Source organism: Indolivaga alginatilytica (assembly GCF_003201355.1).
GTDB classification, from domain to species: Bacteria; Bacteroidota; Bacteroidia; order Bacteroidales; family Dysgonomonadaceae; genus Dysgonomonas_A; species Dysgonomonas_A alginatilytica.
The window spans coordinates 115,343-173,013 of sequence record NZ_QICL01000006.1; the positions used below are offsets into that span (position 1 = coordinate 115,343).

Consider the following 57,671-nt stretch of genomic DNA (forward strand, 5'->3'; position numbering starts at 1 on the left):
TCAGTTTATTGGATTGTCCCGATTAGAAAGCCTTCACTTTTATGATGTGATGAAGAATCCGCAGATAGAACATTCGAAAGAAATATATTTGAAGCATCTATATAAAATAACTCCATCTTTATAAACAAGATTTGCTCTATTAAATAGATGAAAAGATTGTAGATCAGAAAGAGTAAGAAAAGGAGTCGAATGACTCTTTTTTTATTTATATCTTTGCACCCGATTTAATGTCAACGACCTATTTTATTTACACTACTTAATATAGCATTTCTGAATGAAAAATATTGCTGATTTTGAAATCATGGCACCCGTTGGGTCATACGACTCGCTGGCTGCGGCAATACAAGGAGGAGCCGACTCTATTTATTTCGGTATCGAAGGTTTAAATATGCGAGCCAAATCATCCAACAATTTTACACTGGATGATTTGAAAAATATTGTGCAGATATGTCAGGAGAATAATATGAAAAGTTATCTCACCGTCAATACTATTATCTATGATAATGATATCAGTCTGATGCATAAGATTGTGGATGCAGCCAAAACAGCCAATCTGTCGGCGGTTATAGCATCGGATGTATCGGTAATGATGTATGCACGCAGCATCGGAGTTGAGGTTCACCTTTCGACTCAGCTTAATATAACGAATTCGGAAGCATTAAAATTTTACGGTCAATTTGCCGATGTAGTAGTATTGGCACGAGAGTTGACTCTTGATCAGGTTGCCGATATTTATAAAGATATAGTAGAACAAGAAATAAAAGGGCCGAGCGGCGAACTTATCCGAATCGAAATGTTCAGCCACGGAGCTTTATGTATGGCTGTTTCGGGAAAATGCTATCTGAGTCTGCACGAAAAAGATTTATCCGCCAACAGAGGAGCTTGTAATCAGATGTGTCGCCGAGGCTATATCGTTAAAGATAAGGAAAGCGATATGGAATTCGAGATAGACAACGAATATATCATGTCGCCTAAAGATTTGAAAACAATCCATTTCATGAATAAAATGATGGATGCAGGTGTAAGAGTATTCAAAATAGAAGGTCGTGCACGTGGTGCGGAATATGTACGCACAGTTGTCGAATGTTACAAAGAAGCCGTGAAAGCCCATTGTGAAGGTACATTCTCGGAAGAGAAAATCGCCGACTGGGATACACGTTTGGCAACCGTATTCAATCGTGGATTCTGGGACGGTTATTATCTGGGGCAACGTCTGGGCGAATGGTCGATGAACTACGGATCGGAGGCAACTAAAAGAAAAATATATATAGGTAAAGGACTTAAATATTTCTCTAATATCGGGGTTGCTGAATTCCTGATGGAAACTCAATCACTCAGAGTAGGAGACGAAATTCTTATTACAGGTCCTACAACAGGAGCTGTGACTCAAACAGTAGAAGAAATACGTGTAGATTTAGATTCTGTAGAAGAAACCGTAAAGGGAGAAAAATTCTCAATCAAGCTGACAGAGAAAATTCGTCCTTCAGACAAGCTTTTCAAATTAGTTAAAGTTACACCGAAGAAAAAGTTTGTTGAGAAAGAATAGTATCCATTGAACTATTTGATAATTGTTAAAGACAAGCGGGGAAAAGACTTTCCTCGCTTTTTTATTTTTGTCCTATCTCACTATACACAGAAACAATTAGTAAATCAAAAATATCAATTAGAAAAAAAAGAATTTTTAGAAACTAAAACTGCTGATCCTTTGTTTAATATATAGAAAAAGGGCTTAGAGTAGTCAAAGTTAAAGAGGGTAAAAAACTGAGACAAAAAAGAGCGAACGTTATGTACTTAATTTTCTTGACAAAAGAGGTAAGTAGCTCAGAAAATCAGAACAATAAGCTAAAGAGATTAGTTCGCCTCTCGCAGCAAAAAAAAGTGTTCTTTATATAACGGGATTTTTAAATCAAAAGTGAACTCACCTTTTTCTGAATAGTTTATGTTTTCTAGTGTTAGTGTTTTATAAGTGGGAGAGGGAGTGAATTTGCGTTCACCCCCTCTTTTCTTTTTTGTCAGATCAAGCTTATTTCTTTACAGAACAGTTTGTTTAGCCAATAAAAATTCTGCTTTTAATAAAGCAATAGTTTCTTTGACACTTATTATTTTTTTAGCCAAATGGGCATTCACTCCGGCAAAAGCATACCCTTTATCCATATTTCCTTTGGCTGCATTATACAGTGCTAAAATGATGCAATAGGGACTTTTAGAGTAATCGCAGGTTCTTATACAATGATACGGGCAGCTTTTCGGAACTTCCGATCCGCTTTCCACTTTCCTTATAAATACTCCGTCGATTGCTCTTCCGGGCATTCCTACAGGGCTATTAATTATTTTAATATCTTCCACTTTCGAATCTATAAATACATTCTTAAAGGTAAGTGAAGCATCGCATTCGTCGGTGGTCACAAATATAGTACCCATTTGTACTCCTGATGCTCCCATTTCGATAAAACGATACATATCTTGTCCCGAATGAATTCCTCCGGCAGCGATAACAGGGATGTTTTTATGCTCTTTGTATGACATTGCAACTTCTACAACCTCAGGAACAATCTGTTCTAACGAATAGTTTGCATCCTCAAGTTGACTGGTTTTGAATCCTAAATGCCCTCCGGCTTTAGGTCCTTCCACTACAATAGCATCCGGTAAATAGTTGTAGTTAGCAAACCATTTATCGCAAATTATTTTAGCTGCACGTGACGATGATACGATAGGCACCAGTTTTGTGATGCTGTCAGACTTAAGGTAAGATGGTAAATCAAGAGGAAGACCTGCTCCCGCAAAAATAACATCTGCTTTTTCAGCTATAGATGTACGCACCATGTCGGCAAAGTTAGTAAGTGCTACCATTATATTGATACCCACTACTCCTTTTGTTTTTTCTTTCGCCTTTCTGATTTCTTCTTTCAATCCCCAAATGCAATCGCTCAAATAATTTGATGCCGGTTGACGGTACATCAAACCCAGACCGGCACATGATATTACGCCGATACCTCCTTCGTTAGCAACTGCTGATGCTAATCCCGATAGAGATACACCAACGCCCATACCTCCCTGAATAACTGGAAGTTTAATTTCTAAGTTTCCTATATAAAATGATTTCATATATAATGTAAAAACAGACAAATCTAGATGCCCAGAATTTGTCTGTATTGGTTAATCTGAAGCTTCTTTAATCTTTTAAATAGCCGTTAAGGCGAAGCAAATTATACTTTTGGAATAGCTTCTTTCACCACCATTGGGCGACCTAAATGATCTTTTCCATTAAGAGTCTGAATAGCGTTTTTAGCGTCAGCTTCGTTTTCCATTTCAACAAACCCAAATCCTTTTGATCTATTTGAAGTTCTATCGATAATTAATTTAGCAGAAACAACTGGACCGAAATCGGCCATTAATGCTTGTAAATCTGATTCCTTAACTTCGTAGCTAAGATTTCCAACATAAATGTTCATAACAATATTTTTTAATTAAGTGATTTTAAAAACAAGAAGTAGAATAAGGTCTAATTTCAACAATAGGAGACTTAATGGGTTACATTAAGAAAAGTAATGAAGATAAAGAACAAAATAAACTTTTTTTGTTTCTAGTACGAAAGAACGGAATAATTATCTGGATGCATACTATATAGTAGTAGGTTATTTTCTCAAATGAACCTATTTTACATTTTTTATATCTACATAAACATAAATTAACTATAAAGGTGTTTGCAATTTCCTTTTAATTGTTTAATCAACCATTATCAAGACAAGTTAAAAACTTGAGCGCTTTTATTGCTTTAGCAGGTATAATTACAATTGACAATTTAGGTTTTAAAATATCAGATTAGATATATAGTATTACTTATCTATTTCCTTTTACTTTCATTGATCGAATTAACTTATCACTGTTTATTTCAAGTAAGAGATTTTGTTTTAACTTATCGTTTTTCTTCTTCTTTATATCATAAACGATTTCTTTCTCAACTGTTAACTCTACAAAGACAATTCCTTTATTATCTTGCTTAGCTGACAAAGATTCTGGTAGCAGGTTATAAGTTATTTTCTTAATCTTTTTATCAGAATATTCTTTTGCAATTGAAGACACAACCTCAGTACTACTCATTTCACCTGTAAGATAAAAGGTTTTGGGAGCAAATTCTTTGAGTAAATTTTTAGGTTTGTTTTCCGACAGTTTCTTGAAAAAGTCTACCAAATCTATTTTAAGGCTTTCCAACGATGTCCCACTTAATACCACGATCTGAGAGAGATAGTCATATTTTTCTTTTGCTTCATCTTTATGAGCACCTGTTATATTGCCCAGATCGATATTTTCAAGATAAGCTTTGTAAGCATCTGCTGTATTATCTTTGAGAGTGGTACTCCAACTCAGAGAATCCATAATTATACGGATTTGATCTATATGCGGTGTTTTAGGATTTTCGCTCAGATAAGCATAGAATGCATTTATATCCGATGATTTACGAAGCTTTTCCCAAGTCTGAACTTCTGCCTCTCTAGCTGTCCTGATTCGTTTCTCAGCTTCTTCCACAAAATTTCCTTCGGGATATCTTACCAGATATTTAGAATATGATAAGGGTGTATTCTCTTCAACACACTGCATCCAAAACATCTCTTGCCTTTCGTCCGATTCACGAGTGTGGGCAATATTTAAGGCACCTATAATACCTATAACTACCAGAATCGCAGATCCCAAAATGATAAAGAGAATCCCTTTCGATATCTTCGAACGGGCTTTAACCGGTTCTGCCGATGCTGAAACAACTTCTTCAAGAGGCTCATCCTCGACTTGAGATACAGGCTCTGTCGATTCATCATTTTCTACTTGAAGTTCATCCTTCGGCGAATTATCAATATCATCTTCGTCTAAAAAATCTGTGGCATACTGATGATCCATATGATCTTTACACTCTTCGCAAATATTCTCGTTCTCTGTTATGGGTTTGCCGCAAAATGGGCATTGTTTACTATCTGACATATATTATCCGGTTACGGTATTCGTTTTTAATTAAATGAAAGTATGTAAAATATACTTTGAATTATAGCAGGCTGTTGTTGTTCTTACCAAAATTACAAATCGGTCTGAGACCTTACTTTCTATCCTCGTACAGAATATATTTCTTTCTCCTTTGTTTATACTCATTCAAACCCTTCTGCCATGTTTTACGGATAGCTTCTTCTGACTGACCTGCTATAATTTGCCTTTGCAGGCTGTTTGTTCCCGATAACAGATTCATAAAATCGGGAGACGTGAAAAATTTCGCTCCTAACCCCGATTTCTTATAAAAGTCGAGCAGATATGAAAGGCTTAACCCCTTATCAAACTCAATCTTTCTAAGATCGTATCCATAGCAAAGCTTATCTTTCTGCAAGGGGTTCTTTTCAAATCCCGGTAAAGAAACAGGTGTAAAGGTAAATGTCCCGAATTTAGGGTTGGGATACCCGATTACCTGAAACGGAAAATAAGTTCCTCTGCCAACACTTATCCCTGTAGCTTCGAAAAAACAAAGAGAAGCATACAACCTGATCGCCTGATCGTTTGGCAAGTTGGGTGATGGTTTGATAGGTAATGAATAAGGATCGCCATGTTTCCAGCCTTCTATGGTAATAATCTTCAAATCACATGTAAGCTTTCCCTTTAGCCATCCCTCGCCATTTATCATTTGAGCTAATTCTCCTACTGTCAATCCATGCAATACAGGTATCGGATGCATTCCTACAAATGATTTATAAGGCAATTCCAAAACAGGACCATCAATATAATCATGAGGGTTAGGACGATCGAGTATTATACATTCCTTCTTATTCTCGGCACAACCTTCCATTACATAATGCATTGTACTTATATAGGTGTAAAATCGGGCTCCCACATCCTGAATGTCAAAAATTACAACATCAACGCCTTTGAGCATTTCGGCGGATGGTTTCTTATTCTTACCGTATAATGACATCAAAGGTATTCCCGATTTTATATCTTTACCATCGGCAACCTGCTCTCCGGCATCTGCATTTCCTCTGAAACCATGCTCGGGTGCAAAGATTTTGACTACATTCACATTCTCAGATAAAAGTGCGTCAAGCAGATGTGTACCATCTGTCAAACAGCTCGTATGATTAACAACCAGTGCAACACTCTTGTTCTTCACCAGTGGGAGAAGTTTATCCGGTTGATCGGCGCCTACTTTTATTTTATTCGTTCCTGAACTAAAAGTGCAGAATAGAGCAGAAAATAATATCAATAAAAATCCTCTTTTCATAAAATTGGTTATTTCCAAAATGTCAGACTTCTTTTTATTTAACTATAAGGACAAATCTCAATTATAATTAAATAATATTTCATTAAATACTTATAGTTACTTATTTTTGTAAAGATAAGTGTTATTGTCGTCTAAATAAAGCCTTTGATAAATGAATCCTATCGATATAATCAAAAAATACTACGAGGAGAGCTCATCTCTATACAATATATTGGTGAATCATAGTTCGGATGTAACAAAAAAAGCACTTGATATTGCCAAGAAACATCCCGAACTGAATATTGATATGCAGTTTGTCCGTGAAGCAGGAATGTTACATGATATCGGCATTTTTAGGACGAATGCTCCATCTATAGATTGTATTGGCGAATATCCTTATATAGCTCACGGATACTTAGGAAGTGAATTGTTACAAAAAGAAGGATACCCTAAACATGCTTTAGTCTGCGAAAGACACACAGGTGCAGGGCTAACCATTGACGAAATAATTGAACAAAAGCTACCGTTACCGCATCGCGAAATGATGCCTGTAAGTATCGAAGAACAATTGATATGTTTCTCCGATTGCTTTTTCTCGAAAACACATTTGGGAGAAGAACGACCAATAGAAACAATCAAAATCAAATTGGGCAGATTTGGAAACAGATCGGTTAAACAATTTACAGAATGGTGCGAACTCTTCTTGTAAGATTTTGTACCGAAATAAAGTTTTCAAAAATACTTCGCCTATAGGTTATCACAATGAGGCTTTGTCAAAAGTCTGAATAGAACGCAAATTACACTGAAAATAACTGAAAATACAAAATTCTAGATTAAATTCTAAGTCGCTAAGGAACAGGGGATTTTGCGATGTAGGGGCGAACCTATGTGTTCGCCCGATATGATGGCAGACACTTAGGTCTGCCCCTACAACCAAGACTGGGCTGAGGTGAGGTACTAAATCTGTATTATCAGTGTATTCTGTGTGCTGATTTTTTTTTCATAGAATTATAAATTGTGTGAAAATTCAGAAACATCCCACATAAAAGACTTTTTAGCACAAATTAAAAGCACAAATAGTTAATCATAAGAGAACTAAGCTGTGAAAATGTTACTATCTATACGTCATGGGCATGATGTTAAATAGATAGGTTTGGACAATTTGCACCCTTAATTCAGACGGAATACACACATGCCACACCTTAAAGAACACTAATTTTGGTTTGAAACATTAAAAATGTTAACCTTTTAAAGACCATAGAGTTAGAAGCTCTTAGTGATTAACCTTTTTTTAATTTAAAGCTTATGATAAACAAGCGAGTTTACTATTCCCCATTATTCAGACGAATATTGATAGGGGGTACAATGCTCTTCCTTACTACAGGAATTGCTTTTGCGGAGAAAAACATAGTGGTGGAAAACACTACAGTCAATCAAACCGACCAACAGAGACAAGTATCCGGAACTGTAGTAGATCAAACCGGCGAAGCTGTAATTGGAGCTACGATCGTAGTAAAAGGTACTACAGTCGGCACTGTTACCGATTTAGATGGAAAATTTACTATAAATGTTCCTTCCAATGCAGTTATATTAATTAACTATGTGGGATATTTAAGTCAGGAAATCAGAGTTGGAAATCAGACTACCCTTAACATAACCTTGAAAGAGGATACACGAACTCTTGATGAAGTGGTGGTAGTAGGGTATGGTGTACAGAAAAAAGTAAACCTGACAGGTTCTGTTTCTAATATCAAAATGAGCGAATTAGTAGAAAGCCGCCCCATTGCCAACGTATCTCAAGGGCTTGCCGGTATGGCTGCCGGTGTACAAGTAACATCGAATCTTAACCGTCCCGGAGAAAACAATGCCTCTATTATGATTCGCGGACAGGGTACTTTAAACAATTCGGCTCCATTGGTAATCGTCGATGGTGTAGAAAGTAACATCAACAGTGTAAATCCTCAGGATATTGAAGACATATCGGTACTGAAAGATGCAGCTTCTGCGGCAATATACGGATCGAGAGCTGCTAATGGAGTTATACTTATCACAACCCGCAAAGGTGTAGCCGGTAGTGTAAAAGTTGATTACAATGCTTATGTTTCTTGGGAAACCATCAGTAACAAGTTTGATTTGGTAAATAACTATGCCGATTATATGGAGTTGATCAACGAAGGTTTGGCAAACTCCAAGCTGGCTACTAAATTCTCTAAGGACAAGATTAATGAATGGAGAACGGGCACTGATGGTCTAAAATATCCGAATACCGATTTGATGGATGCTTTGTTTAAAACAAATGTCGGAACAAATCATAATTTATCGGTAAGCGGAGGCTCTGAAAAAGTGAAATTTTATACTTCATTCGGCTATCTGGATTCTCCGGGTATTATGGAAAATGTAGCTTACAAACGTTACAACCTGAGAACTAATCTCGAAGCTAATGTAAAACCATGGTTAACAGTAGGTACTAATTTGAGCGGCTATCTGGGACAAACAGAGTCGGGGTCGGGTATTGCCGATAGTGATGACGATTCAAGTATTTTTACTTTCTCGGCGGCAACCACTCCGGGAATGGTATTCAGAGCACCCGATGGAAGATACGGCTCGATGAACAATACGGAAGATGACGCTCAATCGGCAAATAATAACCCATTATACCGTTTAAACTATAGAAAAGGTACTAATGAGAACCGTCACCTTAAATCCCGTTTTTATGGGACATTAAAACCGATCGAAGGATTAAGCGTTACAGGGTCGTTTAACTACATCTTTACTGATAAGCTAAAAGATCAGCAACCTATATTTATTCCCCAATGGAACTTCTTAACAGAAACAATGAGTTCTGATGGTGTTGGAAAAACCTCAATAATGAATAGTGACTACAAGTGGAATAACTATTTAATGGATGCCGTTGCGACATATACAAACAATGTATCTAAATTGAATTATTCAATAATGGGAGGAGCCAGTCAGGAGTTATTCAGATACAAATGGTTTCAGACTACTAAACAAGATTTGCTGGATCCCGACTTAGGAGCAATAAACGGTGCTACCGGTGCTGCCAGTGCTAGTGGAAATACAGTTGAATGGACTATGCGCTCTTTCTTTGGACGTATTAATCTGAACTGGGATGAAAAGTATTTATTTGAGTTCAATATGCGTGGCGACGGATCATCGCGTTTTACCAAAGATAACCGTTGGGGATATTTCCCTTCTGCATCAGCAGCATGGAGAATCGATCAGGAACCATTTATGGTAGAACTGGTTTCAAAAGGTATCAGTAACCTGAAAATCAGAGCTTCTTATGGTGAGCTGGGAAATAATGCACTAAGCAGCTCCGATGCCGATATCAAAGGCAACTATTTAGCTCAATCATTATACGGAGCCAGCAATTATATTACCAATAATCTGTTAGCTATGGGAGTAGCCCAAACGGCAATATCGAATGCTAATCTTACTTGGGAAAGAACCAAAGCTACAGGTGTAGGATTGGATTTCGGGCTATTGAACAATAAATTGACCGGTACATTAGAGTATTTTCATAAGAAAACAGAAGATATATTAATTGACTTACCTATTCCTTTAGTAAATGGTAATGCTACGGCTCCACGTCAGAATGCAGCAACGGTAGTGAATAAAGGCTTTGAGATTTCCCTAGGATGGCAGGATAAAATACAAGAGGTTTCTTATTTTGCAAATACTAACTTCACCTTCCTGAACAATAAAGTCACCAAATATAAAGGGGATGTAATGACGTTAAGCGGAGCAAATATGCTCAAAGAAGGATATGCTATCAATACACAATATGGATATGTTGTAGACAGATTGGTGCAAAATCAGGCGGATATGGATTATGTACAAAAATTTGTAGATAACTCTACTGCGACTAATCCGTTTGTTTCGGCAAAAAGACCTGAATTAGGAGACTTTATGTACAAAGATTTGAACGGCGACGGGGTAATCAATGACGAAGACCGCACAGTAATAGGACATGGGCCTACTCCTACATTTACTTTTGGTATAAACTTAGGGGCTGCATACAAAGGTTTTGATTGCTCGGTACTTATACAGGGTGCGACAGGAATGGAACAATACCTGTTAGATAATTATTATCGTCCGCAAATACGTACCGGATATCAAATAAACAAGCAAATTGCTGATGGCAGATGGTATGAAGGAAGAACAGGAAATGCATCATTTCCCCGTCTGCTGGAATACAGCGATACACGCAACACTATTGTAAGTGACTTCTGGGTACAGGATAAGTCCTACGTTAAAATAAAGAATATACAATTGGGCTATGCGTTACCTAAATCTTTGGTATCACGTTTATCTATCGACAGGATACGAGTTTATGGTAGTTTAGAAAACTTCTTCACATTTACCGGCTATGACGGATTAGATCCTGAGGTGAGCGGTTTTGCTTATCCGACTTCTAAACAAGCAGCAATAGGTATCAATGTAACATTCTAATCTCTTAAACAAAAACGAATATGAATAAGTATAAAATATTTATAACAGCATGTATTGCACTTGTAGCATTCAGCGGATGTTACGATTTAGACAGATTTCCCTATGATCAGGTAAGCGAAGGCACATTCTGGAAAAATGAGACTCAGGTCAATCAGGGTATGATGGGTGTATACGCAGCATTACGGGTAGACGATGCCTTCGGGTTGAAATTTGCCATCGATAATATTTCCGACATGGGTGTGGGGTATGATCCTCAGGGGTATGGGCCGGTTTTATTAGGAACTTATACAGGTCGAACCGATTTAATCAAAAAATCGTGGAAGTCTTTATATGACGGAGTTATGCGCTCCAATCTGGCTATACGGAAAATAGCCGATGCCACAGAACTTACACCTGAGGCTAAGAGTAAATATGTAGCAGAAGCTAAGTTTTTACGTGCAGTATTTTATTTCCAGTTATACAATCTTTATGGAGGAGTTCCTTTATACGATGAAACCATTAATCAATCAACAGATTACAATACTTTGTTAAAAGCCCGCAATACGGACAAAGAAACTGTTGATTTTATAATAAAAGATCTAACTGATATAATAAATGGAGGATCGCTGCCTGTAAAATGGGAGACAGCAAATACAGGGCGAGCCACATTAGGGGCGGCTTATGCACTACGGGGAAAGGTATATTTATATACCAAAGAGTATCAAAAAGCATCTCAGGACTTTGAGGAAGTAATAACTGATTCTAAAGGAAAAGGTTATGGTTACAAACTGTATAATAATTATGCCGATCTGTTTAAACCCGAAGGAGATGAATCCTCTGAAATGATCTTTGCCATACAAAACGCAGGTGGAGTCGGCACAGATTATGGTATGCCAATGACATTCTATATGGGAACACGTAGTTCGTTCGGTAGCTGTTGGAACAATGTTATGCCTTCGGTAAAGCTGGTTAACGAATATGAGTTGAAAGACGGAAAGAAATTTGACTGGGAGGATTATATACCGGGATTTACAGATGTTACCAATGTCGGACAGATAATCAGAGATGAGACATTTGTAAGCACATTAAAATCGGATGGAAAAGCAGTGGATACTTACCCTAAAAATAAAGATATCTTGTTGTCGATGTATGAAAACAGAGATCCTCGTATGGCATCTACCGTTCTTTTACCATACACCATGTATAATGGTTGGGTAAGCAATAAAGCCAGAACATGCGAATTTGTGGTAGCCCGTAATGTGGCACCTAACGAGTCGAATGGTTTTGTGAGGATCAACGGTGCATATACCGAAAGCTATGTATTCAGGAAATTTGTTGCCGAAGGCAATATGAACGGAGGCATTAACAACAGGGCACATACGCCTATTAACTTCCCTCTGATTCGTCTGGCAGATGTTTATTTGATGTATGCAGAATGTCAAAATGAATTGGACAAACAAGGAATTGCCGTAGAATATATAAATAAAGTACGTCAACGCCCGTCGGTTAATATGCCTGCTGTTAACAGTGGACCTGCATGGCTAAAGGCTTCAACCAAGGAAGAGGTATTTGACAGAATTCAACACGAAAGAGCAATAGAACTGGCTGCCGAAGGGCACCGTTGGGACGATCTTCGTCGTTGGAAATTAGCCAAAACTCTTATCCCTGGAAACGTTTATGGCTTTACAGGTAAAAGATTACTGACCAAAGTATTTATAGACAGGGACATGTTATGGCCTATCCCCGGAGAGGAAATGGATATAAATCCTAATTTAGTTAATAACCCCGGATGGCAATAAAAAAATAGAATTTACAAAATATCCGGATACTTGAAAAACACATTCATACTTATTTAATAAATTATATGGGCTGAAATAATGCCCATATAATTTATTAATTTAAGGTCGAAAACCTTTTTATTGCTTTGGCAAACATAAAAAAAACAGATAATTATAGTGATAAAATATCGCATTAAATATCCGGAGCTACTTAATTAATATTGTAACAATTATGAAGGGAAAAAATATTAATATCGTTTTAGGAGGATTAAGTTTTCTCTCTTTAGTAGGTTGTAAGTCAGAGAAGATCAGTACAGAACCTACTTTTCCCAATGTTATCTATATATTTCCCGATCAGATGCGTAATCACGCAATGGAATTCTGGAATCAGGAAGGATACAATGATAAAGTAAATTTTACAGGAGACCCTGTATACACTCCAAACCTAAATAAATTTGCAAACGAATCACTGGTACTGTCATCGGCAATCAGCAATTGTCCTGTCAGTAGTCCTCATCGTGGAATGTTCCTTACAGGAATGTACCCTGAGAATAGTGGAGTAACACTCAATTGCAATTCAAACCGACCAATCAGCAATCTCAAAACAGAGACCAACAACATAAGCGATGTTTTCAGCATGGCAGGATACGACTGTGCATACATCGGCAAGCTTCATGTAGACTATCCCACCGCGAATGATCCTGCCAATCCGGGACATTATGTAGAAGACAAACAACCCGTGTGGGATGCTTATACTCCACCCGAAAGACGACACGGGTTTAATTATTGGTATTCCTACGGAACTTTTGATGTGCACAAGCACCCTCATTACTGGGATACTCAGGGAAAAAGACACGATATAAACAAGTGGTCGCCCATACATGAGGCAGATATGGCTATCGCCTACCTGCAAAACAAAGACGGGGTACGCGACGCTAAGAAGCCTTTCTTCATGGTAATAAGTATGAATCCTCCACACAGTCCCTACGGATCGTTAGAGGATTGTATGGAAGAGGATTATAATCTGTATAAAGATAAATCGACAGATCAATTACTCATTCGTCCGAATGCTGATTTATCAATGGAGAAAACCCGATCGGCACCTTACTATTTTGCATCAGTAACAGGTGTAGATAGAGAATTTGGTCGGATACTGCAAGCTCTCAAAGATCAGGGATTAGATAAGAACACGATCGTTGTATTTACTTCCGATCATGGAGAAACAATGTGCAGCCAAGGACTTGAAGATCCTAAAAACTCGCCTTACAACGAAGCTGTAAACGTTCCTTTTATTGTTCGCTATCCGGAGAAGATAAAACATCGTGTTGATAACCTGCTGTTATCTTCGCCCGATATTATGCCAACCCTATTGGGTTTATGCGGACTCGAAAAGCAAATACCATCAACCGTAGAAGGTCTGAACCATGCCAATATATTCTACGAAAAAGAACAGAATAATTACAGACCCAAAGGTGCATTATACATCAAGAATGCAGACAGAGACAAAAACGAAGAAGGCAAAGTGATTTCATACTTCCCCTCATCACGAGGAATTATTACCGATCGGTACACTTTGACATTTACAATCGATAAAAAGACAAAGGCTCTAAAGGAAACTCTTCTGTTCGATAATATAAATGATCCGTATCAGTTGAAAAATTTACCAATAAAAAGCCATAAAGAAATTGTAGATCAATTGACCTTGGAGATGGTTCGGCTCTTAAAACAAGCCAACGATCCTTGGTACAGAGAGCAAATTTTGAGAGAATTAATACCCTATGAAAATCTGATACTATGAAAAACAAAAAACACATCCTTATTATTCTTTTACTGTTTCTTACAGTAAATACATTTGCTTATACTGAAAAAAATCTGCTCGTGAAAAAAGCAGATATGGAAAGTCTTAAAAGTATGCTGATCATGAACCAGAAATGGGTGCCATATCCTAAGTATAACGATCGCAAAGGCTGGGATAATTTATTGGGAGACTCAAAAGCCGATCTGATTAAAGATGGAGAGAAATACCTCAATTACGAATGGCAAGTGGTAAAAGCCACCGATTATCTGGAATTTGAAAGATCGGGTAATCGTAATATAATGGAGAGTCCGTATAACAACAATAATAAAGCAACGGTAGCTCTGCTAATGGCCGAATTAGCAGAAGGAAAAGGACGCTTTATAGATCAACTGATTAATGGTGTTTACCAATCGTGTGAAATGACATCGTGGGCACTATCGGCTCACCTTACGGCTCAGCACTCCAAAAGAATTTTACCCGATTACACCGAGCAGATTATAGATTTGGGGTCGGGCAATTTGAGTGCAGTATTGGCGTGGACATATTATTATTTCAATAACGAGTTCGATAAAGTAGACCCTGCCATATCGAAACGTCTGTACCGCGAACTAAAAGATCGCACGTTAGACCCATATATGAATGAAGACCGTTTCTGGTGGATGGCATTCAACCTTAAACCGGGGGGGATGGTCAACAACTGGAATCCTTGGTGTAATTTTAATGTACTGCAAACCTGTATGCTTCTCGAAAACGACAAGGACAAACTGGCAAAAGCTGTGTACAGAACCATGCAATCGGTAGATAAGTTTATCAACTATACACACTCCGATGGAGGATGCGAGGAAGGTCCTTCGTATTGGGGACATGCAGCAGGTAAAATGTATGATTACTTGCAATTACTAAGCAATATTACAGATGGTCAGGTTTCAATATTCAATGAACCTATTATCAGAAATATGGGCGAATACATTTCGAGATCATATGTCGGTGACGGATGGGTGGTAAATTTTGCGGATGCTTCAGCCAAAGGTGGAGGTGACCAACAGTTGATATACAGATACGGTAAAGCGGTAAACAGCACCGAAATGATGCAATTCGCAGCTTATCTTGAAAAACAAAAACCTTCTAAGTTTAAAGCTGATATAGATATTTTTCGTGCATTTCAAACCTTACTATACAGACACGAATTGAGCAGCCAAAAGCCGGTACATATTACACCTGATTATACATGGTATCCCGAAACCGAATTCTGTTATATAAAAGATAAAGCGGGTTTGTTTTTGGCTACCAAAGGTGGATATAATAATGAAAGCCACAATCATAACGATATAGGTACATTCTCTCTTTATATCAACAATATGCCTGTTATAATAGATGCAGGTGTAGGTACATATACCCGACAAACATTCAGCAGCGAAAGGTATTCTATCTGGACAATGCAAAGCAACTATCATAACCTGCCTATTATTAACGGAGTACCTCAGGCGTTCGGCTCTCAATACAAGGCAAAAAACATTGCCTTTAATCCAAAGAGCAGTACTTTTTCGGTAGATATATCTAAGGCATATCCCGAAACTGCACAAGTGAAACAATGGATTCGTTCTTACAAACTGAAAAACGGGACTCTAGTTATTGACGATATTTTCGATTTATCTGAAGCAACTCAAAACAATCAGATCAATTTCCTTACATGGGGAGATATCAACATAGATATTTTGGGTGAAGTAACTATAAGCACCAACGGACAAAAGGCTGTTTTGGAATATGACAAAAATAATTTTACTCCCGCTATAGAAACTATCACTTTAGATGATTCCCGACTGTCGAATGTATGGGGAGAGAAAATCTATAGAGTATCTCTTAACGCCAAGAATGCCGTAAAGAAGGGAAAATACTCCTTTGTGATTAAGAAAAAATAAAGCCATTGTAGGGCAGATCTATGTGTCTGCCCTCTGCGGGTGAACTCATAGATTCGCCCTACAGTCAAACAATAAAAAGGTCTCCGACCTCAAACCCTACAAAACCATAGCTTATGAGATATTTATTAACGTGTAGTTTGTTAAGCCTTAGTCTATTTACGATGGCTCAGAAAGACTCGCGTATACCTCCTGCAAAAGATTTAATAATCTATCAATTACCTAAGAACTCTATTTATCATAAAGGGTGGATCGACTTTAACAAGAATGGCAAAATGGATGTATATGAAGATCCGTCTGCCACAATAGATGCCCGAATAGAAGACTTGCTCAGCCAAATGAATGTGGATGAAAAAACCTGTCAGATGGTTACCCTATACGGTTACAAAAGGGTTTTAGCCGATGACCTGCCCACTCCCGAATGGAAAAATAAGCTTTGGAAAGATGGTATGGGAGCTATTGACGAACATCTCAACGGGTTTCAGCAATGGGGGTTGCCTCCTTCCGACAATCCATTCGTGTGGCCTGCGTCGCGTCACGCATGGGCATTGAATGAGGTTCAGCGGTTCTTTATTGAAGAAACACGCTTGGGTATTCCTACTGATTTTACGAACGAAGGTATCAGAGGTGTTGAAAGTTATATGGCTACCAACTTCCCTACTCAGTTGGGACTGGGACATACATGGAACAGAGATTTGATTAACAAAGTCGGATATATAACAGGACGCGAAGGTCGCTTATTGGGTTATACTAATATCTATGCACCTATTCTGGATGTAGGACGCGATCAGCGATGGGGGCGTTACGAGGAAGTGTATGGCGAAAGCCCTTACTTGGTTGCCGAACTAGGTGTTGCCATGACTAAAGGTCTGCAAAAAGATTATCAGGTAGCTTCTACTGCCAAGCATTATATTGCATACAGCAACAACAAAGGCGGACGCGAAGGCATGGCTCGTGTAGACCCACAAATGTCACCTCGAGAAGTTGAAAACATACATGTATATCCTTGGAAACGTGTTATAAAAGAAGCAGGATTATTAGGGGCAATGAGTGCCTATAACGATTACGACGGATTCCCCATACAAAGCAGCTATTATTGGCTCACAACCGTTCTGCGCAAAGAGATGGGATTTAAAGGATATGTAGTTTCGGATAGCGATGCGGTTGAATATCTCCACTCCAAGCATGGTACATCTGCCGACATGAAAGAATCGGTACGTCAATCGGTAGAAGCAGGATTGAATGTACGTTGTACTTTCCGCTCACCAGACTCTTATGTATTACCTCTCAGAGAATTGATTCACGAAGGAGGTATCAGTATGGAAACTATTGATGACCGTGTACGTGATATACTTCGGGTAAAATTCTTAGTAGGATTATTTGATGCTCCTTATCAGATAGATTTAAAAGCTGCTGATAAAGAAGTGAACAGCCTCGAAAATCAACAAATTGCTTTACAAGCATCACGCGAATCTTTGGTCTTACTAAAGAATGAGAATAATACCCTACCCTTGTCGAAAGACAAAGTAAAAACAATCAGTATTTGCGGACCCAATGCCAACGATGCATCGTATGCGTTAACTCACTACGGACCTTTAGCCGTTGAAGTGTCGTCCGTATTGGATGGTATTACTGCTAAGGTGGGCAAAAACACGGAGATTCTCTATACTTTAGGTTGTGATCTGGTAGATGCAAACTGGCCTGAATCGGAGATATTGCCAAGTCCACTAACTACTGACGAACAAGCTGAGATAGACAAAGCTGTTGCTAATGCCCTGAAAAGCGATGTCGCGATAGTGGTATTAGGAGGCAATAACAGAACTTGTGGCGAGAATAAATCACGTTCGAGCCTCGACTTACCGGGACGACAACTCAATCTTTTACAAGCAGTTCAAGCTACGGGTAAGCCTGTTGTTTTGATTATGATAAACGGTCGCCCCAATTCTATCAACTGGGCAGATAAATATGTGCCTGCTATTTTAGAGGCTTGGTATCCGGGATCACAAGGTGGAAAGGCTATTGCCGATGTACTTTTCGGAGATTATAATCCGGGTGGAAAACTGACTGTTACATTCCCTAAAACTGTGGGGCAAATACCTTTCAATTTTCCCGTAAAACCAGCTTCGCAAGTAGATGGTGGCAGAAGCGTAGGAATGCAAGGTAATATGAGCCGGGTTAACGGAGCTTTATACCCATTCGGATATGGATTGAGCTATACTACTTTTAAATATTCAGACCTCATGATATCGCCTTCTGTAATCACGCCCAAGCAAGAGGTTACTGTACGCTGTAAAATAACAAATACGGGTGATAGGGATGGTGATGAGGTTGTACAATTATATACCCGTGATATAATCAGTTCGGTAACCACATACGAAAAGAATCTTCGTGGATTCGAGCGTGTACATCTTAAGGCAGGAGAAACCAAAGAAGTTTCCTTCACATTATATCCGAGAGATTTTGAACTTCTCAACTTGGATAATAATTGGGTGATAGAACCGGGAGATTTCCGCATTATGATCGGAGCTTCATCCGAGGATATTCGCCTGAAAGATATACTTACAGTAGCGCCTTATGGAGAACAAACGGTTCTAAAGAAAATTGCAGGTGTAAACGAATCTGTATCTATGGTACTGGATAATAACAACAATACCGAATGGGACGGTGTAAATGGTGATTATCTGACTTTTGTAATGGAAGAAAATACACAGCCCGATAGAATAGGTATCTACTGGAAAGCCATAGAACATCCTGCTGCTTTCGAGATTCAATTATCGAGCGGTGGCGGTCAGTTTCTCACAGTGTTTAAAGGAGATATTAAAGAGACAGAAAAATTATCAACTTATTCTTTCCCTAAAACAATCGCCAGCGATGTCCGTATTGTGATAACTTCGGGCAAAGCATCTATTTCGGAAGTGAAGTTGGAGAACGTAAAACGCTGATCGTATTTCTTTTCAATAAAAAAGTGAAGCTTGATAGCCTCACTTTTTTATTGAATTATGATTTGGATTGAATTCTCAGACTTATCTGTAACTCCAGATGAATTAAAAAGTAATACGTGGAGACATAAACAAAGCTCCGCTAGCTTTCTTTATTTTCGGTTTTGTCATTCCAATATAATCATTTGTAAAATCACGCATAAAAACAACTCGAACCTCACTGGTTCTTGTCGAATAAGTTAACGCACTTCCTCCATAAGGATCGTAAACATATTCTGTATTATTATAGAAAAATTTGAGAATCATTCTTTCAGTAGCTTCATTACCTTCAAATTTGAATGTCCCTTCTACTTTTTCTGATAGTTTCTGAATATTCGGATAATAAATTAAAGTTCCCTCATATTGTGAAGCATAAATAAGCTTGAAACCTCCACCTATAGGAGCCAATTTACTCTTAATTTCTTCTGTAACTTTATCAATAGCTGGTTGATCTTCGGGAGTTCCGTTCTCAGCCTCAACAGATGCTCCTTGACTTGTAATCATAAGAGAGACTGTTTTAATGATCACATCTACTTTTAGTGTTGCCGACCGGTTTTCACTATCAATCACCGTAATAGAGGTACTTCCTTCTTTAATGCCTTGAATATTAATTCTAAAATCTTTTTTGCCTGTGATTAAATCTTCATACTCATCAATTTTTGCTGTTGCAATTTCTTCATTGTTCGACTTAACGGTATATGTACCCTTAGCATTACGAGTTTCAACCGAGATTTTGTCAACACTAGTTACACTTACCGAACTTACCTTTTCGGAGCCGTAGAGAAATTTGATATCGGTATCTTCATCATCGTCACTACATGATACAAAGCCAATAAGGCATAGAGTAGTAATAAAAAAATAGAACAATTTTTTTTTCATAATTAATAATGTTAGTTATTAAGGTCTGAGACCTATTTATGACTTTGGTTAATAAATTAATAATTATTAGAGTTTATATTCAATAAAAGAATATTCTATTGAAACAAAGAGATTTAAACACAGAGAACACAAAGTTTAGGCACAAAATTTATTTATAATACCTTATTGTTGTGATCTTTATGGAAAACAACTTTGTGTTCTCTGTGTTTAAAATAAATCATTATAAATTAAGCATATAGTAATCTGTTGAATATAAACTCTATTATAACAGACTGTAATATTTAAATAATGCTGCATAAGTTCACTTAAAATAGAATACAAATATAATTATCAAGATTGTGGCGGGTGTATTTCTATTCAATTATCATCCTCTTTTTTGCGGTATTCATTAGGAGACATATTGAACTGAAGTTTAAAACATCTGCTAAAATAACGGGCTGAACTGAAACCAAATTCGTCTGCAACATCATTAATCTGCAAATTGGTATTATTCCTCAACATGAAAGCTGCCCGTTTCAATTTGTAATTGAGTATAAACTCATTGGGTCCAATTCCTGTAAGAATCTTGAATTTGGCAAATAAAGAACTACGCCCCATAGCCATTTCACGAGCCAAAGTATTAATATCAAATTCGGGATTATTTAGATTATCGTCTATTACTTTTTCTATTTTTTTCAAAAAATTCTGATCCAGTGTATTATTAGCTAAAAGTTGAATGTCGGTAGAATCCTGCTTTCTGAATGTTTCTTGAAGACGTAGCCGGTTCTGAATTAAATTATTACAGCGTGTCAAAAGTATTTTCGCATTAAATGGCTTCATTATATAATCGTCCGCCCCTTTTTGCAAGCCCTCAAGATTCTGTTCATCCGAAGTTTTAGCTGTCAGTAAAACTACAGGAATATGGCTTGTGTTGATATTATTCTTGATACGCATGCATAGTTCCGTCCCGTCCATTTCGGGCATCATAATATCGCTCAATATAATATCGGGCATGCTATCTCTATCCATTACTATTCGTAAAGCTTCTTTCCCATTATAAGCAATCAGCACCTTATAAAAGGGGGAAAAAATAGACTCTAATAATTCGGATAATTCTTCGTTATCTTCTACTATCAGAATCGTATAAAGTTTAGCCATCGGAGCATCTTCAACTTCTGAATTATCCTCCGACTCGTTTCCAATAAAATCTATCGCAGGTAATGTATCCTCTTTTACAGCCTCATAACCATCCCGTATTATCTTAACATTGCTATCTTTCTCGAAATGCTCAACACCTTTTTTCAAAGTTACAATGAATATACTTCCATAATCGGGTTTGCTTTCAACCGACATCGTACCATGATGAAACTCTACAATTTCTTTACAGATAGCCAAGCCCATTCCCGTAGTGAGGTAGGGGTCTTCCGCTTTTATGTTATTACTTGCCTGATAGAATTGGTCGAATATATTTTTTATATCGGCTTTGTCAATGCCTACACCATTATCGATAACCTTCACAGTTATTTTATCGGCACTTTCAAGTACAATCAACTCTATAGTACCTTTTGCCGGTGTATAGCTAAAGGCATTCGACAAAAGATTATAAAATACCTTTTGCAATTGTTCGGGATCAAACCAACAAAATAGAGTTTCCGACGAAGATTCGAAATTATATTTAATCTCTTTAGACTGTGCTTTTTCCTTAAATGATGAAAAAATATCATTCAGAATAGGTATAAGATCGGCATGATAGATATGCAGTTGAGTTCTCACATCTTCCATTTTTTGAAAATCGAGAATTTCATTTACCAGATTTCTCATCCGGTACGAATTCTTATATATTTTCTGAATCCTGTCCGACACCGATTTAGACAATGTATTACCTTGCATCAGTAGTTCGATCTGGGTAATTATAAGCGTTAACGGTGTGCGAAATTCATGACTTATTTTTGTGAAGAACGAAAGCTTCGCCTTATTCAATGTTGTTATATATTGTTTTTCTTTTCTCTCATATTGCAGTGAGGCTTCAAGCCTTATCTGTCTTTGCCTAAAATAAATGAATGCATACAACAAGGAGGCAAAAAGTAACATGTATACTATCCATGCAAAGGATGTTGCATAGAAAGGGGCATGCACAATAATCTCCAATTGAATTTCATCCGATAGATTGTCGGTATTATAAGTATTGTGACTCCTCACTCTTAGGGTATACTCTCCGGGTGTTAAATGAGTGTATACAAGAGACGCTTTGTTGGTAGTAATCCAATGATTATCCAGACCTTCTAATTTATACTCATATAAACGAGGATTATAAGCAGTCGCATAATCATTACCGGCAAAAGTAATCATCAGATTATTCTGGTTGTGCTTCAGCGAGATTTTAGAAGTATAAGCAAATATATCATCTAAGATATAGGAGCCATCGTCGGGTAAAACCTCTTTATTATTCACCATTAAATTCGAGAAATAGAGATTATAAGGAGGATCGGGTGAGTATAAATCCTCTTCAAAGAAAGATATAAGCCCTTCGGTAGTACTGACAAATATCTCTCCGTTCTCACACACCAGTATTGCATTACCTCTGTTAAATGACGATATAGGTAATAATCGGCTGATACTAATTGATTTAATCAATCTTTTGTTAGTGTTTAAAATCGAAAGACCTTTATCGCCGATTACAATTAAATGCCCAAGATGAGATTCTGCAACATTATAGCAATAATTACTCAGCAACTGTCCCTTTTCGGAAGTATAGGAAGTGAAAGCCCCGTTCTTTATATCGAGCTTCAATAAGCCAAGCCCTAAAGTTGTGACGTATATATCTCCACTTTTAGATTCGAATAGGGTTAGTGATCTTGCTGTCGAAAATTTTTCTTCAAAATAATACTCCTTGATTTCTTCTTTAGGATCATTCAAATTCAAACGGGCTATATAATTCCTGAATGTGGATATCCATAGATATCCTTTGGAGTCGATAATAAAGCTTATTCCCGAATACTTATCAAATAACCCGGCAGGATACAGAGGAATTATGTTCCCTGTTTTACCATCCATTTTAAATAATCCGTGAGTATCCTGAAAATAAAGATCTCCTTTATAAAAAACAGTCTGTAAAAGAATAGAGTGAAACAAACCGTCCTTGCTTGGTTCATTCAGGAAGTTTCTGAATTTTCCGTCTGAAATATCATAACTGCTTATACCTCCCGTGTGAGTACCCATGTACAATTTATTGGCGAGAGAATCATAGCAAATGCTTTTCAGGTTGTTATGATTGGGTCCGTTGCCTCCGTTATCGGCAGTGTAATATTTGAAACGGTTTCTCTTTCGATCAAGCATATTCAAGCCGCCGCCTTCGGTACATATCCAAACATTATGATCTTTATCCTCAACCATATTACCAACAAACGGATAGTTGAGCGAATTGTCGCGAAGTGGATCTACTCCGTAATATGTAAACACATCTTTTTTAGGATTGAAGAAATTAACTCCTCCATAATACGATCCGATCCAAAAAGAGCCTTGTCGGTCGATAAATAAAGAAAAGATAGAAGAATGAGCAAGGCTACCGGATGTATAGTTATTTATGTAAAGACTAAACCTGCCTGTTTTCCGTTCATATTTATTTAAACCTCCGAAAGTACCGATCCATATATTACCATCGGAATCTTCAACAAATGTCCTTACCTGATTACTGCTAATACCATTCTCAGCTTTTGGATTATGCGTAAAAGCTGTTACTGTACCTTGGGAATCTATTTTATACATACCTTCCATACGTGTCCCTATCCATAGTTCATTGTGAGAACTTTCGAATATCTGCCAGATTTCCTTATCAGGAATTACACATACAGGTGTATTATCAGGTAACAGTTTGTATAAGCCGGATAAGGTTCCTATCCAAAATTGCTGCTGGTGGTCTTTGAATATTTTAGTTATTTTATTACTTATGATAGGAGCGAGTTTGAAACTAAAGCTGTTTGTAAGTTCGTCCCATGTATATATGGTGTCTTTTGATGCGATGTATATGGTTCCGTCAATAGAGGAAAGCGCAGATACTTCTAATCCTTCGAATGTCGAGAACTTGTGTTGCTTGAGGTCATATTTCATCAGCCCCTTATCGTTGGTCATAAAAAAGATATTGCCTTCTTTATTCTCTGTGATATTGGTTATTTTTTCCCCTTCAATTGTTAATCGGGGCAAAGCATTGGCTCCCTTATAACTTACTACTTCCGAGCCATTATAGATACTTAGTCCCTCCATTGTACCAAACCAAATCCGTCCCAATTTATCCTGATGTATACTCAATACCGATAATTGAGACAAACCGTCTTTAACTCCTATATGCTTGAAATATATAGGACAAGCCAACGCACAGTAAAATATAAATAATAGGGAGAATATTACTTTTTTCATGATATGGAACAACGAAATAAAAAGCCTAGACACACAGGTTACAATTCAAAGATAAGAATTACTTAATTGTAATAAAAAAATGAAATAGATTATTTTTTTTCCTATATTGTTTTCCGGAACATATCAAGTTCTTTTTAATGCATGTTTACAAAAATTCATTGCCATATCAGGAAGTTAATATCGGTTATGTTGCCTCTGTTTTTATGCAACCTGCTGACCTTTGCTCAAAATTCCGATGGTTATCCCGAATTGCAATTATATCAAAGAACTTTAGACGCAGAGAATGCAGACAGCGCATACCATAAAGCGTTTACAGTTTATCAAAAAGAAGGAACGAAAAAAACAATTACGACCAATAAGCTGCTGGACAAAAGATACCATGAAATAATAAACTTACCTCAAAACAACGACAATCAATTATTAATCAAAATAAACCGCTTGCAGGAATTATCAATGAATGCCAATGGCGAAGGAGAAATAAATCTTGAACTTGAAGCTCTTACCCGGTCTTTCTCGCTTGCATTCTGGTCTGTTCCATGCAATTATGGTAAAGCTTTCACTATCGCCATAGCATTGGAAAAGAGGCTGTCTACAGTAGAGGAAAGCCATTATCCGGATAAACGAACGTCCTATTTTATGTTAGGAGAGGCATACTATCTTTTCAGGGATTTTGATAAAAGTATAAGCCTACTGCAAAAAGCGATTACAGAAAAGCCTCCGCGATCATTTACCGACTGTGCCAGTTTAAATGCCCGTAAAATTATTGGAATCTGTTATGCGAATAAAGGCAAGATGGATATATCGGACTATTATTTTAAATCTATTCTCAAAAGTAAAGATATAGTATTGAACCGTCCCGTACAGAATGCTGTCGCCCTGTCTAATCTGGGTTGTAATGCAATGTTGAAGGGAGAATACGACAAAGCCATATCTTTGGATTTGGCAGTATTGCCCTTTTTGAAACAGGGAGACGATTATGGGCATATTGCAGGGATGTATGCTTGTCAGTGTCAGTCGTATTTCAGTAAAAATAATTTTGCTCAAATGGGAATGGTAGTTGACAGTATACTCTTTTATGCAAATAAGGATCAGTATAATCGTAACAAGAGGTTAAAACAAGCCTATTCTATATTGGCCAAATACCATGTAACGACAGGCGATATCGAAAAGGTTCAAGAATACAATGACTCTCTTGTGGCTATTTACAAGCGTGAGGAAACTCTATTCAGTTCACAGTATATTCTTCAGGCTCAACAGGAAGCCGGCACTAAGGAACTGCAAATTCGTAATGAGCAGATAAAAGCAGAACATAATCGTTTTGTAGCAGGGCTCATCCTGTCAATAATAAGTATTTTAGCGTTGTCCGTCATTTTTTATCTCTATCGCCGTAAGCAAACCGCTTTTCGTCTGTTAGTCGAAAAAAATCGTCAATGGGCACAACAAGCGACAGATGATGTTATAGGCAAAGAGCAGGAAGAGTATTCCGATAAAACGATGATACATCATAAGCCGACAAAAGAAGAGATGCAAATAATGGAACAGATAAAAACATTTATTCTGGCCGATAAAAATTACAAGAATCCTGATCTGACAATGGAACTATTAGCCTCAAAACTACATATAAACCGTAAATATATTTCATCTGCCATAAATAAAGTAACCGGAAAGAATTTTAATACTTACATAAACGAGTACCGTATACAAGAGGCTATACGTATTTTGTCATCGCCCGAACACAATATTATAACCATTGATGGGGTAGCGGAGATGGTCGGTTTTAATAACCGGAAATCTTTCTATGAGTATTTTAAAAAGATAACTGGTCTTACACCTTCCCATTTCAGAAAAAAATAAATAGTTTTTGTTTATTGGTTATAAATAAAAACTATAATCAGGTGATTGTACATCAGTTTCTTAGGATTTTCTTTGTCACCATTCATGAATAGTGACAAAGAAAATTATTTCGTTTTATAACTTTGTCTTAGTCGGATATACTGCTGTACGTATTGATCATCCCGATCAAAAATATGTATATTCTTTTCTTTAAAAATGATGTGATAAAATCGTCAATAAATATTGAATAGTTACTTAAAATTTACATCAAATGGCAAGCGGCAAAGAAAATCGTTATGGAGGCATAACAAAAGAAAAAATCACACTGATATTGGACAAACTAAAACAAAGTGGAGCAAGTGTTACAGGAACGAATCCCTGGAATGTAGACGTTCACAGCAATGGTGTAAAACTTCAGGGAAGATGGAACGAGAGCATATCGGAACTTCAAATCACAGTTGTTGATAGGAATTTTTATGTGCCTTATTCTAAAGTGTGGGATAAAATCAATCCTTTAATTAGCCAGATTTAAAACTTTCATTTATTAATCATTTAAATAATCAAAACATGAAAAAACTTGGATTTTGTGAAGTTTTCACTATAGAAAGAGAGTATCAAGCCGGAGTCTTAGAGATTACCATCTTGGTGAAACTAGAAAATATTGCTCTGTTGGGAGTCACAAAGTTACCCCCAAAACTAATAGGTGGCAAAGGTATTGAAAGTTATTCGTTTATGCCGGTTCAAAAGAATGCGATAGGCGCTCTTCAGTTTGCTAAGTATAATCCGGTAAGCGGAACGATATTATTCGAAGAAGTTATTCCTTACGATATATGTGAAGCTAACAGTTTGGGCGGATGGTCCGAATTTAACGATTTGACAGAGGAGGATGAAAAAGCATTCGATTTAATATTGGACGGCATTGTCGGCGTAAGTTATAAAGCCAAAAAAGTATCGAAACAAGTTGTAAATGGCATTAATTATCGCTTTCAGGCGGAGGCTAAAGGTGTTTACCCCGGTGCAAAGCCTTACAATGCTGTTGTTAGTGCTCATATTGCCCCTGACGGCACAATAGATACTGTTGCAATATTTTAATATGTTGATATGTTATGATTTACAGTTGTTGAATTTGGAATCGTCTTACAACTCTACATTACTTCCTACAAATTAAAAAACTACGGGATTATAATTCCGTAGTTTTTTATCTGCAATTTTTAGCATCTTGTAATAAAGTGTCACCATCCTTTTATCGCTCCACCTTTAAATTCCCGATTGGCAGTTTCTGCCACCTCATCCGATTGAAAAGCCTTTACAAATCGTTTCACTCTGTCGTCATCCTTATTATCCTCTCTGGAAACTATTACATTAACATAAGGGGAGTCTTTCTCTTCTACAAAGATGCCATCCTGCAAGGTGAGTCCCACACCTGCGGCAAATGTATTATTTATGATAGCAATAGTTACTTTATCATCATCCAGAACACGAGGAAGTTGAGGTGCTTCCAATTCTACTATTTTAAAATTTCGGGGATTCTCTATAATATCTGTTACTTTAGGAATAAAGCCAACATTGTCCCGAAGCTTTATCAAACCTTGCTTTTGCATTAAGAGAAGAGCACGACCTCCATTTGTCAGATCGTTAGGTATTACAATGGTACTGCCATCTTTTAGTTCGTCCAGCGATTTTATTTTCTTTGAATACCCTGCCAAAGGATATACAAAGGCATTGCCTACGACCGCCAGTTTATAGCCTCGTTCCTTCATTTGATTTTCGAGATACGGCACATGCTGAAATACATTGGCATCAATATCCCCCTGATCGAGTAGTGTATTAGGCACAACATAATCGGTAAGCGTAACCAAATCGACATCCAGATTGTATCTTTCTTTGGCTACTTTCTGAGCTGTTTTCGCTACAATATATTCGGGTCCAAGCACTACAGCTACACGGATATAATTAGGGTCGTTTTTTCGTCTGCGTCCGCAAGAGTTAAACAGAATAACGGATGCAAGACATATAACGAATATCTGAAATATTTTTAATCTCATCTTAGAGTCTTATGTTATTTAGGGTCTGAGACTTTACCTGTGATCTACTTTCTTTGAAATAAAATTCCCTAAAGTCTGAATAATAAATACCAATACAACCAAGAGTACCAACACTACATTCATAACCGTAGTATCGTAACCCACATAACCATATTGATAACCAACCTGACCTAAGCCTCCTGCACCTACTGCTCCACCCATTGCCGAATATCCCACAAGAGTAATCAACGTAATGGACGCACAATTGATGAGCGAAGGCATGGCTTCGGGTAACAGCACTTTCCGTATGATCTGAAAAGGGGTAGCTCCCATTGCCCGTGATGCTTCCACCAACCCCGAAGGTACTTCTAATAAACTGTTTTCGACCATACGTGCTATAAATGGGGCTGCACCAATACTCAATGGAACTAATGCCGCCTCTACTCCGATGGATGTTCCTACAATCAGACGTGTAAAGGGAATCATCCAGACAATAAGTATAATAAACGGTATAGCTCTGAATATATTAACAAAGAATGCCAAAGTCTTATTTATCGACTTATTATCTCTTATTTGCCCTTTACTTGTTATAAAAAGTGAGACTCCAATAGGCAATCCCAATACAAACCCGAAGAAACCCGAAACAAAAGTCATTACAATTGTTTCCCAAGTTCCTTTTATTAATATTTCTATCATCGAATCAGACATAGCCTAATACCTCCACTTTAATATTTTTACTTTTCAAAAACTCTATCGCCCGATTCTCATTTTCGGCCGAACTGATAAATTCGACAAGCATAACTCCAAATTTCATGCCTCCCACGTAATCCATACGGGCATTAATTATATTGCTGTCTATATTGAACAGGCGTGCCACTTCCGAAAGTACGGGTGCATCTACCGATTGCCCTGTTATTTCGAGCTGTAACAAAGGATGTTTTCCAGCTTGGGGAGAAGCAACCAGATTTTCCTGATAATCGACAGGTATCTCCATATGCAGTGAAGATGCAATAAACTGCTTTGTCAGAGCCGCTTTAGGATGCGAAAAAATATCGGCAACCGTTCCTTGCTCTATCAATTGCCCGTCGCTGATAACAGCAACCTCATCACAGATTTCTTTTACCACATCCATTTCATGGGTGATAAGAAGAATAGTAATATCCAAACGTTTATTTATCTCTTTCAGTAACGATAGTATAGAACGGGTGGTTGCAGGATCAAGGGCACTTGTAGCCTCATCGCACAACAATACTTTAGGATTACTAGCCAAAGTTCGCGCAATGGCTACCCGCTGTTTCTGACCTCCCGATAGTTTAGAAGGATAATCGTTTGCTTTTTCTTCCAGTCCTACTAATTTAAGCAGTTCCTTTACACGTATAATTATCTCCGATTTAGGGGTCTTATCCAGTTCTAAAGGAAAAGCAATATTATCGAATACGGTTCGTGACGACAATAAATTGAAATGCTGGAATATCATTCCTATATTTCGTCTCGCTTTTGCCAACTGCGATTCCGACATTTGAGTCAGATTTTGCCCGTCCACATATATTTCGCCCGAACTCGGACGTTCCAACAAATTTACACATCGGATAAGTGTACTTTTGCCCGCTCCCGATTCACCGATCACCCCTACAATTTTACCCTTAGGTACATAGAGTGAAACACCCGAAAGTGCTGTCGTAATGCGGTTTTTATGTCTAAATACTTTAGTTATATCTTTTAGCTCTATCATTTGGCTAATCTATTTTCTCATTTTTTCCAGAAACAAAGTAACAAAAAATAATCAAGGTCACAGAGCTATTTATTATTTTTACAGGCAGTATTGACGAAGACGTAATGCGTGACGTTTTTATTACTTCGGGAATCATAGCAACTATAGGCTGTTATGATGATAAAATATCACATTCAATATTTACCGTTACCTAACATCATATTTCACAGAACCTTTAATCACATGGAAAAACATTTAGTATCATTTCTCTTCCTGTTTCTCATTGTTGGAACAAGTGCTTTTGCACAAATAAAAGTAGCTTGTATAGGCAACAGTATTACATTTGGTGCAGGCGTGAAAGACCGCGATCAAAACAGCTATCCGTCCGTATTGGGGCAAATGTTAGGCAACGAGTACGAAGTCCGCAACTTCGGCTTTAGTGCACGAACTATACTCAACAAAGGAGATCATCCGTATATGCAGGAGCAGAAGTTTAAAGATGCCCTCGAATATAATCCTGATATTGTTGTTATAAAATTGGGAACTAACGACTCGAAACCTCAGAACTGGATATATAAGGATGAATACAAACACGATTTAAGAACGATGGTCGAGGCTTTTCAACAATTAGTATCACATCCCCTGATATATCTATGTTACCCTGCCAAGGCATATACTGCTGAACGGGGAATCAATGATAGCATTATTGTAAACGATATAATTCCTTTCATTACCGAAGTTGCCGAAGAATGTAACATTAAAATCATAAATCTGCACACGCCGACAAGTAATATGAAGGAAAATTTCCCCGATCAGATACATCCGAATGAAGCAGGTGCACGGGTTTTAGCCAAAGAGGTGTATTACGCCATAACAAGAAAAGATTAAGCCACTCTCCCCATTGTGTTATTAAGTGTTATCGGTGTATTGAATATGCTGAGGGATTCTTATTTTTGCCGGTAAGGTCGCAGACCTTTTTATTGCTTTTGTAGGGCATAATCGCCAGAGTATGTATAATTACTTGCATAACCAGTTATATGAAACTTCGCATCAAAATAATAGCTTCCATTATCCTGATCTCTTTGATTTCGGTATCTGTCTATCAATTGTATTGGTTGAAAACTTTTTACGACCAACAATATAAAAAAATGGATATATCGATAATGGATGCCATGAATAGTGCCGATTTTACGGAAATCGGTTTAAGGGTGAAATCGGTAACGCTTGAATTAATGATGAAAGAAGGTGCATTAGATATGATACCCTATGATACTTTAGTGGCTTATCAACCCAACTTGAATGTCATGATAGACGGTAAAGATGAACGCAATAATAACAGATGGAATGACAATCTGATGATGTACACTTCTATTCAGAAGGGCATACATTCTGTTATCGATACTATGGAAGCCGCTTCTCTGATAAGATATGATAGTATTTTGCATATCGAGTTAAAAAGAAGAGACGTAAATATTCCCTATTTTACGGAACAGATAAATACTAAAAACGACAGTCTTTTAGCTAGTTCTATAGATAGTTTACAGAACATCAACAAAAGTCTGTACAAGCCTTATATTTTCCCTTATTCTATTAACGATGAATACGCTTACCGCATATATTTGAAGGAACCCCGCTTGTATATTCTGAAGGAGATGTCTACCCTTGTGGTTATTTCCCTTCTGATGATTGTGTTATTAATTATTTCATACATCTATCTGCTTCGGATTATTTTCAGGCAAAAATCCATTGATGAAATAAAAAGCGATTTCGTAAACAATATGACTCATGAGTTAAAGACTCCCATATCTGTGACATATGCAGCTATTGACGCACTTCAGAATTTCGGGATGATGGATGATCTTGAAAAACGGGATAAATACTTAGATGTTTCGAAAGAGCAACTTATGAACCTTAATAATCTGGTAGAACAGATACTTACGATGTCGGTTGAAGAACGAAAAAACCTGAAACTTGCTTTAGGTGATATATCCATATCTGATTTATATGAATCGATGCGTAACCAATTTCTGATCAATACTCCTAAAAAGATTACATTCGAAATAGATGTCACACCTATTGATCTTACTATAAAAGCAGATAAGATACATTTCCCTAACATTATTAATAATCTGATTGAAAACGCGGTTAAATATTCGGGAGAGAAGGTTCATATAGTATTATCGGCTAAACAAAAAGACAATAGAACTATTCTTTCTATAAAGGACAATGGAATAGGAATACCGCAAAGCTCAATCAATAAAGTCTTTGATAAGTTTTATCGGGTATCGACAGGGAATATTCACAATGTAAAAGGCTATGGACTAGGATTGTTTTATGTAAAAACAATTGTCGATAAACACGGCTGGACTATAAACGTTGACAGCACGGAGCGTAAAGGGACTTGTTTTACAATAAAAATTTGAAAAATATGAGCATAGAAACAAAGATACGGGTATTGCTGGTTGAAGATGAGCCGGCTCTATCGATGATAATAAAAGACACTCTCGAAAAAAGAGATTTCTGTGTAGATTGTGCTCCAAATGGTGAACAAGGCTTACAAGTCTTCTTCAAGCTCAAACCTGATATTGTGGTTGCAGACATTATGATGCCAAAAATGGATGGTTTCAGTATGACTCAACTCATCCGTCAAAGCGATAAACATACCCCCATACTTTTTCTTAGTGCAAAGTCTAAGACCGAAGATGTTGTTCAAGGCTTTGAAACGGGGGGCAACGACTATCTGAAAAAGCCTTTCGGAATGGAAGAATTAATTATCAGAATAAAATCGCTTTTAAACAGAGTTCAATCCGAAGAACCCAAACAGACAATCTATCGGATTGGAGAATATACATTCGATTCATTGCAGCAGAAATTGACTTACAGAACACATTCCGAGACTTTATCCCATCGGGAAGCCGGTATATTGGAACGTTTATGCATCAATCAGAATAATATACTCGAAAACAAATCGGTATTACTCGATTTATGGGGTGACGATAGTTTTTTCAATACACGCAGTCTCCATGTATTCATCGTAAAAATAAGAAAGAAGCTTTCGCATGACTCCAATGTCGAAATTATAAATATAAGGGGAATTGGTTATAAGATGATATTAAAATAAATGGTTCCCCTTATATTTCACCGTCAATTCCCCCTATTGAATCGGGAAGTGTCGGGAGTTTCTTCTTTTGACTTTTTATTCTTATAGTTCCCAAAACGATAAATAAACGATAGTCTCAATATACGACTATCCAGTCCCGTTCTCATCGAACTGTATTGGTCTGCGTAATTCACTTTTACTGTAGCTGCATTCCCCTTGAATATATCCTGTACCCTTGCAATCAGTTCCGCATTATCATTCAGGAATAACCATCTAAGCCCCGCAGTCACGTCCGACATATGCCCGATATCGTACACTCCCTGAATAGCTCCGTAGGTATAGGTTCCTGCAACATCCAGTTTAAGATTGGGCTTTGACGAAATATTAAATGTATTGTTCAGTGCTACCTGAAACGAATTTATAAATCGATTGTAAGGAATGCCATGAAAGCTATCATCCTTTTCCTCCAATCTGAAAAGATTTACCGTTGCCTTCGAGTCCCAAATATTTTCAATCTTTAGAGGATGGATATAAACCAAACCATACATTTTTCGATAATCGAGATTTACAACCTGAAATACAGTCTCTAATCTGTCATCCGATTGATAGGGGAGTTGCACCGAATAGTTCGGTTTGTAATTGTAATACCCCATTACAACATACTTCTGATTAATGATAAAAACCGCTTGGGTTTCATAAGTCCTAGTGTATTTTAATTCGGGATTTCCTTTCGATACAGAGTATGCATTTATTTGCCATATATTAGGACTCAATGCCCAATAAGAAGGGTACTCAATATCTGAGGAGAACGACAATTGAAGAATACGATTGGGATTATGAGTATATGTCAGATTAGCATTCAGGAAAGGCTGAAAATCGTTCCATAAGGTTTTAGACTCATCGGGTAAATCGATTGTCGATTTAAATTTATTGGCGGAAAATGAAATCTGAGTCGATAATTTCCCGAATGATTTAGTTACGCCTGTAAACAATGAAGCAGCAGACTCCTTTTGTTTTGTATTACTCAATGAATCAACAATCGCATTTTCGGAGTTCTTAAAATATTCATATTGACTTCTGCTTCTTGACATCGAAAAATTAAGCCCATAATTTATCTCCCATCCTTCACCTGCCGATACTGTCTGATTCGCATAAAAAGTGGCTTTACCTATCTTCTGCGATGTTTCTGTACGATAAGCGTTTTCTAAAACATGAATATCGTAATCTTCATAATACTGGGTAGTAGGGTCTTCGTAATTAGTATAATCGGCACCTGCAATGATGCCCCTGTGCGAATTATATTCGGCGTTGATATTATGCAGGTACGAGTCTGTTGCTATGCGGCTTCGTGAATCTATACTTTTATAGAATTCGCCATTTTCGAGAAAAAGAGCGTTAGTCGTTCGCTTTGCATTGATACTGTTAAAATTTCCATTATAGATTAATCGCAACTGGTCTTTATTACTTAACTTAAAAGTAGCTCCTAAACGGGCGTTCCATGCACTATTGTTATTATAGCCTCCGTTTTGTTGAGTTATTTCATATTCGTTATTCTGAAATTGATGACGGGCAAACATCGGATCATCTTTCAAGGATTTACCTTTATCAAGGCTAATATTCATATCAAATACAAATGATGGCTTGGTATATAAGATATTAGCGTTTGTCATTAGTCCCGCATAATGAGCCTGCCGATATTCCATCGTACCTTGTCCCTGTAAAGAAGGAAGGTCGGTCATATCATCTTTCAGTTCTACATTTATGGCAGCTCCCCTTATATTGTATTGAGGCGGAGCGCTGTACATAATCTCGACTTTAGTAACCCTCGATGCAGGGATCGATTTCAATGTTGCCATTAATTGTTCAAAAGACATACCGGTAATTTGCCCATTGATAAGAATGGTATACTTCGACATTCCTACCAATTCTATTTTATCACCTGTGGCGATAATGCCCGGTACATCTCTCAGCATATCAAAAGCATTGGATATCGCTTTGTCTTTAGAAAGCAGTGAAGCATCATAAATAAGTCTGCCATTTTCACTTTTTACAATCGGACGCTCTCTCTTAATAACAACATCACCTAATTGAGTAGAAGAAGCATCCAGAACAATAGTGCCTAAATCGGCTTGTGCTTCTGTTATGATTACATCCCTATTCTGATGAACGAATGCCATATGTTGCAGATAAAGAATATACTTACCATTCTTTAAATTTTCGAAGGAGAAGCTGCCCGTTTCGTTTGACAAAGCAGTTTCTATATTTGTACTGTCATTTACGGATACCAGAATACATACAGTAGCTTCAACTCCGGAGCTTGACTCATCAACAAGCATCCCTGTAAGGGAACAGTTTTGCGACCAGAGTACTGATGAAATGCTAAGGAATAATATAATAAATAAGTTCTTCATAGTCTACCCGATTTTATAAATACAAATCTAGGGAGCACCGACCATGAAATGTGTTTCGGTTTGGTTACTTAGTGTTATCGAGTGTTACCGCCGCAAATAATACACATTATCACCTTATTATTGAATTACTGTTTCTCTATTTAAAAAAGAAAAGTGTATTTTTGTAATTAAGTTCTAATTATAGCAATAAAAAGAAGACTAAGTTTTAATCTGATGATTGATAAAATAAACAAACTACTATCTGATATAGAGGAAGTAAAAGCTGCCAACCTTCAAGAGTTGGAAGATCTGCGTATCAAATTTTTGAGTAAAAAAGGTGCGATTTCTGTTCTTATGGACGATTTCAGAAATGTAGCAGCAGAAGAGAAAAAAGTACTCGGAATGAGGCTTAATGAGCTAAAGAACAAAGCTCAGGACAAAATCAATGAATTAAAAGAAAATCTGGAGAACTCCAATTTAACAGAGGAAACTATAGATCTTACCCGTACAGCCTATCCTGTACAATTGGGAAGCCGTCATCCGCTTTCGTTGGTAAAAAAAGAAATCTGCGATATATTTAAACGCTTAGGTTTTTCTATTGCCGAAGGACCCGAAATAGAAGATGACTGGCACGTATTCTCGTCTTTGAACTTTGCGGACGATCATCCTGCCCGTGATATGCAGGATACATTCTTCATTGCCCGTAATCCCGAAGTAGTATTGCGTACGCATACCTCGTCGGTACAGACACGTGTGATGGAAAAACAAGAGCCTCCTATCCGCATTATTTGCCCCGGACGTGTATATCGTAACGAGGCAATTTCTTATCGTGCACATTGTTTCTTCCATCAGGTAGAAGCTCTTTATATTGATAAAAACGTATCGTTTGCCGATTTGAAACAAGTATTGCTTTTCTTCGCAAAAGAAATGTTTGGTGCAGATACAAAAATACGTCTGCGTCCTTCCTATTTCCCATTTACCGAGCCTAGTGCCGAAATGGATATTTCTTGTAACATCTGTGGAGGAAAAGGATGTCCTTTCTGTAAACACACAGGATGGGTGGAAATACTAGGTTGCGGAATGGTAGATCCTAACGTTTTAGAAAATTGTGGAATCGACAGTAAAGTATATACCGGCTATGCTCTGGGTATGGGTATTGAACGTATTACCAACCTCAAATACAGAGTGAAAGACTTGCGTATGTTCTCTGAAAACGATGTACGCTTCTTAAAGCAATTCGAGAACGCACAGTAAAATAGAAACATGAGATATATTATCGTTTGTTTATTCTCTTTTTTTCTTTTAAACAGTTGTAGTTCTGGAAAAATAACCACCACCGAAACGACGCCTACGCATGCTATTGTCTTTGGACGATTAAATATATACAAAGATAAGTCGATAAAGACTCAGGACATATGGATTCATTTTAATGAGCGTAATTGGGGTAAAACTGTAGCCAGACTCGATGAGGAAGGATATTTTGCAGTAAAAGTTCCCATAGGGAAAAATCATATAACAATGCTTGACTACGGTAACAAATATCATAACTTACCCAAAGACTGTATTACTATAAATATAGAGAATAGCGAAATCGTTTATTATATAGGAAATATTTATATAAACTGGAGTCCTAATCATGGAAATGAAAGAGTACATTCGGGTATCATAGGTCATTTGGCAGAAAATAGCAGGGATGGTAACTGTATCGCAGCCGATGTAAAAAGCACAGAGTTTACCGTGAAACGTTTCAAACGACTTTTTCCTGAAAACGAGAAAGAGATAGAAGTAAAACTAATAACAATCAAATAGAATATGAAAAAAACACTTATCTTATTAATTGGAGCTTTGGCTTTTATCTCTTGCAAAGAATCGAAAAAAGAAATTGCAACAACTATGCCACAACATAAGAATGAAGTAGTAGAAGCGATTAAAAATCGTAGAAGTATTAGAGCATACAAACCTGAGCAAATAGATCAGGCACAACTGGATACTATTATCGATTGTGGAATTAATGCACCTAGTGCTTTAAACAAACAAACGTGGGAAGTGCGTGTAATTCAAAATGCAGACCTTCTGAAACGAATCAATGACAGCTTTGTTGAAAAAGCAAAAGGAAAAGATTTGAAAGGCAGTGCTTCACGTTCGCAAGAACCGGGTTTTAGTGTATTTCATGGCTCACCTACTCTTATTATTGTAGGTAGAGAGAAAAACAATCCAACCAGCCTTGTTGATTGTGGTTTATTAGCACAAAATATTCTACTTAGTGCCGAATCTATGAATATCGGAACATGTACTATCGGTAATATGGCTAGTATTCTGAACGATCCGGATGCTAAAGAATTCTTGAAGGAAATCAATATGCCTGATACACATGAAGTAGCTTTTGGTATTTCAATCGGCTATAAGAATGAAAGTCCCGAAGCTAAGCCAAGAGACGCAAGCAAAGTACAATATATAAAGTAAAATTGATTATTTACGACAAGAGTCTGTCACAAAAGTAGCATCAGAACACTGAATATAAAATTAATATCTGTGTATCTGATATGTTCTGTGTACCTATTCCACTTTTGAGACAGCCCTTGTATTATCGGAGTACTTATTCGAAATAAAAGATTAATCTTTAAGCGAACGTTTTCATAAGAAATAAGCCATTTAATTCCAAATGGAAAAGCACAGAACCATCACAACAACTCAGTGATTCAGGTTTACCGTAACTCGCAAAAGACCAAGGAGCTCATTCATTTTGGTATGTTTAATAAAGTGGAGGGCGGGTTGTAAATATACCGACGGGAATAATTCAATAACATACGTAAGTTCGGCTGCCAGCTCATCATCGTCTGCCAGATCAGCATATACCAACATTAATCCCAAACGATCTTTCTCGTTATCTTCCAACAGGTTAGATAAGATAACGCCTGACCCTAAATAAGTACGGCAGTAATGATCTTTCTGGGGTGTATATCCAATCTTTGATGCAGCTCTGAGTACAGAACCGCTAAAACGGGCAATGTTTTTTTCCGCCGATATATACGTTGAATACCTGAAATTTCTCTCAGGTGTTTTTTCCATTACCCAGCCTAAATAATAAATACCGGAATTTGCAGAATATTCGACCTGCGAAAAATTGACATAACCATTCTTTACGGGATTAAAACCGAATTGAAAAATATTGTCTTCATTAACACCTTTGAGATTGTTGTAAAAAGAATTCATAAACACAAAATTATCTGAGGAATACTCCATATGTATTCCCATTGCCGCCATAGGATATACGGCCGCTTTATAATTGAGCGAAATAGTAGGGGTTATTCCTGCCGAACTGTTTGTGAAAAAGAGGTCGCAGGGTGTTGTAAAATAGTCTATATTTACATCTCTGATGCCTCCGAAAACCATAAACCGACCGAACCTGTGCTCATAACCCAATGCCGAACATAAAAGAAGGTGACTCTTGGCATCTATATTCGAAAAAATAAGATGATCCTTTGCAATGGGTCTGTCAAAAGAGTTGCGTATGCTCCAGAATGAAGCTTTAAACATTCCGTTCTTCCACCAACGGTCGGTTTTCAATTCAGCATCCAGAGCCAGCAGATTTGCCCACTTTGGCACATCTTGATCTTTATTAGACAGGTTGTATTGCAGCTCCGAAATAAGGCTTGCACCATACGACAACGATTTATCCTGAGCCCCAACACATGTAGTAGCAAGGGTAAATATGAGTAACAGCTGACATTTCATAAAATAGCTAAACAAGGGTAGATTATCTAAAGTTCATACAACAAACTAAATAATGATATGCACCGGTCGCAATCCCGACAAATACAAAATTTTTCTATATTTCCTCTTTAAATCGATCGACTTCAATTCCGTCAACAACCGTTTTCCCGAAAAACATGGATGCAGGTCTTACCCATATACCATATTCTCCATAAAGAGCTTGGTAGACTATCATATCTTCTAAAGTCTCGCTATGCTTAGCCATACTTATAAGCTTGTAACGATTGCCCTTAAAATGCACAAAGAAGCGTTCTTTTGTTGCAGAATCCATATATCTGATAATTTAAGCTGCAAATGTAAGGAGTTTTCGTAATGAATAGAACTTTCAGTCAAATAATTAACTCGGTAACAACAGTAGATCAACCGCAAAGAGGCAACAATAAATAGTTGTATTTACTTAATTACAACCTTGCGCTTAACTCCGATTCCTTTTTTTACTAAATTTGTCAATCTTATCAAGAAGATTTTTAGAACATAATAAGATAAAAATGAATAACATGCTATCTATTAAAAACTTCACTCTTTTCGCATTGGCAATATTTACTTTAATGGTATGCACCAGTGCTAAACCAATAAAGACAAAGCCTAATGAAGCAATCGTATTTGGTCGCTTTATTTTAGATAATGATTCGGATATAGACCATGAAAAGATTGAATTACAATTTCTAAGAAGTCCGAGAGGAACATCCAAAGTGAAGGTCGGCAAAGACGGTTTTTTCTGTCTAAAGATGCAGATTGGAAATAATCTCACCGATTTCATTCAATACAAAGATGGAGGAACCTTCCGTAAGATACTTACAAACAGTTGTCTTACACTATCTTTTAATGAGGCCGACAAAGCTTATTATGTAGGTGATATTTTCATGAAGTGGACACCAACCGACAGAGATAAAATAAAGAAAGGTTTCTCGCTTGGTGTAGGAATGGGCAATAACAGCATGGGTGGTTCTTTTGCAATACCAATTGGAGAGAGCTACACACCGGGTGAAGACTGCCCTGAAATAACGATCAGAGAAACTCAGGAAACTATTGACCAGTTCCACCAAATATATCCCGATGATAATAGAGAGGTGATAATACAATTTATGGATCTCGACTAAGAATCAATCTTTTAGGTAGACAACTTTCGATACAAAAAAGATAAGGATGTATATTCTTATCTTTTTTTATTAAATTTGCCAACCTTATCAGAACCATTAAGTCTTCGGACTTTTTTTATTACTTTGGTAGATGTCATAGCCAAAGTATGTTACCATATAATATGACAATAAACAGTTGAAAGTACTTAATAAAAACAAAATGAAAGCATTTGTATTTCCAGGTCAAGGTGCACAATTCGTAGGAATGGGTAAAGACTTGTACGAAACATCTCCCGTAGCCAAAGATTTATTCGAGAAAGCGAATGAGATTCTTGGATTTCGCATTACCGATTTAATGTTCAGCGGTACAGACGAAGACTTACGTCAAACTAAAGTAACCCAGCCAGCTATATTTTTACATTCAGTAATCCTTGCTAAAACTCTAGGTGAAGAATTTAAACCCGATATGGTAGCAGGTCACTCTTTAGGTGAATTTTCGGCTCTTGTAGCAGCTAACTCTTTATCGTTTGAAGATGGCTTGAAACTTGTCTATAAACGTGCTTTGGCTATGCAAAAAGCGTGTGAGCTAAATCCATCGACAATGGCTGCCGTACTTGGCTTACCTGACGAAAAGGTAGAAGAGGTATGTGCTTCTATTACTGATGAGGTGGTAGTTCCTGCTAATTATAACTGCCCCGGACAGATTGTTATTTCGGGTACAAATGCAGGTATCGATAAAGCTTGCGAACTATTGAAAGAAGCAGGTGCTAAACGTGCTCTTAAACTAAGCGTTGGTGGAGCATTTCACTCACCATTGATGAATCCGGCTAAAGAAGAATTAGAGAAAGCAATCAACGAGACTCAATTCTCTAAACCTATTTGTCCAGTTTATCAAAACGTAACAACAGTTGCTGAAACTGAACCGGAAACAATCAAGAAAAATCTTATCGCACAATTGACTGCTCCTGTAAAATGGACTCAATCGGCAGAACATATGATCGCTGACGGTGCTACTGAATTTGTAGAACTAGGACCGGGTGCAGTTCTTCAAGGTCTTGTTAAAAAGATCAACAAAGAAATCGCAACAAGCGGAAAACAATAAGGTAGGTCTCAGACCTTTTTATTACTTTTCGGAGTAATAATTAGAGTTTGCCAATGTGATAATCACAATGCAAATTGAATAATACAATTCTGCATTTATCAAATATAAAAATAAGGCATCCCCGAAAGAGATGCCTTATTTTTGTTTTATATTATACTATCTTATTTCAATATAGGACTGCCTACAGGCACTATATTTTTTCCGAAAAAGCTATTCAGGTACTTTGCTGCCAAGATATAAAAAGTAAGCAACGATATGGCCAATTCTGCATAAGCTGCTACTGCATGCCATCCATGACCACAACCGAACGAATCTAAAGCTAGTCCTAAAAACAAAACCACGATTAATACTAAAAGAACAAACATCGCTTTCGACATTTTAAGCCCCGATATGGTAAATACAATTGTCAATAGCATGTAACCGACAAATACAAAACCCAATTGTTTTACATCAACAGCCTGAGCCAATGTTTCACCAAAACAACCAAGCTTGATCAACCAACTCATAGCCATACCTACCCAGAATAATCCGTAGGCACTAAAAGCGGTAGCGCCAAATAAATTGTTATGTTTAAAATCAAATAAAGAAGCTATGATTTGTGCAACGCCACCTAAAAAGATAGCCCAAACCATTACAAAGGAAAGACCCGAAGTCAATTCCATTTTTTGAGACGATGCGACAAGTGTAACAATTGCCAAACCAAACAATCCTAGTGTGGTTGGATCAGCAACCTCAATTTTCACATTCTTTGTTTCCATTTATATTTTTTTAATTGAAGCGGCAAAAGTAGTGAATATAAGGTTACGGAAATTGTTTTATTGCAAAATCTATCAAAAATAACCTTTTTATCATTTTTTTCTATATCTATTTCTGAATGATCAACAAATAAATAGCAACCAGTCGAAAATAATACAATATTTACATTTCTATTATTTGAAAAGCTACAATGACTGAAGAATATTTCATAAACCTATAAAAAAGAGTTGCTCTCTCGTTGATAGGTGTGAATAATTGTTTGTATTTCAATGTATTTATCCTGATGATGTGTTTAAATTAAAAAATAGATAATTCGTTTTATATTTTCTTTTTGGAAAACTTTATTTAAAATTGTTGATAACTAATTTTCCTTTTTGAATAACTTTCTCATTTTTTATTCACAACTTTGTCATTAGTTATTGGTGTCACTAATTCTGTTTCCGGGATAGGTGATGAAAAGGGAATCAGGTGTAAATCCTGAACAGACCCGCTGCTGTAAGCTCTACAACAGTCTTGGAACAAATCTCAAACCACTGTTTCGATATTGAAACGGGAAGGATGTTTCTAAAGACGGAGTAAGTCAGAAGACCTGCCGATAAAAGTAAAAGTTTTGTCTTTCGTGGATTAAAGACAATTCAACACGAAGTAAAATTCAGTTTTTAATATTTATTGGTATCAGCCTGAACCATCATTCTCTCAAGGGAATGACTACGGCATCGGCTTCCTTTATCTATCTATAAATCTGTTTTTATACTACCATATAATCCAAAGTAAAAAAGTAAAGCTTTATCAATAAGAAAGCTTCAGTAAATAGATTCAATAACAAACTAAAAATTACAATTATGGAAAAAATATGTCCACGCTGTACCACAGCTTTCAGATGCAGAGAAGACAGAGTTGAATTGTGCAGTTGCTCAAAAATAGCAAAAGTAATAGGTGTATGCGATTATGTAAAAGAAACTTACGAGAGTTGCCTTTGTCCCAAGTGCCTGCAAGAAGCCAATAGCACCTTTTATAATATTGGTGTAAACCCCAAATTCTTGAATAAGAAGAAAGCTGTTTAAGGTTATAAAGCTCAGCTATAACGTATTCTTTATCTATTTTATTATCCTACTTAATAGAAACAATTCTTATGGACTTTTCAGAAATTCTTATCACAAAAAGAGATGGTAAACAAGAAGTATTCTCAATAGAGAAAATAAAAAATGCCGTTACCAAATCGTTCAGAGCAAGCAGTATCTCCGACTCGGAACGCGAAATGTATGAGATTTCGTTTGCTGTTGCCAATGAAATTAAAAAGCCGACTATTACAGTTGAGGAAATACAAGACTTGGTAGAAAAAGAATTGATGAGAAGAAACCCGAAGGCTGCCAAAAAATATATCATATATCGTGAATGGCGCAATGTGGAACGCCATAAGAAAACACACATGAAACATATTATGGACGGGATTGTTTCTATTGAGAAAAACGATGTAAACCTGAGCAATGCAAATATGTCGGCTCATACTCCGGCAGGACAGATGATGACTTTTGCATCAGAGGTCACAAAGGATTATGCCGAGAAATATCTGGTAAATCCCGAATATACCCTTGCCCACAAAAACGGAGATATTCACATTCACGACCTCGATTATTACCCGACTAAAACGACTACTTGTATTCAATATGATCTGGATGATCTTTTTGAGAAAGGATTCAGAACTAAAAATGGAAGTATCCGCACCCCTCAATCCATACAAAGCTATGCTACGTTGGCTACCATTGTTTTTCAAACCAATCAGAACGAACAACATGGAGGACAATCTATTCCGGCTTTCGACTTTTTCATGGCAAAGGGTGTATTAAAGTCTTTTCAGAAACATCTGGCTTCCAATATTACCTTATTATATCAACTTGAAGATCAAAGCATCAATGAGCAGGATATAAAAAAGACCGTTAAAAGCTTAGTATCAAGCATCAATGTACCCAATAATGAGAAAGAAGAACTGCTTAAAGCACTCAATATCCAATCGGAAGTACTTAATATAAAGAATCTAAATGCTCTTATTCATCGTTCTGTTGAAACAACCCGAAAGGATACTCATCAGGCAATGGAAGCATTTATTCACAACCTCAACACCATGCATTCCAGAGGAGGCAATCAGGTAGTATTCAGTTCTATTAATTACGGAACAGACAGCTCTCCTGAAGGCAGAATGGTTATTCAAGAATTACTGGCTGCAACAACCGAAGGATTGGGAACGGGCGAAATCCCTGTATTTCCCATACAAATTTTTAAAGTAAAGAAAGGCGTATCATATAGTGAATCTGATTATGAAACAGCAATCTCCAACTTTGAAGATGCTCTTTCAGGGAAGATAAAATTTGAGTCTCCTAATTTTGATCTTCTAATTGAGGCTTGCCGTACTACTTCGGTAGCTCTTTTCCCTAACTTTATGTTTTTGGATGCACCTTTCAACTTACACGAAAAATGGAGAGCCGACGATCCTAAACGATATATGTACGAAACCGCTACAATGGGATGCCGCACCCGTGTATTTGAAAACTTACATGGCGAAAAATCGTCTTTAGGACGGGGTAATTTGTCTTTTACTTCGCTCAATTTACCTCGTTTGGCTATTGAAGCACATCAGAAAGCTGAGAATTTGTTTCCCGAAAAAGACAAACAAGGAGTACAGGAAGAGGCTAGGAAAATCCTTTTATCCTCTGTAAGATTGATGTCTGAAATGATTGCCGAACAGTTATATGATCGCTATCAGTATCAACGGACAGCTTTGGCCAGACAGTTTCCTTTTATGATGGCTAATAATATATGGAAAGGAGGCGATGCCTTAGATTCGAACGAAGAGGTAGGCAATACCATCCAAAGCGGAACTTTGGGTATTGGGTTTATCGGAGGTCATAATGCAATGGTTGCCATATATGGCGAAGGTCATGCCATTAATAAAAGAGCCTATGATACTCTTTATGATGTTATTCAGGAAATAAATAAAGTTGCAGAAGAATACAAAGCAAAATACAAATTGAATTACTCTGTATTGGCTACTCCTGCCGAAGGCTTATCGGGCAGATTCACTAAGATAGATAGAAAGAAATACGGCGTAATTGATGGCGTTACAGATCGTGATTATTACGTAAACTCATTCCATATAGATGTAAAAGAACATATAAAAGTAGCTGATAAAATTAGATTGGAAGCACCCTTTCATGCAATAACCAAAGGTGGACATATAACATATGTGGAACTGGATGGAGAAGCAAAGAAAAACATATCGGTAATACTCAAAATTGTACACCTGATGCATAAAGAGAATATCGGATATGGCTCGATCAATCATCCCGTAGATACTTGCCGAAAATGTGGCTACAAGGGAATGATTTATGCAGAATGTCCCTTATGTAAAAGCGAAAACATTACACGCATGCGCCGTATAACCGGATATCTTACAGGAGATTTAGATTCGTGGAACTCAGCAAAACAAGCTGAAGAAAAAGACAGAACAAAGCATGTTTAAAGACTCATTACATATATTGAAGATATACGAAGAAACCATATCCGATGGCGAAGGACTTCGATATTCCATCTATCTTTCGGGCTGCAAACATCATTGTAAAGGCTGCCACAATGAAAGTAGCTGGAATCCAAATACAGGAACGCCTCTTTCGAAGGAATGGTTACTCGAAATAATAGAAGACATAAATTCGAACCCCTTACTCGATGGCATTACCATTTCAGGAGGAGATCCGTTCTTCTATCCTCAGTCGCTTGTTACCCTCTTAAAAATATTGAAGGAACAAACAAAGTTAAATATCTGGTGTTACACCGGTTATACTTACGAAGAGATTCTCGCTAAGAAAGAATTACATGCCTGCCTCACCTACATTGACGTATTGGTAGATGGCAGATTTATGAAAGAGAAGTACTCTCCTTCACTTGCCTTTAGAGGAAGTATCAATCAAAGAATTATAAAATCAAATAAATTACATCCCTGCAGGGAGAAATATTCTATTATTGATAAAAAGTGTAGCGAACTTCCTGTGTGAAAAATACCTTTACTTTTAAAACAGCCTCTTTACATTATTAAAGAGGCTGTTTTCTTTTTTTCGAATAAATCCGATACCACTCCAATTTCTATTTCTGATATTGAAATAACCATCAGAATCGACCATCTACCCTCTGAAAACAGCCGTTTTGTTAACAAATAAAATGAAAAATTACGATCTGTATACCCTCTGCAACATCATTTAAATCTTTTTAGTAGAACGAGCTTATTACGCAATAATCTCACTACAAAGAAATAAGTACTTTTATGAAACCTTATAATAATCAACTGAGTAAATAATACTCTCCGCAATAGAATGTTTTTATGAAAAATCAACTAAACGATGAACTCGTTTCGGCTATCAAAAATAGTGTGGCAGATGATCAGAATATCGCAAACCTCCTGATGAATATACTGTCTATGGGTAAAGAAGCTGTTTATAGAAGGCTGAGAGGCGATGTCCCATTCACTTTCGACGAAGTCTCAAAAATATCATCCAAACTATGTATTTCACTCGATAATATTGTAAATATCAAAAATACAAAGCGTGCATTTTTCGATTTAGATTTGAATATACAACAGCTTACCGATCCCTTAGATCATTATTGTGACAAGCTTGAAAGCTGTATTCTTATGTTTCAGAAATTGCATAAATGCGAAAATTCGACTGCCCGACTGGCTATAAACAGCCTTCCTTATATGTTTTATCTGCCTTTTCCACATATTGCAAAATTTCGTTTATACAGATGGCTCTACCAGCTGGAGGTAATCTCTACTATCGGTTCATACGAAGAAATGAGAGTTCCTCAAAAAGTTTCGGATATCGAGAAAAGGTTTGTTGCCGAACAACGCTACATTGCAGATACTACGTTTATAATGGATCAAAACGTATTCAAGTCTTTCATAAGCGATGTAAACTACTTTTACAAGCTGAATTTATTATCGAACAATGATGTTCATCTCATACAAAACGAGTTATTGGAACTGATTTCCAACCTAGAAACGGTAGCAGCTACGGGTACTCAGAAAACCGGCACAAAGATAAACCTCTATGTATCTAATATAGATATAGAATCGTCGTACCTGCATTTCGAATGCGACAACTGCGAAAATAGTTTCTTAAGGGTATTCTCTATTAATATTATGGATTCGCAGAATCCTACTATATGCAGCATCCAAAAAGAATGGATAGACTCTCTAAAGAGATACTCTACACTAATCTCGGTAAGTGGCGAAATACAACGAACTGAATTTTTCAACATGCAAAGAGAACTGACTCTCAAAATGGGATGTTTTTGAAAAGATAAAACCTATTTATTATTTATACATATCAATTTCAGGAAAAGCCCAAGTCAGAATGATTTAGGCTTTTTCCTTATAAAAAATGGAGATATAGAAATGGATTCTCAGCCCTTTCAAAATTCAAAACAAATATTATACATTTTGTGCTTTAACATGCAAATCGAAACATGGCAATTTAGCAACACGATATAAGACAAAAATCAGCTCTATAATGCTTTATCTGTTGCATTTATTTAGGACGTTCTTCTATAACTTTGCCTATGTAATTATTGCACAGAGTTTCATTATTGACATTGATTCCTTAAATCTAATTATCCTTTTACCTATGACAAACATTGGAATTAATAGTACAGAGTCTAGCCAACTCTGGCTTGTGTAGTTTTGTAAAGTTTCTGTTAAGGATAAAGAGTCTTCGAAGTGATTTCGAGGGCTTTTTTCATTTTCTTTATCTTCTTATTACTGGCAGGAAGTAAATATTACTTCATAAGTAGTTCCTTTATTTTATTGTTTATGTACATATATGCTACAGTCAAGGTGTTCGTAAATTTGTTTATCTTATTTAATATTATCTTAAATCCTTCTTCCTATTGATGAATTCTGATCTTGATAAAAGCTGATTTTATCTTTTAAATCACTCCTGTTTCTACCCTTTTGTTATAAAAAAGCTAATTTTTAAGTTAATATCGTTTATTCTTTTTCGAATTGTCAACAAAGATAAAGGAACGTTGTTATATAAGGTATTAAGATTCGTAATACTAATTTAATATTTTTTTGATTATGAAAAAGCTAATTCTATTCGCTATACTTCTGTTAGGTACAGGCATAGCAAACGCGCAAATAGGCAAAGGAAATGTGTTGATGGGGGGTGATCTTGCTAACCTAAACATCAACTTTAGTAACCAAACAAGCTTTCAAATAACACCTAGAGCTGCTTGGTTTATTGAAGATGGATTGGCTGTTGGTGCTTACGGGCAGTTTGGTTTTAATCATATTAACGGTCAAGATGGTAATACTTACACCTATGGAGTTGGACCTTTGGCTCGTTATTTTGTTAACCTTAAAGAGTTGCCTTCACTTGGACAAACAAAATTCTTTGTTGAAGGTAGTGTCGGTTTCGAAGGTGCAAATAACACAGTTAATAATTCACACACCAATGGTATGGGATTTGGATTCGGACCCGGTATCTCTTATTTTATTACACCTTCAGTTGGTGTTGAGGCATTATTAAAATACAATGGTATTGTTGGATTTGGTTCTACAACATACACCAATGGTCTTTCTTTAGGAATTGGATTCCAGATTTATTTGCCTTCTAAGAAAATGATAAAAGAGATTAAATCTCTCTAAAAGCATTTCCTTTTTTTGACGATTATATAAACGAGATAAAATAAAATAAGAGGAGCTTCTTTATTACGGAGGCTTCTCTTTTTTTATATTGTGTCTGAATTTGGCACAAAAAAAGGGTTGATTAGCATTTGCTGGTCAGCCCTTTTTCTGTAATTATGAGTGGATTGTTTTATTATCCTTTCTTGAGGAAACAAGTTTTGAGAACAATACTCGAACCATCGATTTTGCAATCTACCTCTTCGGGATTTTCTGTCAATCTGATGCTTTTTACTTTTGTACCTCTTTTTATAACCATCGATGAGCCTCTTACTTTAAGGTCTTTAATTACCGTTACAGCATCGCCGTCTATAAGTTCTGCTCCGTTACTATCTCGTGGTGTGTCGTCTGCTTCTACATCATTGCCATCGGTAGACCATTCGTTACTGCAATCAGGACAGATGTATACTGTTCCGTCGAAATACGTATTTTCCATGTCACACTGCGGACAATTAGGTGTTTCTGCCATTCTTTTAAAGTTTTATTTATAAGATAATGAATTACAAATATACGGCAAAAGGGAATAGAAGGCAAATCATAGTTGTTTTTCGATTGTTCAATGATATAGATAACATGGATAAATTGTTTTTTTTGTTGTATTTGAAAATGTCTATCCATATTTAATTATAATAAGGTGTTGCTTCTTGTGCGTTTTAATATTTAAAGAGTCTTGTGTGGCTGCACAAGTGAAAAATATAGATGTAGTCTATTGGAGTCAAGAGTGGATTTTTTTGAATGAAAAGAATAATATATATCTTTGTAGTGTTAAATAGCTTTTGTAGAAAGAATGACAACGACATCTTAAAGAAAGTAGCCTAACTGGCAACAATTAAAATAAGATTAATTGTTTGCGTCCTCTTATGTTAAAATATAAAGAGTTTAATTGATTTTGTCTGAATTTATTTGGATAGATTTAGTATTTGGTTCTTTTGTTCGATTGTGCATACAATAGCAGTTAGTCTTCAACGTTTTTTCAGCTATTTATTTTTCACCCTAATTTTAAATAAGGATACTATGAAAAAAATATTTTTATCGCTAGGCTTATTTTTATGTGCAGGTGTAGTTGCCTTTGCCCAAGTTGGAGTAAACACTGTCGATCCGAAAGTTTCGTTGGATGTTCAGGCATTTAATACCGATGCTACTACTGCCGAAGGTTTTATGGCTCCCCGTCTTACATTGGCTCAGCTAGCTTCTAAAGATGGTAAATATCTGGCTGCTCAAACTGGTACTATCGTTTATATAACAGATATAGCGGGTACAACCACTCCCAAAACGGTGAAAGTGACACAGGCCGGTTACTACTATTTTGATGGCACTATATGGCGATCGGTAGGGTCGGGTGCCGGCTTGCAGTTTTTTTATATGCCGCCTTTTAATTTGCCTATAACCACTGTTGCCAATAATGTAACTTTCGACTTGTATGCTGAATATAAGAAACAGTTCACCAAAACCGGTAACTCTACTTATGTAAGTAGTAACACGGCTTTGGCTGCTATACCCAATTTATACACTGCCGATAAGCTCGATTATGTGGTAACCTATTATGACAATACGGTTGTTAAAGTGAATAGTATATCGGCTGCCGGAGTACTTAACTATAATGTTCTTAAAACCGAAATTGATGCCGGATCATTTATTACTATCATATTGGTCGTAAAGGAATGAGGCTATGAATAGAGTGATGAGAAAAATAGGTGTGTTGAGTGTCTTGTTTATAGTCTGTTTAGGTGTAAAAGCACAAAAAGAGATTTATAACTGGCATTTTGGTACCAGTTGCGGTATAACTTGGAATTCAACCCGCGATCTTTTAGCTACAGGTTTGTTTGGTACGGGTGATGTGATATTGAAGGGTTTACCTACTAACTTAGTCGGGTCTAAAATTTCGGCGAGCGAAGGATGTTTTAGTCTCTCAGATACCGACGGTAATTTGTTGTTTTATTCGGATGGTAGAACGGTATGGAACAAAGAAAACGTGCAGATGCCTCAAGGCAGTGGTTTATTGGGAGACGCATCATCAGCCCAAGCCGGTATTGTATTGCCTTATCCGGGCAGTATAACCAAATATATAGTAGCCACAGTAGGACAACAGGGTGCCGGTAATGCAGCATACTCTGTTGTAGATATGACAACAAACCCCTTAGGTGAAGTTATGGCTGCATACAAGAATATCAGGTTTCAAGGAGCAATGGGTACTACCAGTGAGACTATCACATCTATCCGCCATTCCAACAGGCGCGATTATTGGGTGATTGCTCCGGGTGTGGGTAGTCCGGCTTATCTGAATGCCTGGTTGATGACTGATGTCGGTGCAGCTGCTCAACCCGTAATCTCAGAAGTGCCCGGAGCTGTAACTTCTCTGTCAGCAGGAGGTTATCTGAAGATTACTCCCGATGGAAAAACTTTTGTTTGGGGAAGTAATACCAGTGGTAAACTTGTATTTGGCGACTTTAACAATACAACAGGAGAGTGTACCAATATTAGAATGATCTCAATGGGTAATCCCTACGGTGTTGAATTCTCGGTATCAATGAACTATTTGTACATTGGTACAGTTACGGGATTAGCTGTTTTCGATTTCAAAGCGCTGCTTGCGGCTGCCGATCCTACTAAAGTTCTACCAAAAACTTATGTGATTGGAGGATCAAGTGTACGTGCTGTGCAGTTAGGACCCGATGGTCGGATGTATATTCCTGCTCGTAGCAGTAAATCTCTGACTGTAATTGATAATCCCGAAGAGGGGGATAATTTGAGGATATATCAGCTCCCTGCCGATTTTTTAACGGGAACTGCTCAGTTTGGTTTACCCTCTTTTGCTGCTTCGTGGTTTAGAGTGGCAATAGACGGGAATAAAACACCTTGTATTGACGGTGAAGCCGACTATTCAACTGTGATTAACTATTCGATAGCAGATTCAAGGTATGATAACTTAAGATATTTTGAATGGAATTGGGGAGACGGTTCACCTGTCGAAAAAGATTATAATGTTTCGGTAGGTGCAAATCAATATCGTACACATGTTTATAGATCAGGTGGAGTGCAAACACTTACTGTAACTCCTTATGTTGAAAATTCTCCGGGGGTATTCACTCCTTTAATCAATTCGAGTAGTATAGTAATAAATCCCCGATCTTGTTTTTTACCAGTGAATCCGCATCTGCATTCAAATTTTAAGAAATAAATATAGATGAATTAATTTAGAGAAGAGAATGTAAATATCTTCTTTAAATTAATTCGTTTTATAGATTCTGTGATTAGATAATAACTTTTTGTTTTTTCTCTATTCTCTCTTCTTTCTTTTTGGTGTTTTACAATAAGGTCTATTTCTGGAATATTTATGCAGTTTATTAGAGATTATTAGATATAGATGAATATTTATTCCTTTTTATTCGATTCTTTTTGTATTAATATTTACTATTTGTATTTGATTATTAATTAGTTAGTTCTGATTTCTTCTTAATTTATTAAAAATAAAATGTTACTTTTTTAATACGGTATGGAGTATTTTGGGTAATCATAAATAACTTCATATATTTGTCTCATGGAATGGCTTTTATAGCAAATAATGACAACAATAATAACAGTAACATCTAAATAAGAGGGTAAAAGCTCACGAGCAATAGTTAATACACTAACTGCTACATCTGCTTTATTATGTTAATAGCATAATGATTCAACTAATTTTGTCCAACACCTGACAGTATGGTAAAAGGAGAATTGAATTTATGGTATACTCTTGTGTTTTTTTCTTAATGTGTCTTTTTTACTTATTGGAGACATTGTGATGAAAATTGTTTTTTATAGTTACTTCTCTTGAATTAAGAATCTTAAAATATGGATTTACTTAGATGTTCATCTGTCTTTTATCTGCTTAATCAAGTACTGTTCTAATATTCAGAAACTAAAATTACTGGAAATAAACATTTTATACTTCAAATTTATTACTAACTATTTATGAAGAAAATATTATTGCTGCTGTTGGTATTGGTACCTTTATGTACTTATGCGCAGGTAACTATTGGTACGGGCGAAGTTGCAGATAAGAGTGCTTTATTAGAATTAAGAGAAAATGCAGATGGAACATCCAATAAAGGATTACTTTTTCCTCGTGTTAAACTGACATCTCTGACCCTTTCCGCGCCATTAGCTGAACATGTGAATGGGATGACCGTTTATAATATCGACGGAACTAATATACCTCAGGGTTTATATTATAATGATGGTACGCGTTGGATACGCATGGTACCTCAAAATAATGTGTTTTTTTATGCTCCGTCTATTGTATTACCTACTTCAGTCGATGACCCTGCTTACAATAAAGATACTCAGTTTTTTACCGTTTATATGTATAATATCTACAAAAGCCAGTTTGGCATGAGCGATGCAACCAGTTCTTCGAAAAGTCCTTTGGCAGGATCTTTACCTGTCCTTCAAAGTAATGAACTTGATTATTTTGTGACCTATTACGACAATAAGGTTTTCACCAATCTGGCAATATCCAATACGGGTATACTCACTTACAAGATTGCTGCAGGATCTGCAATCACTGCGAATACATTTATAAACATAATTTTCAAAGTCCGATAAACGGCATTTTGTGTTTTTCAATAACACTATAAAAGAAAATTATGAACAAATTTTTGCTGGTTTTTATTTCTTGTGTTCTGACTTGCTTTTCGGGGTTTGCAGCCGATTACTATTGGGTAGGCGGTGGAGGTAATTGGTCCGATATCAATCATTGGCGAACCACTTCTGGAGGAACAGGTATACCGGGGGTAGTACCGGGTCCTACGGATGATGTCTTTTTTGATGTCAATTCAGGATTTACTGTTTCATCCAAAACATTAACAGTAAATGTAGTTGCTAATTGCCGTAATATAACTTTTTCCGGATTAACGATTCTTCCGACTGTAAGTTCAAATTCAGCAAACCATTTAAATAGATATGGCTCATCTTTATGGCAGGCTGGCATGACGATTAATACAGCTCAGATAAACTATCAGAATACCGGAATTCCTAAAACAATAACCAGCAATGGTGTTGCATCGGGACGAATTGTCTACATATACGAAACCAGTTCGGTTTCGCTTATGGATAACTTTAAAATAGCCTCCCACATCTTCTTCAATGCTGGTGTTTTCAATACCAATAATCATAATATGGATATTGGGAATTATTTTTATGGAGATCAAGGTAGTGCTCCCAGAACTTTGAATCTGTTGGGTGGGCGTAACGACGTTAACTTTGTGAATATAAAAGACATTAATGCAACAGGAGGTTTAACCCTGCATTTTGGAGATAAAAGTACTGTTGCCGGTCAGAATAATACCAATGTGACTTATGATGCTTATAATTCAGGAGAGTTTAATGGTTTTCCGTCTGATTGGACTTGTCACTTTATAGATACTGATATCTCTACAAGTTATACTCTAACAGCAGACGGTTTCTTTGGTAATGAGTACACAGAGTATATCTGGACAAAGGTGGGGGATGTTAACTTCCCCGATGTAATAGGTACAGAACACTCTATCGATTTGCGTATATTCGGCTATGGTACTTATAGGGTGCAGGTTAAATATAATGCCACTTGTATAGTATCGGGTTTGGTTACAATAATAAAGAGAACAGACAATGTAGATGGTGGTGTTCAGCCAAGTAAGGTTTGTTTATTACCAATAAATACTTTAGCTAATGTAAGTGTAGTTGGCGAAGACCTAAAGTGCTATGCAACGGCAGTTTCAGCAGATGTTTTACCCTTAACTACTGTGTTGTCAGATGGAACTACTTACTATGTTACTCAAACGATAAATAACTGCGAAAGCGGACGTGTGCCCATTACTATAAGAATTGGTGACTGTACGAGTGTGTACGTGAATCCTAATTTAAGAATGAGAGTACCCATGTAATACTGCATGTAACTAAATTATAAGAAACCGCCGAAAGTAAGTAATTGCTTTCGGCGGTTTTTATGTATTGTAAATGAAGTAAAGATAGGCTTACCCAAATAATTTCATCAAGTCCGATTCCGACCAATAGATATGAGTATATCCCGCTATTGTATTCTTATATCTTATCAGTTTAGTGTCTACTTCCATGCCTTTAGCATTATGTATTTGGGTTACAGAAGAGGTATTGTTTTCGGGGTCTTCTACTTTCGAATAATGGAATTCGTGTCCTTTGATACACTGTCCATTGTAATTAAAAGATCGGTATCCCAATTCCAATTTCATATACTGCATGGTAGCGGTTTGCTTAAGGATGTTTACCATCGGATATTCAATGCCTTCTTTATCAACGATAGAAGAACAGAGATACATCATTCCTCCACATTCGGCTATCAATTTACCATCGTTTTCTATATACGATCTGATACTTTCGAGCATCGACGTATTATTACTCAATTCCGACAAGTATAATTCGGGGTACCCCCCCGGTAAGTATACCAGATCAGAATTTAGGGGTAGCTCTTTATCTTTTATAGGGCTAAAAAACGAAACTTTCCCCAGCCTTTTCAGATACTCAATATTTTCGTGATAGACAAAATTAAACGCTTCGTCATAAGCCACAGCAATATTCAGATTGCTTTTAGCCTTCTCTTCCTCTTTTGAGACATCAGTGATTTTATGGGTCGCAGTAATTTCAAGTAGGCGATCGACGTTTATGTGTTTTTCGATAAGTGTAGCCACCTTGTTAGCAAACTCATCAAATATAAATTCCTTTTCGATATTTAATCCTAAGTGACGTGATGGAATTTCAACATTTGTATCCTTCGGTAAATATCCTAAGGCCTCTAATCCCACATCCTCGCAAGCATCTTTCAGATAACTGTAATGACTTTCGGAAGCTACAAAATTGAAGATGACACCTACTACATTTATATTCTTATAGAAATTTTTGAAACCAAAAAGTAGGGCAGCAGCAGAGTAAGCCATCGACTTGGCATTGATAACAAGCACAATAGGTATATCGAGCAATTCGGCTATCTGGGCACTGCTTCCCTGCATGCGGTTATATCCGTCGTACAGACCCATAACACCCTCAATTATGCAAGCATCTTTATTGGCTGCATACTTCGAATAGACCGATTCTACATGATATGTAGAGGCAAGAAAAACGTCGAGGTTAATAGAATGACTACCAGAAGCCATGTCGTGATACTTGGTATCTATATAATCAGGGCCACATTTAAATGGTTGAGTATTAAGTCCTCTATTCTTCAAAGCCCTAAGAAGACCAAGAGTAACGGTTGTTTTACCTGATCCGGAAGTAGTAGCCGATATAAGGAAGCGAGATGTCTTGTCCATACGTATTATTATTACATTACAAAAATATAAAATCTTATCATAAGCTGTATCTATGATATTATTTGTTTTATTTATTTTTCTGAATACCGTTTATATAAAATATATTAAAAGTATCTTTGCGGTCGTTAAGGTGATGCTGTGAGACACTCGTCTCGCGCATTTAAAAGGGAATTCGGTCAGAATCCGAAACAGTGCCCGCTACTGTGAACTCTTTAAAATTTTGAACAATTCTTTTGCCACTGTTCTACAGCATGAATGGGAAGGCGTTCAAAATAGAGTAAGTCAGGAAACCTGCCTAACAAACCAGTTATTTATATATTCTCGGGGTCAAGAATATTATTATAAACAATTTATTTTCATTTTATAATGAGAAAGAAGCTATTGCTAACAGCACTTGGGTGTTGTATAGTAAGTCTTGCGTTTGCTCAGATGACCTTGAAAGGAAAAGTTCTTGATGAAGAAGGTCAGCCTGTATTGTGTGCAACGGTGCGTTTGGAGAAAACTACAATCGGTGCAGTAACTAACGATCAGGGCGAATTTATGTTTAAAGATGTGCCCAATGGCGAGTATGTGATGCGGACGAGTCGGATGGATTTTGAGACTCAGAAGCAAAACGTAAACCAATCGGATGACAAGATGGTTATCCGGTTAAAAAAGTCTTACTTGAATCTAAATGAGGTAGTTGTTACCGGAACCGGAACTTATCACCGGCTGAAAGACACACCCGTACCCGTTGAAGTGATTACTGCCAAAGAAATCAGTAATACAGGAGCTTTAAACTTCGAAGATGCCCTCTCTGCATTGTCTACATCCATTACTACCAAAGGAGCCTATAACATTGTGATGAACGGACTCAGGAACAAACAAATCTTGATTCTTGTCGACGGAAAGCGCTTGGCTGGAGATGTGGGCGGAGATAACGATTTGGAACGTATCGATATGAGTAACATCAAACGTGTAGAAGTTGTAAAAGGAGGAGCTTCCTCTTTATATGGTTCAGAAGCGATGGGTGGTGTAATCAATATTATAACCAATACTCCTCAAAGTGCGGTGGATGTTGTTAGTGCAACACGTGTTTCGAAATACGGACAATTTAACCAGAATACTGATGTCGGTTTCAAATTGGGAAAATTTATTTCTCAGACAACCTATCAACGCAGACAAACCGAAGGGTGGCAATTAAGCCCCTACGAAATTAAATCGTTGACAAAACCCACACGGGATACTTTGGTAGAAACAGGAAAACAAGCTATGGCAGCTTACAAATCGAACACCGTTTCTCAGAAGTTTATATATAATCCAACCAAGAAATCCTCTATTTATACCAAAGGAGTCTTTTTTGATAAGAAGACAGACCGCCCCTATGCTGACTATGCTTACAATATGTTTTACAGAGATTACAACTTAGCTCTGGGAGGCGATTATCATTTCCGAAAACATATCAAT

Annotated in this window: 44 protein-coding genes and 2 riboswitches (2 of these 46 running past the window's edge); of the genes, 29 read left to right on the plus strand and 15 right to left on the minus strand. The window is 36.9% G+C overall.

The genetic code is table 11. The features are described 5' to 3' along the window. Positions 1–124 carry the end of an NAD(P)H-dependent oxidoreductase gene (locus CLV62_RS07080; protein WP_110310087.1) on the plus strand. The gene continues 470 nt to the left of window position 1, outside the view, so only the last 124 of its 594 coding nucleotides appear in the window; the start codon falls outside the window, past its left edge; its stop codon occupies positions 122–124. A gap of 150 nt (positions 125–274) precedes the next feature. After that, positions 275–1,546, plus strand: coding sequence for a peptidase U32 family protein (locus CLV62_RS07085; protein ID WP_110310088.1), 1,272 nt, complete (start codon positions 275–277; stop codon positions 1,544–1,546). A 485-nt stretch (positions 1,547–2,031) separates the two neighbouring features. On the opposite strand, the gene CLV62_RS07090 is transcribed toward CLV62_RS07085, so the two are convergent. The 4 genes from CLV62_RS07090 to CLV62_RS07105 form a co-directional block, all read right to left on the minus strand. Beyond that, positions 2,032–3,105: an NAD(P)H-dependent flavin oxidoreductase gene (locus CLV62_RS07090; protein ID WP_110310089.1), complete on the minus strand. Its 1,074-nt coding sequence runs from the start codon at positions 3,103–3,105 to the stop codon at positions 2,032–2,034. Between the two features lie 101 nt (positions 3,106–3,206). Next, complete coding sequence (locus CLV62_RS07095; RefSeq protein WP_110310090.1) at positions 3,207–3,452, minus strand: RNA recognition motif domain-containing protein; 246 nt, start codon at positions 3,450–3,452, stop codon at positions 3,207–3,209. A gap of 388 nt (positions 3,453–3,840) precedes the next feature. Then, complete coding sequence (locus tag CLV62_RS07100) at positions 3,841–4,974, minus strand: hypothetical protein (RefSeq protein ID WP_110310091.1); 1,134 nt, start codon at positions 4,972–4,974, stop codon at positions 3,841–3,843. A gap of 112 nt (positions 4,975–5,086) precedes the next feature. After that, positions 5,087–6,253 (minus strand): exo-beta-N-acetylmuramidase NamZ family protein, encoded by a 1,167-nt coding sequence (locus CLV62_RS07105; RefSeq protein WP_110310092.1) that lies wholly within the window; start codon positions 6,251–6,253, stop codon positions 5,087–5,089. 151 nt (positions 6,254–6,404) lie between these two features. On the opposite strand from CLV62_RS07105, the gene CLV62_RS07110 reads away from it, so the two are divergent. From CLV62_RS07110 to CLV62_RS07135, 6 genes are all read left to right on the plus strand, one after another. Continuing rightward, positions 6,405–6,941 (plus strand): HDIG domain-containing metalloprotein, encoded by a 537-nt coding sequence (locus CLV62_RS07110; protein WP_110310093.1) that lies wholly within the window; start codon positions 6,405–6,407, stop codon positions 6,939–6,941. Between the two features lie 596 nt (positions 6,942–7,537). Next, positions 7,538–10,705: a SusC/RagA family TonB-linked outer membrane protein gene (locus CLV62_RS07115; protein WP_110310094.1), complete on the plus strand. Its 3,168-nt coding sequence runs from the start codon at positions 7,538–7,540 to the stop codon at positions 10,703–10,705. 20 nt (positions 10,706–10,725) lie between these two features. Continuing rightward, positions 10,726–12,483 (plus strand): RagB/SusD family nutrient uptake outer membrane protein, encoded by a 1,758-nt coding sequence (locus CLV62_RS07120; protein WP_110310095.1) that lies wholly within the window; start codon positions 10,726–10,728, stop codon positions 12,481–12,483. A 211-nt stretch (positions 12,484–12,694) separates the two neighbouring features. After that, a complete protein-coding gene (locus tag CLV62_RS07125) occupies positions 12,695–14,260 on the plus strand; it encodes a sulfatase family protein (RefSeq protein WP_110310096.1) in 1,566 nt (521 codons plus the stop codon). After that, positions 14,257–16,179 (plus strand): heparinase II/III family protein, encoded by a 1,923-nt coding sequence (locus CLV62_RS07130; RefSeq protein ID WP_110310097.1) that lies wholly within the window; start codon positions 14,257–14,259, stop codon positions 16,177–16,179. Before CLV62_RS07125 ends, CLV62_RS07130 begins: the two co-directional genes overlap by 4 nt. Positions 16,180–16,292: 113 nt before the next feature. Beyond that, complete coding sequence (locus tag CLV62_RS07135) at positions 16,293–19,118, plus strand: glycoside hydrolase family 3 C-terminal domain-containing protein (RefSeq protein WP_110310098.1); 2,826 nt, start codon at positions 16,293–16,295, stop codon at positions 19,116–19,118. Positions 19,119–19,220: 102 nt separating this feature from the next. Here the strand turns inward: CLV62_RS07135 and CLV62_RS07140 are convergent, their stop codons facing one another. Beyond that, complete coding sequence (locus CLV62_RS07140) at positions 19,221–20,033, minus strand: hypothetical protein (RefSeq protein ID WP_110310099.1); 813 nt, start codon at positions 20,031–20,033, stop codon at positions 19,221–19,223. Positions 20,034–20,390: 357 nt separating this feature from the next. Then, entirely contained in the window at positions 20,391–24,425 is a 4,035-nt protein-coding gene (locus CLV62_RS07145; RefSeq protein ID WP_110310100.1) for a hybrid sensor histidine kinase/response regulator transcription factor, read from the minus strand. A gap of 141 nt (positions 24,426–24,566) precedes the next feature. Between CLV62_RS07145 and CLV62_RS07150 the strand changes: the two genes are divergently transcribed. From CLV62_RS07150 to CLV62_RS07160, 3 genes are all read left to right on the plus strand, one after another. Further along, the gene (locus tag CLV62_RS07150; protein WP_110310101.1) at positions 24,567–26,279 is read left to right on the plus strand and encodes a helix-turn-helix domain-containing protein; all 1,713 of its coding nucleotides are present in this window, start codon (positions 24,567–24,569) and stop codon (positions 26,277–26,279) included. Positions 26,280–26,529: 250 nt separating this feature from the next. After that, positions 26,530–26,790, plus strand: coding sequence for a hypothetical protein (locus CLV62_RS07155; RefSeq protein WP_110310102.1), 261 nt, complete (start codon positions 26,530–26,532; stop codon positions 26,788–26,790). 35 nt (positions 26,791–26,825) lie between these two features. Continuing rightward, positions 26,826–27,350: a hypothetical protein gene (locus CLV62_RS07160; RefSeq protein ID WP_110310103.1), complete on the plus strand. Its 525-nt coding sequence runs from the start codon at positions 26,826–26,828 to the stop codon at positions 27,348–27,350. A 140-nt stretch (positions 27,351–27,490) separates the two neighbouring features. Here the strand turns inward: CLV62_RS07160 and metQ are convergent, their stop codons facing one another. From metQ to metN, 3 genes are read right to left on the minus strand one after another with little or no spacing between them, the layout of a single operon-like run. Beyond that, positions 27,491–28,303 carry a methionine ABC transporter substrate-binding lipoprotein MetQ gene (gene metQ, locus CLV62_RS07165; protein ID WP_110310104.1) on the minus strand — a complete coding sequence of 271 codons (813 nt, stop codon included), beginning with the start codon at positions 28,301–28,303 and terminating at the stop codon, positions 27,491–27,493. Between the two features lie 33 nt (positions 28,304–28,336). After that, positions 28,337–28,978, minus strand: a complete 642-nt coding sequence (metI, locus tag CLV62_RS07170) for a methionine ABC transporter permease MetI (protein ID WP_245904037.1) — start codon at positions 28,976–28,978, stop codon at positions 28,337–28,339. Positions 28,979–28,982: 4 nt separating this feature from the next. Continuing rightward, positions 28,983–30,014 (minus strand): methionine ABC transporter ATP-binding protein MetN, encoded by a 1,032-nt coding sequence (gene metN, locus CLV62_RS07175; RefSeq protein WP_110310106.1) that lies wholly within the window; start codon positions 30,012–30,014, stop codon positions 28,983–28,985. A 222-nt stretch (positions 30,015–30,236) separates the two neighbouring features. Between metN and CLV62_RS07180 the strand changes: the two genes are divergently transcribed. The 3 genes from CLV62_RS07180 (at position 30,237) to CLV62_RS07190 (ending at position 33,114) form a co-directional block, all read left to right on the plus strand. Further along, positions 30,237–30,881, plus strand: a complete 645-nt coding sequence (locus tag CLV62_RS07180) for a GDSL-type esterase/lipase family protein (protein WP_245904038.1) — start codon at positions 30,237–30,239, stop codon at positions 30,879–30,881. A gap of 149 nt (positions 30,882–31,030) precedes the next feature. Further along, complete coding sequence (locus tag CLV62_RS07185; RefSeq protein ID WP_110310108.1) at positions 31,031–32,416, plus strand: sensor histidine kinase; 1,386 nt, start codon at positions 31,031–31,033, stop codon at positions 32,414–32,416. Between the two features lie 5 nt (positions 32,417–32,421). Next, the gene (locus CLV62_RS07190; protein WP_110310141.1) at positions 32,422–33,114 is read left to right on the plus strand and encodes a response regulator transcription factor; all 693 of its coding nucleotides are present in this window, start codon (positions 32,422–32,424) and stop codon (positions 33,112–33,114) included. Positions 33,115–33,137: 23 nt separating this feature from the next. Here the strand turns inward: CLV62_RS07190 and CLV62_RS07195 are convergent, their stop codons facing one another. Continuing rightward, on the minus strand, positions 33,138–35,504 hold the full coding sequence (locus CLV62_RS07195; protein ID WP_110310109.1) for an outer membrane beta-barrel family protein: 2,367 nt from the start codon (positions 35,502–35,504) through the stop codon (positions 33,138–33,140). 213 nt (positions 35,505–35,717) lie between these two features. On the opposite strand from CLV62_RS07195, the gene pheS reads away from it, so the two are divergent. From pheS to CLV62_RS07210, 3 genes are read left to right on the plus strand one after another with little or no spacing between them, the layout of a single operon-like run. Further along, positions 35,718–36,737, plus strand: coding sequence for a phenylalanine--tRNA ligase subunit alpha (pheS, locus tag CLV62_RS07200; RefSeq protein WP_110310110.1), 1,020 nt, complete (start codon positions 35,718–35,720; stop codon positions 36,735–36,737). Positions 36,738–36,746: 9 nt separating this feature from the next. Next, positions 36,747–37,292 carry a hypothetical protein gene (locus CLV62_RS07205; protein WP_110310111.1) on the plus strand — a complete coding sequence of 182 codons (546 nt, stop codon included), beginning with the start codon at positions 36,747–36,749 and terminating at the stop codon, positions 37,290–37,292. A 3-nt stretch (positions 37,293–37,295) separates the two neighbouring features. Beyond that, positions 37,296–37,946 carry a nitroreductase family protein gene (locus CLV62_RS07210; protein WP_110310112.1) on the plus strand — a complete coding sequence of 217 codons (651 nt, stop codon included), beginning with the start codon at positions 37,296–37,298 and terminating at the stop codon, positions 37,944–37,946. A 228-nt stretch (positions 37,947–38,174) separates the two neighbouring features. On the opposite strand, the gene CLV62_RS07215 is transcribed toward CLV62_RS07210, so the two are convergent. Both CLV62_RS07215 and CLV62_RS07220 read right to left on the minus strand, forming a co-directional pair. Further along, positions 38,175–39,218, minus strand: a complete 1,044-nt coding sequence (locus CLV62_RS07215; RefSeq protein ID WP_110310113.1) for a hypothetical protein — start codon at positions 39,216–39,218, stop codon at positions 38,175–38,177. Between the two features lie 94 nt (positions 39,219–39,312). Further along, positions 39,313–39,528, minus strand: coding sequence for a DUF1653 domain-containing protein (locus tag CLV62_RS07220; RefSeq protein WP_110310114.1), 216 nt, complete (start codon positions 39,526–39,528; stop codon positions 39,313–39,315). A 226-nt stretch (positions 39,529–39,754) separates the two neighbouring features. Here CLV62_RS07220 and CLV62_RS07225 point away from each other — a divergent pair, with 226 nt between their 5' ends. Continuing rightward, on the plus strand, positions 39,755–40,357 hold the full coding sequence (locus CLV62_RS07225; protein ID WP_146212712.1) for a hypothetical protein: 603 nt from the start codon (positions 39,755–39,757) through the stop codon (positions 40,355–40,357). Positions 40,358–40,556: 199 nt separating this feature from the next. Further along, positions 40,557–41,438 carry an ACP S-malonyltransferase gene (gene fabD, locus CLV62_RS07230; protein ID WP_110310116.1) on the plus strand — a complete coding sequence of 294 codons (882 nt, stop codon included), beginning with the start codon at positions 40,557–40,559 and terminating at the stop codon, positions 41,436–41,438. 161 nt (positions 41,439–41,599) lie between these two features. Here the strand turns inward: fabD and CLV62_RS07235 are convergent, their stop codons facing one another. Continuing rightward, positions 41,600–42,196, minus strand: a complete 597-nt coding sequence (locus CLV62_RS07235) for an acetate uptake transporter (RefSeq protein ID WP_110310117.1) — start codon at positions 42,194–42,196, stop codon at positions 41,600–41,602. A 401-nt stretch (positions 42,197–42,597) separates the two neighbouring features. Continuing rightward, positions 42,598–42,805, plus strand: a riboswitch (cobalamin riboswitch). 231 nt (positions 42,806–43,036) lie between these two features. Between CLV62_RS07235 and CLV62_RS07240 the strand changes: the two genes are divergently transcribed. From CLV62_RS07240 to CLV62_RS07260, 5 genes are all read left to right on the plus strand, one after another. After that, a complete protein-coding gene (locus CLV62_RS07240) occupies positions 43,037–43,258 on the plus strand; it encodes a cysteine-rich CWC family protein (protein WP_110310118.1) in 222 nt (73 codons plus the stop codon). Between the two features lie 68 nt (positions 43,259–43,326). After that, positions 43,327–45,711: an anaerobic ribonucleoside triphosphate reductase gene (locus CLV62_RS07245; protein ID WP_110310119.1), complete on the plus strand. Its 2,385-nt coding sequence runs from the start codon at positions 43,327–43,329 to the stop codon at positions 45,709–45,711. Next, positions 45,704–46,240, plus strand: coding sequence for an anaerobic ribonucleoside-triphosphate reductase activating protein (gene nrdG, locus CLV62_RS07250; RefSeq protein WP_110310120.1), 537 nt, complete (start codon positions 45,704–45,706; stop codon positions 46,238–46,240). The genes CLV62_RS07245 and nrdG overlap by 8 nt, the downstream gene beginning before the upstream one ends. Positions 46,241–46,563: 323 nt before the next feature. Then, positions 46,564–47,538, plus strand: coding sequence for a hypothetical protein (locus tag CLV62_RS07255; protein ID WP_110310121.1), 975 nt, complete (start codon positions 46,564–46,566; stop codon positions 47,536–47,538). A gap of 780 nt (positions 47,539–48,318) precedes the next feature. Continuing rightward, entirely contained in the window at positions 48,319–48,888 is a 570-nt protein-coding gene (locus CLV62_RS07260) for a porin family protein (protein WP_110310122.1), read from the plus strand. Between the two features lie 172 nt (positions 48,889–49,060). Here the strand turns inward: CLV62_RS07260 and CLV62_RS07265 are convergent, their stop codons facing one another. Then, positions 49,061–49,393: a zinc ribbon domain-containing protein YjdM gene (locus CLV62_RS07265; RefSeq protein WP_110310123.1), complete on the minus strand. Its 333-nt coding sequence runs from the start codon at positions 49,391–49,393 to the stop codon at positions 49,061–49,063. A 545-nt stretch (positions 49,394–49,938) separates the two neighbouring features. Between CLV62_RS07265 and CLV62_RS07270 the strand changes: the two genes are divergently transcribed. The 4 genes from CLV62_RS07270 to CLV62_RS07285 all read left to right on the plus strand — a co-directional run bounded on the left by CLV62_RS07270 (position 49,939) and on the right by CLV62_RS07285 (position 54,827). Then, positions 49,939–50,589: a hypothetical protein gene (locus tag CLV62_RS07270; protein ID WP_110310124.1), complete on the plus strand. Its 651-nt coding sequence runs from the start codon at positions 49,939–49,941 to the stop codon at positions 50,587–50,589. A gap of 16 nt (positions 50,590–50,605) precedes the next feature. Continuing rightward, the gene (locus CLV62_RS07275; protein WP_110310125.1) at positions 50,606–52,102 is read left to right on the plus strand and encodes a hypothetical protein; all 1,497 of its coding nucleotides are present in this window, start codon (positions 50,606–50,608) and stop codon (positions 52,100–52,102) included. A gap of 773 nt (positions 52,103–52,875) precedes the next feature. Further along, positions 52,876–53,508, plus strand: coding sequence for a hypothetical protein (locus CLV62_RS07280; protein WP_110310126.1), 633 nt, complete (start codon positions 52,876–52,878; stop codon positions 53,506–53,508). Positions 53,509–53,549: 41 nt separating this feature from the next. Then, positions 53,550–54,827 (plus strand): hypothetical protein, encoded by a 1,278-nt coding sequence (locus CLV62_RS07285; RefSeq protein ID WP_110310127.1) that lies wholly within the window; start codon positions 53,550–53,552, stop codon positions 54,825–54,827. Positions 54,828–54,917: 90 nt separating this feature from the next. On the opposite strand, the gene CLV62_RS07290 is transcribed toward CLV62_RS07285, so the two are convergent. Continuing rightward, positions 54,918–56,225, minus strand: a complete 1,308-nt coding sequence (locus tag CLV62_RS07290) for a cobyrinate a,c-diamide synthase (protein WP_110310128.1) — start codon at positions 56,223–56,225, stop codon at positions 54,918–54,920. Between the two features lie 111 nt (positions 56,226–56,336). Further along, positions 56,337–56,538: riboswitch (cobalamin riboswitch) on the plus strand. A 53-nt stretch (positions 56,539–56,591) separates the two neighbouring features. Between CLV62_RS07290 and CLV62_RS07295 the strand changes: the two genes are divergently transcribed. Continuing rightward, positions 56,592–57,671 carry the 5' end (the start) of a TonB-dependent receptor gene (locus tag CLV62_RS07295; RefSeq protein ID WP_110310129.1) on the plus strand. 1,095 nt of this gene lie beyond the right edge of the window, so only the first 1,080 of its 2,175 coding nucleotides appear in the window; its start codon is at positions 56,592–56,594; its stop codon lies beyond the right edge, outside the window.

Excerpts from the sequence above, each read along its gene's own strand:
- CLV62_RS07085 (WP_110310088.1), top strand. The coding sequence starts at position 275 with ATGAAAAATATTGCTGATTTTGAAATCATGGCACCCGTTGGGTCATAC.
- CLV62_RS07090 (WP_110310089.1), bottom strand. The coding sequence starts at position 3,105 with ATGAAATCATTTTATATAGGAAACTTAGAAATTAAACTTCCAGTTATT.
- CLV62_RS07095 (WP_110310090.1), bottom strand. The coding sequence starts at position 3,452 with ATGAACATTTATGTTGGAAATCTTAGCTACGAAGTTAAGGAATCAGAT.
- CLV62_RS07100 (WP_110310091.1), bottom strand. The coding sequence starts at position 4,974 with ATGTCAGATAGTAAACAATGCCCATTTTGCGGCAAACCCATAACAGAG.
- CLV62_RS07105 (WP_110310092.1), bottom strand. The coding sequence starts at position 6,253 with ATGAAAAGAGGATTTTTATTGATATTATTTTCTGCTCTATTCTGCACT.
- CLV62_RS07110 (WP_110310093.1), top strand. The coding sequence starts at position 6,405 with ATGAATCCTATCGATATAATCAAAAAATACTACGAGGAGAGCTCATCT.
- CLV62_RS07115 (WP_110310094.1), top strand. The coding sequence starts at position 7,538 with ATGATAAACAAGCGAGTTTACTATTCCCCATTATTCAGACGAATATTG.
- CLV62_RS07120 (WP_110310095.1), top strand. The coding sequence starts at position 10,726 with ATGAATAAGTATAAAATATTTATAACAGCATGTATTGCACTTGTAGCA.
- CLV62_RS07125 (WP_110310096.1), top strand. The coding sequence starts at position 12,695 with ATGAAGGGAAAAAATATTAATATCGTTTTAGGAGGATTAAGTTTTCTC.
- CLV62_RS07130 (WP_110310097.1), top strand. The coding sequence starts at position 14,257 with ATGAAAAACAAAAAACACATCCTTATTATTCTTTTACTGTTTCTTACA.
- CLV62_RS07135 (WP_110310098.1), top strand. The coding sequence starts at position 16,293 with ATGAGATATTTATTAACGTGTAGTTTGTTAAGCCTTAGTCTATTTACG.
- CLV62_RS07140 (WP_110310099.1), bottom strand. The coding sequence starts at position 20,033 with ATGAAAAAAAAATTGTTCTATTTTTTTATTACTACTCTATGCCTTATT.
- CLV62_RS07145 (WP_110310100.1), bottom strand. The coding sequence starts at position 24,425 with ATGAAAAAAGTAATATTCTCCCTATTATTTATATTTTACTGTGCGTTG.
- CLV62_RS07150 (WP_110310101.1), top strand. The coding sequence starts at position 24,567 with ATGTTTACAAAAATTCATTGCCATATCAGGAAGTTAATATCGGTTATG.
- CLV62_RS07155 (WP_110310102.1), top strand. The coding sequence starts at position 26,530 with ATGGCAAGCGGCAAAGAAAATCGTTATGGAGGCATAACAAAAGAAAAA.
- CLV62_RS07160 (WP_110310103.1), top strand. The coding sequence starts at position 26,826 with ATGAAAAAACTTGGATTTTGTGAAGTTTTCACTATAGAAAGAGAGTAT.
- metQ (WP_110310104.1), bottom strand. The coding sequence starts at position 28,303 with ATGAGATTAAAAATATTTCAGATATTCGTTATATGTCTTGCATCCGTT.
- metI (WP_245904037.1), bottom strand. The coding sequence starts at position 28,978 with ATGATAGAAATATTAATAAAAGGAACTTGGGAAACAATTGTAATGACT.
- metN (WP_110310106.1), bottom strand. The coding sequence starts at position 30,014 with ATGATAGAGCTAAAAGATATAACTAAAGTATTTAGACATAAAAACCGC.
- CLV62_RS07180 (WP_245904038.1), top strand. The coding sequence starts at position 30,237 with ATGGAAAAACATTTAGTATCATTTCTCTTCCTGTTTCTCATTGTTGGA.
- CLV62_RS07185 (WP_110310108.1), top strand. The coding sequence starts at position 31,031 with ATGAAACTTCGCATCAAAATAATAGCTTCCATTATCCTGATCTCTTTG.
- CLV62_RS07190 (WP_110310141.1), top strand. The coding sequence starts at position 32,422 with ATGAGCATAGAAACAAAGATACGGGTATTGCTGGTTGAAGATGAGCCG.
- CLV62_RS07195 (WP_110310109.1), bottom strand. The coding sequence starts at position 35,504 with ATGAAGAACTTATTTATTATATTATTCCTTAGCATTTCATCAGTACTC.
- pheS (WP_110310110.1), top strand. The coding sequence starts at position 35,718 with ATGATTGATAAAATAAACAAACTACTATCTGATATAGAGGAAGTAAAA.
- CLV62_RS07205 (WP_110310111.1), top strand. The coding sequence starts at position 36,747 with ATGAGATATATTATCGTTTGTTTATTCTCTTTTTTTCTTTTAAACAGT.
- CLV62_RS07210 (WP_110310112.1), top strand. The coding sequence starts at position 37,296 with ATGAAAAAAACACTTATCTTATTAATTGGAGCTTTGGCTTTTATCTCT.
- CLV62_RS07215 (WP_110310113.1), bottom strand. The coding sequence starts at position 39,218 with ATGAAATGTCAGCTGTTACTCATATTTACCCTTGCTACTACATGTGTT.
- CLV62_RS07220 (WP_110310114.1), bottom strand. The coding sequence starts at position 39,528 with ATGGATTCTGCAACAAAAGAACGCTTCTTTGTGCATTTTAAGGGCAAT.
- CLV62_RS07225 (WP_146212712.1), top strand. The coding sequence starts at position 39,755 with ATGCTATCTATTAAAAACTTCACTCTTTTCGCATTGGCAATATTTACT.
- fabD (WP_110310116.1), top strand. The coding sequence starts at position 40,557 with ATGAAAGCATTTGTATTTCCAGGTCAAGGTGCACAATTCGTAGGAATG.
- CLV62_RS07235 (WP_110310117.1), bottom strand. The coding sequence starts at position 42,196 with ATGGAAACAAAGAATGTGAAAATTGAGGTTGCTGATCCAACCACACTA.
- CLV62_RS07240 (WP_110310118.1), top strand. The coding sequence starts at position 43,037 with ATGGAAAAAATATGTCCACGCTGTACCACAGCTTTCAGATGCAGAGAA.
- CLV62_RS07245 (WP_110310119.1), top strand. The coding sequence starts at position 43,327 with ATGGACTTTTCAGAAATTCTTATCACAAAAAGAGATGGTAAACAAGAA.
- nrdG (WP_110310120.1), top strand. The coding sequence starts at position 45,704 with ATGTTTAAAGACTCATTACATATATTGAAGATATACGAAGAAACCATA.
- CLV62_RS07255 (WP_110310121.1), top strand. The coding sequence starts at position 46,564 with ATGAAAAATCAACTAAACGATGAACTCGTTTCGGCTATCAAAAATAGT.
- CLV62_RS07260 (WP_110310122.1), top strand. The coding sequence starts at position 48,319 with ATGAAAAAGCTAATTCTATTCGCTATACTTCTGTTAGGTACAGGCATA.
- CLV62_RS07265 (WP_110310123.1), bottom strand. The coding sequence starts at position 49,393 with ATGGCAGAAACACCTAATTGTCCGCAGTGTGACATGGAAAATACGTAT.
- CLV62_RS07270 (WP_110310124.1), top strand. The coding sequence starts at position 49,939 with ATGAAAAAAATATTTTTATCGCTAGGCTTATTTTTATGTGCAGGTGTA.
- CLV62_RS07275 (WP_110310125.1), top strand. The coding sequence starts at position 50,606 with ATGAGAAAAATAGGTGTGTTGAGTGTCTTGTTTATAGTCTGTTTAGGT.
- CLV62_RS07280 (WP_110310126.1), top strand. The coding sequence starts at position 52,876 with ATGAAGAAAATATTATTGCTGCTGTTGGTATTGGTACCTTTATGTACT.
- CLV62_RS07285 (WP_110310127.1), top strand. The coding sequence starts at position 53,550 with ATGAACAAATTTTTGCTGGTTTTTATTTCTTGTGTTCTGACTTGCTTT.
- CLV62_RS07290 (WP_110310128.1), bottom strand. The coding sequence starts at position 56,225 with ATGGACAAGACATCTCGCTTCCTTATATCGGCTACTACTTCCGGATCA.